This is a genomic window from Synechococcus sp. CS-1332 (assembly GCF_025127995.1).
Classification (GTDB): Bacteria; Cyanobacteriota; Cyanobacteriia; order PCC-6307; family Cyanobiaceae; genus Cyanobium.
In genome coordinates, this window is the sequence record NZ_JAHLYP010000050.1 from 57,672 (window position 1) to 113,011 (window position 55,340).

A 55,340-nucleotide genomic window follows, 5' to 3' on the forward strand; every position below is an offset into this window, starting at 1 on the left:
TACTGGCTTCTGTTCACCGGGGGCGCTATCGCCAGCCGCATCGTGCTGCGCGACGTTCTCGTCCATCACCTTGATCAGCGGGAGATCCACAACCCTGGCGACGCCAGGGGTGACGCCACGCTCATCTATGGGGCCGGGGCCTCCGGGATGGGTCTGCTGCTGGCCCTGCGCAACGACCCCCGCTTCCGCGTCGTCGGTTTCCTTGACGACGATGAGGGACTCCAGGGCCGCACGCTTCAGAACATGGCCATCCACACGCCCCTGCGGTTACCCCGATTGATCGAACGGCATGGCGTGAGCAAGGTTCTGCTCGCCATGCCGGCCATGTCCAGGCGACGCAAGCGGCTACTGGTCGACCAGCTCACTCACAGCGGGCTGGAAGTGCTCTCCATCCCCTCCCTGGCGCAGATGGCCAGTGGCCAGCGGATCGTTTCTGACCTGCAGGCGGTGGCGATTGAAGATCTCCTGGGTCGCGAGCCCTCCAACCCCGACCCGGTGCTGCTCAAGGCAGGCGTGGAGGGAAAGGTGGTGATGGTGACAGGCGCGGGTGGCTCGATTGGAAGCGAACTCTGCCGGCAGGTGGTGGCCCTCGGCGCCTCCAGGCTGCTGCTGCTGGAGCGCAATGAATACGCCCTCTACGCCATTGAGCGAGAGTTGAGCTCCTACCTCGGCGGCGTCGAACTGCAAGCCGTTCTCGGCGACTCCTGCAATACAGCCCGCCTCACGCTGCTCTGCCGGCAACACGGCGTGGAGACCATCTTCCATGCCGCCGCTTACAAGCATGTCCCGCTTGTTGAGGCCAACCTCTGCGCAGGCATCGCCAACAACATCGGCGCCACCGAGGCCGTGATCGCCGCCGCCCGCGCCTCGGGTGTCAGCCGACTCACCCTGATCTCCACTGACAAAGCAGTACGTCCCACCAATGTCATGGGGGCCAGCAAGCGCATCTGCGAGCTCCTGATCCAGGCCGCCGCCGCCGAGGTCCAATCGGGCGGTCCGATTCTGTCCATGGTCAGGTTCGGCAATGTGTTGGGCTCATCCGGCTCGGTGATCCCCTTGTTTCACCAGCAGATCGCAAGAGGAGGACCCGTCACCGTCACCCATCCGGCCATCACCCGTTACTTCATGACCATCCCAGAGGCTGTTCAGCTGGTGCTCCAAGCCACTGGTATGGCCATTGGCGGCGATCTCTTCCTTCTCGACATGGGGGAACCGGTCCGGATCGCTGACCTGGCGCGGCAGATGATCGAACTGTCGGGTCTGAGGGTGCGAGACGATCACAACGTTGACGGTGACATTGCCATCCAGTACACGGGCTTACGGCCTGGGGAAAAACTCTATGAAGAGTTGCTGATCAGTGCCGACGACCAGCCCACCCAGCACCCATTGATTCGCCGGGCCACCGAACCGCGTCGCGAAAGCGAACAGTTGATTCCCCTGATCCAGAAGCTGCACGAGGCTCTCGCCGAGTGGGACGAAGCGACGACCTGCCAGCTCCTACGCCAACTGGTGCCGGAATACGATCCAGAAGAAGGGCTTCCGGCCCTACCCCTGGTTGACGCGTTGGCCCGATGAGCAACATCGTCAAGCGCCTCTGGGACGCGCTCTATCTGAAGTTTCCCCCGTCCTGGCGGGCCGCCATACCGGCCGTTCCCCCTCCGACGCCCCGGAATCTCTGGCTGGCCCTTTGCGCAGCTGTGGCGATCCTGAACATCGCCGTCTTCCAGAGCAGCCAGAGCGAGCACATCACTGTTTTCGCCGTTCTGGTTTGGGGGGGAGCGGTGATCTGCATGGAGGATCAGTTCGAAGACCTCGAACCTCAGCCGGCCGCCTGGGGACTGATCATGGGCAGCCTGCTCCTGGTGTGGCTCCTGATTCGCTCGGCGGTGATCCTGCACTGGGACGGTCTGCTGTTCGCCCTCGCACCGATTGGCGGGCTCGCCCTTGGCCTGCTGGCCGAAAAGCCAGCCAAACTGGGCCGTTTCCGCGACCCCCTGCTCTGCCTGCTGCTGCTGCCTGGCTTCGCCCTGTTGATGCGAATCCTGCCGGAGGCGCCCATCAGTCTGCTCACCGCCCAGTTGTCCGGACTATGGCTGAGCATCCTCGGACTCGACGTGGTCGTGAATGCCCGCAGCGTGCTGCTTCCCGCTGGAGGGGTGAGGGTGCTCGGTCCCTGCAACGGCCTGGACATGATGGCCCAGGTCCTCTGCGTGGGGGTGATCTTTTTATTGGCCTTTCCGATCCGTTCCTGGACCAGCCGCATCCTGCTGCTCCTGGTCGCCCCGTTGATCGGACTCATCTCCAACACCCTTCGCATCGCCCTTCTGGCGATCTTCGCCGGCAATGGGAACTCCAAAGGGAGCTGGTGGTTCGATTTCTTTCACGAGAGCACCGGATCCCTGGTCTTTTCCGGTGTCGCCGTCCTGATCTTCGGCATGGTCTACATGCGGCTTCTGGAGAGGGAGCTGCCACCCCTGCCCAGTCAGCCCCCACAGGGGGAGGGATTGTGATCACCCCCCCCCTCTTGGTGCGGTGGTATGGCACGCTCGCCACCGTCGCTGCACTGTTGGCTACCCAGGCGATCGTTCTGCCACGCTGGCCGCAAGCCCCCCAGCCCATCCCAGGAGAGGAACTGGAGGCCGGGCTGCAAGGCGCCAAGCTTCTCTCAGTATCCGATCGCGACCTCCCCGGCACCCCATGGCCGGCAAAGCGGAGTTATGAACTCGCAACATCCGCTCCGGTTGTGTTCCCACTTCGGGGGGGGTTTGAGCTCACCCTGATGAACGGCTCAGTGCGTCAGCGGTTCAACTTTCAAGCCAGTTTCATCGGTCGAGATCAACCCAGCCTCAAACTCAAGAAGCGCCACTTGATCAATTCGCCGATTCCCACGGCAGCAGGCCTGGCTCAAAATCGCCACGTCCTCCAGACCTGTCTAATGGGACGCCCAGGCCTGGAGAACGCCTTTGGCGTGACGCGTGAACAACTCACCGCACTAGCCGACAGCCTTTCTATCGGCAAGCGCGCCGCGATTGAACGCGTGGTGGGACTCCAGCCCAACCGCACCTATGCCTGCACCCTGATCAGTCTTCGTGGACCCAAAGGGGAGCCCCCCTCCGAGCGCCTATGGCTGCAGGTGCTGGGCCTGGTGCAGCCGGTGCTGCGATCCCAGGGCTAAGCCAAGCAGAACAGTCCGCTTTCTCCCGTTTTCCATGTCCAAGCCCTCTTTCCCGCCATCGCCCTGACGCCCTCCATGCGCCTCTGTCCGGGGGCTGCCCAACTCATGCAGGGGCAGGGGAAGCTCACCCTGCGCGTGGCCGGGGTCAACACCCAGGTGATCCGCTAGTGATCGGAGCGCTGCGGAGGTTGTTGCTGAGCCTGGGGGAGGCGAAGAGGCCTGCCGAACTCTTTCTGGAGCGATCCCTTCCCTTCAGCTGGGTTCTCACCAATCGGCTAGCGGTCGGCCCAATGCCCCGCTGTGACAGGCATTGGCAGCAACTGGAGCAGGCCGGATTTCGCAGCCGCTTCAGCTGTTGCTACCCACAGGAGGAAACCGGTCTGATCCTGCCTCCTGGATGGTCGAGTGCCAGGGTCTCCCTGCCCGATCATCGGGAGCAGGAGCCGATGCAGGAACCCAGGCTGGCCCTTGCTTTGGCCAGGGCAGAGGCGCTGGTAATCGACGACTCACCGCTCTACCTGCATTGCATGGCGGGATATGAACGCTCCCCCCTGCTGGCCGTGGGACTCACGGCCCGACTGCGAGGCATCGACATGCTGGCGGCGCTGGCCTGGGTACGTCGTTGCCACCCGATGGCCATGCCGATTTACGGCCACCTGGTGATGCTGGAGAGCATCCTGTCCGCCGCGCCCACGTCAAAGCAAACGCTCGGAGACTGAGCGAATCGCTCAGTCTCTGTTGCCAAAACGCTTGCGCAGCCAGCTCATCGGCCCGCCACTGGGCTGGCTCGCCCCGCGATAACGGCGGGAAGGAGCCCTGTCGGCGGGGGGCAAGGAACTGCTGGCGGTGGTGCCCGGTGTGCTCCCTCCATTGGAATCGGTAGGTCCTAAAGGCTGGCCATCCTCATCGCGGAAGTAGGTCTTGACGTCGGACTCTCCTTCGTTGTAACGGGAGGTGACATAGGTGTTGGAGGCAGCACCCTTCATGTAGCTGTCGCGATAGCGCTGAACATAACTACCGAATCCACCCGAGGAAGGCTCCGTTGCACTCTTGGCATACCCGGAGGCCGACGCGTAGGCGTAGTGATAGTAGTAACCATATTCGTAGCCGTAGTCGTTGAGGCGGCTCGGGAAGTTGACCTGGTTGCAGATGATGCCCAGCACGTCGACTCCAGAGGCTTTGATCCGGCGACTGGCCTGGGGAGCGAGTTCACGACTCACTTTGCCCAGTCCCACAAGGAAGAGAATGCCATCCAGCTTCTCCCCGAGAAGAATCGGATCTGCCAGCATCAGGCAGGGAGGTGCATCAACAACAATGATGTCGTAGCCAGGGAGGGCACGAATCTCTTCCATGACATCTTTACAACGACTGGAATTCAGCAGTTTGGCCGGATCGGGTGGCTTCGGACCGGCCGGCAACACATCCATGTTTTCAGCAACGGAGTGAATGAATTCCGCTGGCTTTCGAGCCGATTCCGACAACAGGGTTGAAAGACCATCACCCTGTTCCACTCCCAGATATCTGGCCTGCATGGGCAGACGCATGTCGGAATCAACGACAAGCACCTTCAGGCCGAGATCAGCAAGCGTCCGGGCGAAGACAGCCACCGCAGTGGACTTTCCCTCCCCCTGGGTAGAGGACGTGATCCCCACCATGCGAATGCTGCTGTCGGCACGAAGCAGGCGGAAGGTGGTGAACAGGCTACGCAGGGACTCCTTGATGGCAAAGCGCTCGCTTGATGACATCTTTGAGATGCTGGTGGCGATGTCGACACCAGGCTCCAGAGGTAAATAGGGGATCAGACCCAGAACGGGAAGCTGGAGCTCCTTTTCCACCTCCATGGGAGTGTGGAAGACGTTGTCAGTTCGCTCTCTGAGAATGGCCGCACCAAGTCCCGCCAGGAGACCGATCATGATGGCCCTAAGCAGATTGCGCTGAATATTGGGCTCTACGGGACTGCTGCCGAAGTCAGGGGGACCAATCACTTCCCAGGGGGAGATCGATCGCGCCATTTCCAGGCGATACCGTTCCCTCGCCTGAATGTAAGAGGAGTATTGCTCTCTGGCGATAGAAAGACGCTGGTTTATATTTTCAAATTCCGACATCTTCTGCGGATTGTTCCTGAAGTTCTCGCTGAGAAGCAGGACCTGGCGGTTGATCTCGTCCTGCTGGGCCACGTTGGAGAGCAGCCGGGCCTTGACGGCATCCGCGGCCTGGCGCTGGACCACAGGCAACAGCTGGTTGCGCCTCGCAAGCAGAGACTGCACGATCGGAGAGTTCTCCTTGTAGGTACCTTTTGCGGTGGCCAGTTCCTGCTCAAACTGGTTCAGCAGATCGAGGGGAGTGGCGGTGCCCCGGGCAGCCTCCGCACCGGAGGAGGCCCGGCCCGGAACGAGAACGCTGTTACGACCAAGCTGCTCGAGGGCCGTGGGAGCGCCACTCGGCGTGAACTGAAGCTTTCCTGTCTGAATCGACTTCAGTTGGCTGTCCAGCTGCACCTGCTCGTTTTGGAGGGTGCGCAGCTGATTGACGAGACTTTCGCGAGCACCCAGAATCTGGCCTGCCGCAGCGGCAGGGTCGACGAAATTGTTCCTTTCGCGGAACTTGAGCATCTCTTGAGAGAGCCTCTGAACCCGGGCCTCGATCGCCGGGGCCTGTTCATCCAGGAACCGAACACCGGAATTCACAGCGGCTTGGCGCTGGGTGAGGGAGAAAGCGGTGTAATCCTTCGCAAGCTGGCGAAGAATCACCTTGCCTTTGGCGGGATCGGGCCAGCGCAGGGAAACATTCAGAACATTATCGACGCTTGCCGACTCCTGGCTGATGGACAGGTTGCTCTCAAGGGCTCGTAGCGGCACACCCTGGCGCTGGGCGACCGGCCCGAGCAGCAAGGGGCTGCGCATCAAGACGATCAGGCTGGGTACATCCGTCTTGATTTCGCTACGGGCAATTCTCTCCACCGATCCGCCGCCGCCACCACTGCCGGGATTGTCGAAGGGGTTGCTGATCTGCATCTGAAACCCCCCCTGATAAACGGGGGCAAAGATGCGTTGCCGCAGGGTGTTGATGGCCAGAACACCCGTCACAACAGCGAACGTGATCAGGAAGACGGACTGGCGACGCTTGACTGTCCGAACCAGGCCGCCAAGGCCCCCCGCACCTCCCTGACTTTCGCCCGTAGGGCTCAGAGGGCTCTGAAGCGACTGGTCGTAAGCGAAGTTCGGGCTTGCCCCCTGGCCAGTGGATGGGGGCAGAGACAGTGGGCGGGGCGTTCCACCCGGAAAGGTCTCAGGAGGAACACCCGTCGTTGTCACGTTATGAACTGCGGAGAAAGTTGACACGATGATAATGGCAACACGAGAAGAATGCCCTCTTGACTCAGGCGTCTATGGTGGTATTCCGATTAATGTCCGTCGGTGGCTTCTCCTTTAAGAACATTTGTACGCCAAGTGCCCCTCGCTGCCGTGAAGCCTGCCGCAGCTGTAAGGGCCGACGGCGCTCAGCGGCTCGGCCGCAGGAGCAACCATCGCAAGCTTTCCGCCCTGTGTCTTCTGGGTCTCACCGGCGTGATGGCCCTTCCGACAAGCCTCAGAGCTGCTGAGCCACAGGGGACCACCCCCCGGACGCCGTGGCAGGGATCTGGTCCAGTCAGTGCTGTCCCCTCCCCTGGCCCCTCCTCCTCAGCACCGCTTCCCCTGTCGGTGACTGAGGTCTACAACGATCTTTACGTCCTCGGCCCAGGAGACGGGCTCCAACTCATCTTCACCGACCCTTCCGCCGCCGCCATCGGTGGTCCGGTCGTGATCCTTCCCGATGGCACCTCCACCCTGTCACTGCTGGGATCGGTCCAGCTCACGGGCCTGACCATCGGTCAGGCCACCCGTTGGCTGACCTCACTCTATTCAAAACAGTTGGTGCGGCCTGAGCTCATTCTCAGCCTCACCTCTCCCAGGCCCGTCAAGGTCACCATCATCGGCGAGGTGGGCCGCCCGGGTCTGTATCCGCTGGCCTCCTTTTCCACCCCCGTCTCCGCCATCCAGACGGCCGGTGGAGTCACCCTCAATGCCGACATCCGCAAGGTGCTGCTGCGGCGGCTGGCTGGGCCCGACGGCAGCCAGAAACAGACTGTCCTGGATCTGGCCCAAGTGTTCCAAGTGGGCAACCAGCGCCAGAACCCGATCCTTTTCGACGGGGACACGATTGTTATCGCCCGTACCGAGGAGCTGATCCCCGAGGAAATTCTTCAGATCGGAGCCTCGAACCTGGCCCCAGCCACCATCACCGTTTCGGTGATCGGTGAAGTCAGGAGCCCAGGCACCATCAGCCTGCCCGCCAACACCCCCTTGGCCGAAGCCATTTTCAGGGCCGGGGGCACGGAGAACTGGCGGGCCAACAAGAACGACATCGAGCTTGTTCGCCTCAATCGCAACGGGACCACCACCCGAGAAGTGTTCAGCTACAGGGACGGGATCGGCGTCTCCAAGGGGCTGAATCCCCCCCTGCGGGACAGGGACACGATCATCGTGAACCGCACCTTCTACGCCGAGGCTCTCGACGTCATCAATCAGGTCATCGTCCCCCTCAGTCAGGCGGCAAGCTCCTATTATTTCTTCCGAGATACTTTCAACGGCAACCGAAACAACAACTTCCGCTGACATCCGCTTCATAGCCACCCGCCTCTACTGACAGCCGCTTCTTCCGACAGCCATGAACCGCGAACCCACCATCAGCCCCAAAGCCATCGCCTGGGCTCTGTTGAGCCAGTCCATCTGGCTGCCGTTGCTGGCCATCGATGCCCACGACCGCTGGCAGGCCAATGTCAAGGACATGGCCATCCCCCAGCCCGCCGATCCCAAGGGGTCAGATGAGGCGATCGCCTCCCTGCCTGAGCCTGCTGATAAAAGAACCGAGGCGAGCTCCCACGCTGACGCGAGCTCCCCTTCCCCACTCGACGATCTTGGTGTCACCACCGGCCATGTGCTCAGTTCGGCCTCCGAGAAGATCGGCTCACTCTTGGATGCACCACTCTCCCGCAGTCTCGACCTGAGCGGACCCTCCAACTCCTCCCGTGCCAGGCCCGATCCAGGCAGGCGCCCCGCCGTCGCACTCAAGACCGCAAGCCCAGTGACCACCGCCAAGGCTCGCCCCACCACGGCGTCCTTCCGCATGGAGGGTCCGTCCCTCGGCACCACAGGCTTGGGCAGTGCCAAAACCCTGCTGCAGCGGAATTTCTCCAACTCCGAACTACTCGGTGGTGTGCTCACGATCCAAGATCTTGGTGCACCCTCCATGCCTCCGGTGGCAAGGGCAGAGAGAGCCCGATGGGCCAGCAGCGGAGATCCGATGGCCCCCCTGCCCCAGAGCCTGCGGGAACCGATGCGCCAGGCCATCCGAACCCTCCCAGCCCCCACCCCTTCCAAGACGGCCAAACTCCAGCAGGGCCGTGTGATCTATGTGCCCTCCACCAGGGTCAGCAAACCCACCCAGGTGCCCCTCGCCGTACAAGCGGACGGCACAGTGGATGTCCTGAGCCAACCCGACGATCCTGCGGTGATTGAGGACATCAAGGAGTGGTCGAGCCGCCAACCGGCCCAGGCCCCCGGAACGGTCACACCGACCGTCGTGAACCTGCAGCCGATTCCTGCAGAGGTCAAGTCCGCCCCTGCTCCTGCAAAGGTCTCACCTGTAGCAAGTGCTCCCATCGCACCGCCGCCGGTTCCAGCGGCAGCCAGCGTGGTCCCAGCAGCGGAAGCACCATCGCCTTCCGGAGCCGGTAGTTCCATGGTGTCTCCCCAGTGAGGCGGCCAAGGCTCCACTGCCGCTGCCTTTCCCTGATCGGCCTGGCCTGTCTGACCCTGGGCGCTGACCCTGTCAGGGCCCAGGCGCTTCCGGCTGGCCCCGCCCCCTGGGTCCCCATTGCTCCAGAAGCCGCTGCCGCCGGTTGGGAACCCGTGAGCGACGCCGCCACTCTGCCGGCGGATTATTTGCCACCGCCCGCCAATCGCAACCCAACCGAACTGGCGATCGTGCCGCGCCAAGGCAAGCCCATCGAAAATGTGGGCATCTACGGCATTGGTGGAGGCGTCAACTTCGGCAATGATCTACCTAACAGCGGTGTGTTCACAGGCAGGGTGGGTTACAAATTGAACGAGACCCTCGCCGTCTCCCTGCGTCCCAGCTTGATCTTCGGCAACCGAGATCTCCTGGGCAGGTACAACGGCGAGACATCTTTCCAATTGCCTCTTACCCTCGACCTCTTCCGTCGCTCGGTGGTGTCCCCCTATCTTGGTGGTGGCATCGCCACCAACACGTATTCCACCGGTGAGACCAACGCCATGCTCACCGGGGGTGTCGATCTCAATATCACTGAGAATGTGACCCTGGGCTTCAACGTCAACTACATCTTTCTGCCCGATGGCGTTACCTTTGACGCCCTGCAGGCCATGACCCTGCTTTACGTAAAGTTCTGAGCCCAGGCCGGATTCAGCCTCAGTCAGCCACCGCATCAATCGCCATGGCGATGGTTTGGCGCTGTTCGGCGTCGTACCCCCAACGATCTAGGAAGGCCCTGTCCTCCACCAGCTCCTCCTGATCTCCCCCCTGCTCCTTTGCTGCCGCCAGCAGGGTTTCCAACCGTTGCTTCACGGCCATGGGCTCCAGGTGCCGCAGCAGTTCCGTGCTGCGGCGCTGCACCCGCTCCGAACCGGCCTGGTGCTCAAGGTCCCCGGCGCGCTGGTGGTGCAGGGTCATGGCTGTGCTCATGGCCAGATTGCGGGCGGTGAGATCCACCACTCCCTCCCCGGCCTGGCGCAGGGCGGCCACCAGGGCTTCAGGCAGGCGGTCGAGCAACGGAGCCTCGCCGGTGAGGCTCACCACGAAGAATCCGCGGGCGCCATCCCGGCTGGCCACCAGCTCTCCCACCCGATCAGCCAGCACCTCGTCGCTGAGTTCCCCGGCCTCCCAGAGGCCGATCCACTGGGCGGCGATGTCCATCGCCTGGGGAAAGCTTGGCGCCAGTGGGGTTTCGGTTCCCGCGGTCTCGTTCAGGGGAGCGGCATCGGTCATGGCAAAAGGCGGGCGGCGGAGCCCATGAACTGGCAGTGTTGAGGCTATGGACCCGAGCACCCCGACCGCCAGCCCCGGCGATGCCCAGCCCAACGACGACAGCAGCGAAGGGGCTCCCTTCCGCTCCGGCTTCGTGGCCCTGATCGGACGGCCCAATGTGGGCAAGTCCACCCTGCTCAATCAGCTGGTGGGCCAGAAGGTGGCGATCACCTCCCCCGTGGCCCAGACCACCCGCAATCGGCTGCGCGCCATCCTCACCACCCCGGCGGCCCAGCTGATCCTGCTGGACACCCCTGGCATCCACAAACCACATCACCTGCTGGGGGAGCGTCTGGTGCAGAGCGCCCGAGGAGCGATCGGCGAGGTGGATGTGGTGTTGCTGCTGGTGGATGCCAGCCAGCCCGCGGGGCGCGGCGACGGCTTCATCATCGACCTGCTGCGCCACTGCCGGGTTCCGGTGCACGTGGCCCTCAACAAGAGCGACCGGGTGGGGGCCGATGCGGAGGATCTGGCCGCCACCTATCGGGAGATGCTCGCCGCGGCAGACGATCGCCCCGTCGCCTGGCCCCTGCACCCCTGCAGCGCCCTCAACGGTGACGGCTGCCAGGCCCTGGTGCAGGCCCTGGCGGCCGACCTGCCGCCGGGACCGCTGCTCTACCCGGCCGACACGGTCAGTGACCAGCCGGAGCAGTTGCTGCTGGCGGAGCTGATTCGTGAACAGGTGCTGACCCTCACCCGGGAGGAGGTGCCCCACTCGGTAGCGGTGCGGATCGAGCGGATCGTGGAGGACGAGGGCAAGGTCAAAGGCAAGGAACGCACCGCCGTGCTCGCCACGGTGCTGGTGGAGCGCAGCAGCCAGAAGGGGATCCTGATCGGCAAGGGCGGTCAGATGCTCAAGGCCATCGGCCAGGGGGCCCGGCTGCAGATGCAGAAGGTCTTTGACGGCCCGGTGTACCTGGAACTGTTCGTCAAGGTGGTGCCGAACTGGCGCAGCCATCCGGGCCGGCTGGCGGAGCTGGGCTACCGGGGCGACTGAGCGCGCCGGCGAACCGCGCGCTCCAGCTGGGGGTTTGCGAAGATCCCAACCGGGTCCACCGGCCCCGATCTCCCGACGCCCCCGCCGTGACCAGCGCGACCGAGCCTCCCACCGCAGCGATGATCGCTCCTTTCCCCCCTGAGACGATTGCGGGCTTTCTGGCCTTCTGCGCCGGGGACTGGCTCTCCCTGCGCAGTCGCTTCAGCCTGGAGGAGGCCAGCGCCGAAGCCCGGCAGGCCGAGCAGGAGGAGGTCAGCTGGCACAGTTCCGAGCGCGGTGAACTGCAGGTGACCTACCTGGCGCCGGAAGGGGATGGCGAACCGGGGGGGCTGGAGATCACCCCGCCCAGCGGCGGCAGTCACCGGCTGCTGTTCCTCCCCGACGGAGGCTTCCAGGGCCATGCCCCTGATGGAGCCGTCAGCACGGGCCGCTGGCAGCTCTGGCCGGATGGCAGCCTGGAGCTGACCAGCGAGCGGGCCGGTACCTCAGTGCAGGAACGGATCTGGTTCACCAAGGCGAATCTGCGCCTGCGCAGCAGCGTGGAGCACCACCCCGACGGCCGCCCGGGCCGGGCCAGCTTCAGCTCCGAGATCCGGCGGGTCAGCCGACCCGCCAGCTGATCCCACCATGCGTTTCGATGTGGTCAGCCTGGTGCCAGACGCCTTCACACCCCTTCTGGGGCTGGGGGTGATCGGCCGGGCCTTCGCGGCCGGCATCGCCGAGGTCCACACCCACAACCCGCGCGACCACGCCACGGATCGCTATCGCAAAGTGGACGACGTGCCCTATGGCGGCGGGGCCGGCATGGTGCTGAAGCCCGAGCCTGTCTACGCCGCCTTCGAGGCGATTCCGGTGTTGCCGCGTCGCCGCGTGCTGCTGATGAGCCCCCAGGGCCAGCCGCTCCACCAGCGCGACCTGCGTCGCTGGGCCACCGCGTACGACCAGCTGGTGCTGCTCTGCGGCCACTACGAGGGCTTCGATGAACGCATTCGGCCCCTGGCGGACGAGGAGGTGTCCCTGGGTGACTTCGTGCTCACCGGTGGCGAACTGCCCGCCCTGGTGGTCATCAGCGGCGTGGTCCGGCTGTTGCCGGGCACCGTGGGATCGCCGGACTGCCTGGAAGCGGAAAGCCACAGCAGCCTGCTGCTCGAGCACCCGCACTACACCCGGCCGGCGGAGTTCCGCGGTATGGCAGTGCCGGAGGTGCTGCGCAGCGGCGACCATGGCGCCATCGCCCGCTGGCGCCAGGAGCAGCAGGTGGCCCGCACCCGCGAGCGGCGCGCCGACCTGCTGGCTCTTTGGCAGGCGGAGCAGAACCCCTGACGCCCGCTCTCACCCCCAGACCGGCCAAACTGAATCCGCCCCAACCGCCCCCCATGCAGCTGCGCATCGGCAACGGCTACGACATCCACCGGCTTGAGCCCGGTCGGCCCCTGATCCTGGGTGGCGTGCGTCTGGAGCACCCGGACGGCCTGGGGCTGGCGGGTCACAGTGACGCCGACGTGCTGGTCCACGCCCTGATGGATGCCCTGCTGGGGGCCCTCAGCCTGGGGGACATCGGCACCCACTTCCCACCGGAGGACGAGCGCTGGCGCGGGGCCGACAGCCTGGTGCTGCTTGAGAAGGTGATGGAGCTGGTGGCGGAACGGGGCTGGCAGGTGCTCAACGTCGACACGGTGGTGGTGGCGGAGCGCCCCCGCCTCAAACTCCACATCGCCGCCATGCGGCAGGCCATCGCCGAGCGCCTGGGCCTGGCTCCCGAGCAAGTGGGCGTCAAGGCGACCACCAATGAGGGGCTCGGGCCCACAGGCCGGGAGGAGGGCATCGCCTGCCATGCCGTGGCCTTGCTGCACCAGCCATGAACCGTGCCCCCCTCAGCCATCTGACTAGCTGTCTGGCCGGAATTTGCCTGGTGGTGCTCGTGCTGGCCGGCCTTCCTGGCGATGCCGACGCCCTCAGCCCGCCGTACGGCGGCCAGGATGGGAGCGAGGGCCCCGCAGCGGTGGTGGAGCTCCTCAGGGTGAAGGTGCCCGCCGGCGCCCGGGGGGCCTGGCTGCAGGCGGAGCAGGAGAGCTGGGGACCCTGGCTGCGGCGCCAGGACGGCTTCCTGGGCAGGGATCTGCTCTGGGACGCTGAACAGGAGGAGGGCCTGTTGCTGATCCGCTGGCGCAGCCGCCGCCAGTGGCTGGCCATTTCCAACGAGGAGATCGAAGCGGTACAGGTCCAGTTCGAGGCTGCCGCGCGCCGGGCCCTGGCCCTCGATAAGGTCCCCAACCCCTTTCCCCTCGTCGATGCCGGCGAGCTGGAGTGGGTGGGGCTGACCCCGGCCGCTGCCGCCAAGGAGCTGCGGTGAGCGAGGACATCCGGCTCGACCTGGGCCGCCGCCAACGGATTGGCATGGTGGAGGCGGTGTGGGGGGAGCACAAAAGTGCCGACCAGATCACCGCCGTGATGCTCGGTCTGCACCGGGCCGGGGAGCTGGCCCTGGTGACGCGTGTCACGGCTGAGAAGGCCGCGGAGGTGGAGCGGCAGCTCGCGGACCATATCGGCACCGATGGGGCTGTCCCACCGCCCGAGCACCATCCCCTGGCCCGTTGCCTCACCTGGCCCGGTCCGCCGCCAGCCGATCCGGCCTTCGGGCGGGTGGCGGTACTGAGCGGCGGCACCAGCGATCTGGCCGTGGCCTCGGAGGCCCGGCTGGCCCTCGCCTGCCATGGGGTGGCCAGCGACCTCGTGCTCGATGTGGGCGTGGCCGGGCTGCATCGGCTGCTGGGGGAGCTGGAGGGGCTGCGACGGGCCAAGGTGCTGATCGCCTGCGCCGGGATGGAGGGGGCCCTGCCCACCGTGCTGGCCGGGCTGCTGCCCCAACCGGTGATCGGGGTGCCGGTGGCCGTCGGCTACGGGGTGAGCGCCGGGGGACAGGCCGCCCTGATGGGCATGCTGGCCAGCTGCGCCCCTGGGCTCACCGTGGTGAACATCGACAACGGCTATGGCGCCGCCATGGCGGCCCTGCGGATCCTGCTGCTGGGCAGTGGGGAAACTTCAGCCACCAGGGAGCAGGGGCCCTGAGGGAGGTCCCTCAAGGTCGAGCACGGTCTGCAACCAGAGAGTGAGGGAGCGGGGCAGACGGCCCTGCTCGTAGCGCTCGATCGCCTCGATCAGGACCGGTGTATTGATCCAGCTGATCCGATGGGGAATCATCGGCGCCTGAGACTTCTGAAGGGCAGTGTGAGTGATCCGACCCGGCCTGGCAAGGCAGAAAACTCAGAGGTGCTGCAGGTCGGGGTAGGCGGTGATCACCTGTTCGGTGCTGAGCACCTCTCCAGCCCCTTCCGGCTGCCAGATCACCTCCAGGGCCAGCAGATCATCCGCACCGATCGCGCCGAGTTTCTGGAGCGAATCACGCAGGTCCTCGGCGGAGCGGGCCCCCTTGATCGCCAGACGCTGGCGAGTGGCCACCAGCAGGGTCACGACGATGAAGTCGCTGGCCGCATCGCTGGCCCCAGGAGCCACAGGCGCCGGCTCGCTGAAACGGCGACCCGCCACATTGGCGGTGAGTTCCCGCTCCAGCTTGCTGCGCTCCTGCATGGAGAGGCGGTTGAACGTGGACTCGGCACTGGCGAAGGGCACCTGGCCCACTTCGCCATTCGCGTACACCCAGAGATCGGGGTGGCGCAACAGGGAAAGACTTGTTTCCTGCAGAACCCGCTGAAGGCCGGAGCTGCTGGAGGTATCGGAGGAGCCGGCCAGACGGCGCAGGTCGTCCTGAAGGTCGCGGGCGGACGCCAGCAGACCGACCTGGATCTGGGCGACAGACACTGGACCGTCCGGGCGGGGGTTGTAGGCCAGATCAGATCCGGAGCCGGCTAAGGCCGGCCCCCCGCCGCCACCCCTCAGGGCGTTGACCACGACGCCCGCCACCGCCATCAGGATCAGAAAACCGAACAACCCGCCGCCGCCGAAGCCGAAGATCGGCACGATGAAGGGGAAACCCATGCCCCCACCCCGGTAGCCACCGCCGTACCCACCGCCGTAGCTGCCCCGATAGCCTCCGCCACCGCCGCCGTAGTTGCGGGGCATGGAAGGAGCCGAACGGAAGCTGCCGCCGCCGATGCGGCCGCCGCTGGCCGCCTGGGCCGGCGCCGGAGCTGCCATCACCAGACCCGCGACCAGGACAGGGACGACCATCAGACCGGCGAGGCGCCGGAACAAGCGGGAACCCATGTCGAAGGACGTTTAGTTGGCAGGAATCTAGGAACCCCCTCCCACGATGGTGACCACTTCCAGCACATCGGATTCCCCCACAGGCTGGGCGGGCCAGCGGTCCCTGGGCAGGATCTCGCCGTTGAACTCCACCACCACCAGGCGCGGCTGGTACCCGAGGGAGACCAGCACGGCATCGAGGCAGAGGCCCGCAGGGCAGGGGCGCGATTCTCCGTTGACCCGCAGCCGCAGGGCCTCCGGCTCATTCGCGGCTTGCGCTTCCATCACGCCACCGCCTCCAGCCCCGCCAGCAGGGCGGCAGCGACGGCCCCGGGATCCTTTGCCTGGGTGATGACCCGCACCACCGCCACCCGATCCGCTCCGGCCTCGCGCACGGCGGCCAGGTTGGTCAGATCGATGCCGCCGATGGCAAAGAAAGGCAAGGGACATGCCGCCGCCGCCTGGGCCACGTAGGCCAGCCCCACCGGTTCGCGGCCAGGCTTGGTGGGCGTGGCGTTGACAGGCCCCACCCCGATGTAGTCGCAGCCATCGGCGACCGCCTGGCGCAGGTCTGCAAGGCCGTGGGTGCTGCGGCCGATCAGCCGGTCCGGCCCCAGCAGGCGGCGGGCCACGGCCGGCGGCAGGTCGCCCTGGCCGAGGTGGACGCCATCGGCCCCCACCGCCAGGGCCAGATCGATGCGGTCGTTGACCAGAAACAGGGCCCCGTGGCGATGGCAGAGCTGGCGCAGGGCGCTCGCCTGCGCGAAGCGACCCCGATCATTCGGAGCGGCACCGGCTGAACCGAGGGCGTCATCGGGTTTGGCGCGGTACTGCACCAGGCGCACTCCCGCCGCCAGGGCGGCGGCCACCACGGCCTCCAGCCCGCTCACCGGACTGGTCACCAGATAGACATGGCAACGGCGCAGCAGGGCACGGCGTTCGTCGCCGCCACGGCCGGCCTGGAGCAGATCCACCTCCAGGTCGTAGAGGGCGTAGCGGATTGTCGCCGCCTCCGCCGCCAGCACGGGATCTTCGAGCCGACCGAACTCCTCCAGCACCCGCAGGGCCTCCTGCACCCGGCCCGCATTGGCGGCCAGCACACTGGCGCCGTCCTGCCGTTCAGCCTGGGCAGGATGGGACATGCCGGCGGCGGGATCGGTGGCGGTGTGCCGCGCCAGCTTGTAGCGCTCCTGGTGGAGGCGCCCCAGACGCTGGCGCAGGTCCTTGCTGCGGGCGACCAAGTCGGGGCGGTCCAGGGCGAAGCGGGCCCAGTCCTCCAGGACCCGCAGCCCCTCGCGGGCCCGATCGAGGTTGGCATCGAGGAGGCGCTCAATGGCGGCACGCTCGTTGCCGGTGGTCGACGGCGGAACTGGGGGCTGCGGCGTCACCGGACCGGCGCGGGTGAGGCCTCCAGGGTATGGGAGGGGTTTGTCAGGCGGGAGGGGTGGGCTGGGCGGCGGGGTCCGGTCCCAGGGCCAGCGCCAGGAGGGCGAGGAGCACCTCGTCAAGCAGATAAAGCACCCGATGCACGGCCACCACCACCAGGGAGGTGTCTGAGGCGACGAAGGGGTCGAGGGCTAGGGCCAGCACCACCTCCCTCACCCCCAGACCCGCCGGTGCGAAGGGCACCAGGTACCCCGCCACCCAGGCGAGGCAGTACACCCCGATCACCGCCGGCAAGGACGGTCCCCCGCCCAGGAACGGCCGCAGGCAGACCCAGAAGGAGGCCCCGAGGGCGAACCAGCCCAGCGACAGCGTCGCCCAGGCCCCCCATGGGGGGCGCAGCCGGAGCAGCCAGGGCCGCAGCCGGGACCCACGACGGCGCAGCCACAGCAAGGCCCCAACCAGACCCAGCAGTGCAGCCGCCGCGAGCAGCCCCTGCAGGGCGGCAGGGGCGCGCGCAGCGGCTCCCAGGAGCCGTTGGAAGAATCCCGGCTGGGCCAGCCCCAGCAGGGCGCCACCGATCAGCAACGCCGAACCGATCACCCAGCCGTTCTCGGCGAGCATCGAATCGCGGATGGCGCTGGCGGGGGCCTGCCGGGCCCGCAGCATGGCGATGCGACTGACGAACTGCCAGATCGATCCGGGCACGTACTTGGCCAGCTGGGCCAGGTTGTACATGTAAAAGCCATCCCGGACGCTCACCGTTATGGCGCAGTGGCGTGTTGCCAGCAGCATCGTGGCATTCATCCCCAGCTTTCCAACCAGGAGCAGGGCCGCCACGGCCACCAGTTCCTGGGGGGAGAAGCGAGCGAGGTCTTGAACGATCACCTGCCGGCGGCTGATGGCGAAACCAGCCACGGCGACCGCCACCAGGCCGAGCCAGGCCCACTTCGCCAGCAGGGCCACGGGACCGGCGGGCCGCTTCAAAGGGCGAGCAGGTCCTGCACCGCGTCGAACTGAAGCGAGGCGAGCGCCTTCACGTCCGGCAGGGCCGCCACGATGCGGACGCGTCGATCCGCCCGCTCCGTGAGCAGCTGCTGGATCAACGCCACGGTGCGGGGGCGGTCGAGATCGGCGCCATCGAACACCATGTCGGCCTGACCGAAGCGTTCCATCACCTCCAGGTATTTGTGGCTCCAGCCCATCACCAGCACCGGGACCCCCACCACCAGAGCCCCCACCATGGCGTGAAAGCGGGACACCGCATGGACGTCACAGGCTCCGAGGATGCGGTGGATCTGGCCGGCGTTCCAGCCCTCCTCGAAACCCACCACGGCCTCGGCCACGGCCGGCTCGAGGCGGGTCAGGATGCCCCGCAACAGGGGTAAGTCGTTGTTGTGGAGCCTGGTTTCGCCACGGCCGCGGGTGGCGTTGGGGAACAGGGCCACCCCGTGGCCCAGCCCCACCAGCTCATCGATCAGGCCCGCCATCCAGCCTGGATAGTCGTGGCCTCCTTCCGCCGCCCGACGGGCGATCACGGCGCTGGGGCAGAGGCCGATGATCGGGCGGCCCCGGTCACGTAGGACCTGCAAAGCCGCCAGGTGCCCATCGAGGCCTGGTGCTGGGGTGCTGAGGCAGAACCGAGCTTCGAAAAGAAAGGCCACGTCATCGCTGCGCCCATAGTTGCCCCTTGGGCCCAGCAGAGAGGCCACGTGGTCCTGGCTCACCGCGCCACGGGTATGGAGGCGATGGCAGCGGCCAAGGAATAAGTTGGCCAGGGGACGGTTGGGCCAGCTTCGGAACGGCCCCATCGCCTGGGACATCTTGACGACGGGCACCCTGAGGATCATCGCCGGCCAGATCGTGGCGATGTTGAAAGGCAGGAACTTGGCCCGGCCATCGATGAAGGAGACCCCCGCAAGGCAGAGCAGGGCCCGGGAGCGGGCCAGGGCCCGCACCGATGCCGGCAGCAGCCCCTGCAACCGGTGCAACCTCAGGCCGCCCAGCAAGCGATGCAGCAGGGCCCCCGGCACCAGCACCAGCACCAGGTAGGCAGGCGTGGAGGAGAAGATCCGCACCCGAGCGTCCGAGACCAGCTCGCGATCGGCCTCGGGGTAATAGCTGAACACCTCAAAGCGCATCTGAGGGCCGCAGCGATCGGCCAGCACCCCGATGGTGGTACTCAGCATCGCCTCAGCACCGCGGTTGCCGTGGAAGGTGGCCGCGATGATCGCCACGGAATTCATCGGGACCCCCGCTTCATTTGACCGACTCCAGACCCTTCTTGAGATACAGCAGGCCACGGATCACAGGGCGCGGCATCGCGAAGATCAGACGGCGCCCCCAGGGCGACTCACTCAGGCGCACGTTGGCCAGGGTCCAGAGGGCATTGAGCTGATCGTGCCAGGTGACCTCCGCCTGCACCCGATCGGGGATGCGCAGGCCCAGCCAGCGACCGGCTCGGGTCCGGGCGGTGACGTTGTAATGGGCCGGGCCGATGCGGGCCTGGCCGTCCATGATGTCGCGAATGTCGAGGCCACTGGCCGCCACGGCACCTGCCCCAGTGGCAGCATCAAACAGAGCCTGCCCCGCAGCGGTGCGGATGATCACGGCCGTGTGTTTGATCGGGTCATCCTTCAGACGGAACAGCCAGATGTCCCCCATGGTGAGATCGGCTGCATAGCCATAGTGGTCGTGGCAGGAAAGACATTTGCGCTCACAGAAGAAGAACATGTTCTGGTAATCGTTGAACATCTTCGTGGGCTTGCGCAGCAGGGAGCCATCGGCGAACTCCGCCTCCAGATGGCCGCGCCAATGGCCGATGCGGAAGCGGTAGGCACGCAACGGCTGGCCGGCCTGCTTCTCCAGCCTGGCCGTGACGGCATCGATGAGGGGGGTGCGGGAATTGTGGCCGCAGACCAGGGCGATGGTCACGGCCAGCTTGGCCGCGAGGACAGGATCAGACTGGGCGCGCTGGCGCAGGGCAGCAATGTCACAGGGCAGGCCCACCACCGCCACACGCCCCTGGAAGGCGCGCAGCAGGGGAAGAACCGACGGCAGAAAGCGCGATTCCACATACTTGCTGCCGCGGGCAGCCAGGATCTGGGCCGGCTCGGTGGCGATCTGGAAGCGGGGACGCACCTTGCCGTCCTCCACCACCGCCATGCAGACCACGGCACCTTCGAACAGCCCCTGGCGCAGACCTTCGATCAGCACGGCGCTGGTGGTTCCACCCGAAGCGGCCCGTTCGCGGATGGCGTCCTCAGAGGCATGGGTGAGCCACGCCTCCCGGTACGTACCCACATACCGATCGATGTCGGACGGGCTCCAGCGCTTCTTGAGGAAGCGATCCAGGACGGTGCCGAAGCTGCGAGGTTCCGCCATCGTCAGGAGCGGCTGCGGCGGAACTCGAAGCGCAGATCCTCGAGCAGTTTGCGATTGGCCGCGATCACATCGGTGACGAAGGCAACGAGGAAAGACTGGAAGCCGGCCACCAACAGCACGGAGGCCAGGATCAGTGACTGGATGTGGCCGCTGCCGCGGCCGATCGAGACCATGAAGAGATAACGGAGGCCGATCACGGCGCCAATGCCGAAGAGAAAGGTTCCCAGCAGCGAAAAGAAACGAAAAGGCCGGTAGATCACGAAGATCCGAATGATCGTGACGATGCTCCGTTGGATGTAGGAGGGGATGCTCTTGACCAGGCGGGAAGGCCGCTGATAGCCATTCACCCGCACCGGCACCGACATGATGCCGATGTTCTTCTGGCCCGCCTGGATGATCGTTTCCAGGGTGTAGGTGTAGTCGCTGAACACCATCAACTGCTGAGCCGCCCGCCGGCTCATAGCCCTGAATCCACTCGGCGCATCGACAATGTCCGCGCCGCTCAGGCTGCGAACAACGCCACTGCCGATTTTCTGGAGCAGCTTCTTGACTGGGGAGAAGTGCTGGATCTGGCCGATCGGACGTGACCCCACGACCATCTCAGCCTGCTGATCGAGAATTGGGGCCACCAGCAGGGGGATGTCACGGGCGTCATACTGGTTGTCGGCATCGGTGTTGACGATGACATCGGCGCCGCGGGCCAGGCAGGCATCAAGGCCCGTCATGAAGCCCCGCGCCAGTCCCTTGTTATGGAAGTGGCGCACCACATGATCCACGCCATGGGCGAGGGCAACCGAGGCGGTGTCGTCGTGGCTGCCATCGTCGATGACCAACCATTCCACCTGATCAAAGCCCTCGACATGCCGCGGTAGCGCCGCCAGCGCCACCGGCAGGCAGGCGGCCTCGTTGAAGCAGGGAATCTGAATGATGAGCTTCATGGCATGAACCATGGAATGGACGTCCTGCGTGGGGAGAGGCAAGCGACAACCAGCATCAGGACAGCCAAAACCAGCGGGTCGTCAATTCTGTCGGCGGTGGTGGACGGATGGCGACGCCAGACCATGACACTCCAGCACAGTGACGTCATGATCACATGTCAACCACGGAATTGCCTGCGGATGCGTCCAATGGCCGAGCAGGCATGGAAGAGCGGCCCACCAGAATCACAAGGGAAAGTATCGTCAGCGGAATCGCCGGAGCCGAGTAGCGAGGAATGTTGTGGGTGAGTAAGCCATAGGCGAGCAGCATGCCAATGGGCAAGATGGTGATGGCAAGAAAACTCGAGTTTCTACGAATCACACCCAGCAGAAAGAGCGCAAAGAGAGACATATAGGAAACAAGTGCCAGCAGATCCTTAGCCGCAACATAAACGGGATTGGCCTTGAAGGTCACTCCCACATTGGGCCAGGACCAGATACCCCGCCACAGAAACAGAGGCGTCATCAGCAGATGCCTCGCAGGCTGGGAGGCGATCATCACCCTGGCCCTTTTCCCAACGGCCTTCTCTGCCAGGAGATAGGAGTCGGGCGCACCCCGCTGGGACAAGGCAAAGGTCAACCGATTCACCTCGGCACCCACCTTGCGGTGGTAACTGATCACATCATCAGGCCGACCCGACAGCGCAGCCTTCAGATCAGCCGCCTGAAAATCCGACCCATAGCGGTTGATGCGCTGGTAGCGGCCTCCAGCCTGAAAATCGCGGAGCGTGGCCCCAAAGCCAAGCCGCGCGGAGGCGTGCTGGTAGATAGATGGCCCCCAGAAATACAGGGCTCCAGGGATTTCAGCAGCAGGCATCTGGTTTTTGATGGCCCGTGCATAAAGCACACGCCCGCCCCGCTGGGTGAGTTGGGCTGTTCCCAGCTGCAGCTTGTTGCGGACCATCCAGGGCATCACTGTCACGCTGAAACCCATCAGCAAGGCCACACAACCAGCCAGCGGAGGCCATGGACGTCGCCGGCGGGCCGCCCAGAGCGCCTGCAAAAACATGGTTGCGGTAATCAACAGGCAGATATAGAAGAAGATCGCCTTTGTCAGGCTCATCAGACCAAAGCAGACGCCAACAACAAGGAACCAACGGCGACGGCCTGTGCGGACGGCCAGCAACAGAAACAGACTCGACCACAGCAGCATCACACTGGCTTGGAGTTCCGTGTAGAGCGTGTCGACGAACATCGGCACGGCAAAGAAGAAGTACCCCACCATCACCGTGCTGATCAGCACCAGCAGCAGGCTTCCCGTCAGCGACTGAATCAGCAGCACCGTGGCCACTAGACCGAGCGTCACCCAGGCAAGATTGACAACCTTGACAGCGCGGGCGCCGGGCCCCTGGACCAGCTCCCCGTAGGACGGGGTGTGTCCACCGAGGGCCATCAGTTTCAGATGGCCGGCCGTGACGAGATTCGGGATCGGTTCGCGCGCATTGGAAGCTGAGAAGGGAGCACGATCGGCCGTGGAAAGAACGCCATGATGGGCAAGGTTATGGGCCATCCGCAGATTCACAAGGGCATCCTTCTGACTCTCGGAACCAGTGATCTGCGTAGCGCTTAGTGCCACCATCGCAACAATCAGCAGCCCCACAATCAGCAGCTTCAAGCGATCGATCCGAAGCCCAAGCCGACAGGAAAGCCTGTCCATCCAGACATCGAAACGAAGGGAACAGATTGTGTCGAAGCTGGCAAAGTTGCCGCCCATTTCCCTACGTCCGTTCCACCCAGACAGTATCAGCAAAGAACTTCAAACGCCACGATGGTCCATCAATCATCCAGTTGTCCGGATCGCTGGTCACAGGCGTTCCTCGCATCCTGCAGAGCCTGGCCGGCATCCAGGCGGATCTGCCGGCTGAGGTCATCAAGGCTCGCGAACGCCTGCTGCCGGCGCAACAACCTCAGGGGCTGCACGGTCAGTCGGACGCCCGCCAGCTCAAGGCTTCGCTCCAGCAGGTGCACCTCCACCGCCGAAGGAGCCAGGGGATCCACCGTGGGCTGGGGGCCGAGGTTCATCACAGCCGCCATCGCCCCGTCCTCGCCGTCCCGCCAGGCCAGGGCCGCATAGACCCCTTCCAGCGGCAGAAACTTGCGTCCATCCACCGCCAGATTGGCGGTGGGCCAGCCCAGCTGGCGGCCCAGGCCGCGGCCGCGCACCACATGGCCGCTGAAGCGGTAGGGACGCTCCAGCAGGCGAGCGGCCTCCTCGATGTCGCCGGCCGCCAGGGCGCGCCGGATGCGGCTGCTGCTCACCCGTTCGGACCCATCCCAGAGCATGGGCAGTACCCGCACGTCGATACCGAGGGCGGCGCCGATGCGGGCCAGATCATCAACATCTCCGCTGCGGTCGACCCCGAAGCGAAAGTTGGTCCCCACGGCAATTCGCCGGGCCTGGAGCCGATCGGCCAGAACCTCACGCACGAAAGGCTCCGGGCTCAGCGCCGCCAGCTCCCTGCTGAAGGGCACCAGCACCAGCTGCTCGATGCCGAGGGGTTCGAGCAGCTCCAGCTTCTCCTCGGGCAGATCCAGCCGCAGACGCGTCTCGCCATGCAGCACCTCCCGGGGGTGGGGCCAGAAACTGACCACCGTGGGGACCACCGGCTCCTGCTCCGCCGGCTGCGATTCGGTGATAACGCTGATCACCCGGCGGTGGCCCCGATGCAACCCATCGAAGCTGCCCAGGGCGATGGCGGTGGGACGCTCGGCGCTGATGGGGTCGTGAAGCGGAATCAACGGCGTGCGCCCTCGCCGCGAGGATCCTCCCATGCCAAGTTTGGAGCCTTCGATGCTTCCCCCATGGTCGACCCGCTGGATCTGCAGCGCATGGCCGATGCCCTCCGCCGCATGGGCTGGGTGCGCTTCTGGGTCCAACTGGCCCTCGGCGTGGTGGTGGTGGGGGTGCTGATCTTCAACAACATCGGCGGCCAGATGGCGGCCAATTCCTCCCGCGCCCTGGGGCTGGGCCCTGGCCTGTCCCTCACCACCCTGTCGTTCCTGCTGTTGCTCTGGAGTCTGTGGCAATCCTGGCTGGTGGTGCGCTGCGGCCGCGCCCTGGCCAGCCCGGCACGTCCCAGCAAGGGGGAAACCTCGCGATTGGTGAAGAGGGGGCTGCTGGCCGACCTGAGCGGGCTCACCCTGGCGGCGGTGGGCTATCAGGCCCTGGCCGGCAGCCTGTTCGTGCAGGCCTCTCAGCAGGTGCCGGGCTTCTTCGGGGCCCAGATGCAGGGGGGGCCAGGCAGCGGTGGCCGGGTGGTGGGGCTGCCGATCACCTCGATCGAGATGCTGTCGGTGCTCAGCAACACCCAGGTGCTGTTTGCCCACCTGATCGCACTGATCATCAGCCTGTGGCTGCTGCAGCGGATCTATCGCAAGAGCTGATCGGACAGGCCCAGGGCTTCCACGGCCGGCAGCGACGCGACGGAGCCCCGCCAGAAGAGTTCCGGCTGCAGGGGCGTCAGCGACGAGCCACCCTGCTGCACCCAGGCCACATCGGTGGGCCAGTCGGCCGGGCCTGCTCCGGTTCCGTCGAGATCGTCCACCACTTCGCCGGCCAGCCAGTAGTAGGTGCGGCCGCGGGGGTCGGTGCGCTTCTCGAACTGATCGATGTAGCGCCGCACCGCCGTGCGGCACCAGCGCAGGGGGGCGAGGGCTTCGGCGGGACGCGGGGGCACGTTGAGGTTCAGCAGCAGCCCCTCGGGCCAACCGCCGGCGTGCATCCGCTCGGCCACATCGACGGCCATGGCGGCCGCCGCCTCGAAGCGGCGCCAGTGGAAATCAGCACTGCTCACGGCCAGGGCCGGCAGTCCCTCGATCGTCCCCTCCATCGCCGCCGACACAGTGCCTGAATAGAGCACGTCAGTGCCGAGGTTGGGGCCGTGGTTGATGCCGGAGAGCACCAGGTCCGGCGCCTGCTCCAGCAGCCTGAACAGGGCCAGCTTGACGCAGTCGGAGGGGGTGCCGCTGCAGGCCCAGGCGGTGACACCCTCGGCGAAGAGTTCATCGGCCCGCTCCGCCCGCAAGGGGGTCTGCAGCGTGAGGCCATGGCCGGTGGCGGAGCGTTCCCGGTCAGGGCAGACCACGGTGACCGCATGGCCGCGGCCCACCGCCTCGGCGGCCAGGGCCTGGATGCCGTCAGCAAAGACTCCGTCATCGTTGCTGATCAGGATCCTGAGCGGTGCCATCGGCCTTGACCGCGGGGACTGGCGGCAAGCTAGACGCTGCTGCCTACAGTCGCTTCCTTCCCCGACCTGTCCCGTGAGCGCCACCGTCAGCCTGCAGCAGCTCACCGACCAGCTGGAGCACCTGGAGGCGGAGGCCGCCGCTGCCATCGCCAACGCCAGCGACGCCGCAGCACTCGAGGAGCTGCGGGTGGGGCTCCTGGGCAAGAAGGGACGTCTCTCGGGGGTGCTGGGGGCCATGGGCCGGCTTCCCGGTGAGGAGCGCCCCCTGGTGGGCCAGCGGGCCAACCTGCTCAAGGACCAGGTGCAGCAGCTGCTCGGCGCCAGGCTCGAGGACGTGCGCAACGCCGCCATGGTGGAGCGGCTGGAGCGGGAACGGATCGATGTGACGGCGGGCTGCAGCTACGTGCCCCCCGGCCACCGCCATCCCCTGCAGAGCACGATCGAAGAAATCGTCGACATTTTTGCCGGCCTCGGCTATCGGGTCTCGGAGGGGCCCGAAATCGAGACCGACCACTACAACTTCACCGCCCTCAACATCCCGGAGCACCACCCGGCGCGGGATATGCAGGACACCTTCTACCTGGGGGGAGACCGGCTGCTGCGCACCCACACCTCCCCCGTACAGATCCGCCACCTGGAGGCCAACCCCCCACCGGTGCGGGTCATCGCCCCCGGCAGGGTGTATCGCCGCGATGCGGTGGATGCCACCCACTCCCCTGTGTTCCACCAGGTGGAGGTGCTCGCCCTCGACGAGGGGCTGGATTTCAGCCACCTGCGCGGCACCGTCACCACCTTCCTGCAGCAGTTCTTCGGCGATCTGCCAGTGCGTTTCCGGGCCAGCTACTTCCCATTCACCGAGCCCTCCGCCGAGGTGGACGTGCAGTGGCGAGGCCGCTGGCTGGAGGTTATGGGCTGCGGCATGGTCGATCCGGCGGTGCTCGAGGGCCTGGGCCTCGACCCGGAGCGCTGGAGCGGCTTCGCCGCCGGCCTGGGGGTGGAACGCTTCTGCATGGTGCGCCACGGCATCGACGACATCCGCAGGCTGTTCAGCAGCGATCTGCGCTTCCTGGAGCAGTTCTGATCTCCCCCCATAAACTCGTTGGGCTCCCATGCCCGCGATCGGTGCCCCGGGTTGGACTGATCGTCAACGACGGCAAGGATCTGGCGATCAACACCGCCAACCTGATCGAGAGCCGGCTGAGAGCCGCGGGCCTGGAGGTGGCACGGGTCAGCAGCTCCGGTGGCGTGGTGGGTTTCGCCAATCCTGACCAGCACCTGCGCTCCAGGGGCTATGCCGCCTGCGTCCCCGCCAGCTTCGATGAAGAGATGGCCCTGGCGGTGGTGCTGGGGGGGGACGGCACGGTGCTCTCCGCGGCCCGCCAGACCGCCCCGATCGGCGTGCCGATCCTGACGATCAATACCGGCCATCTGGGCTTCCTGGCCGAGGCCTACCTGAAGGACCTCGACCAGGCCCTGGCCCAGGTGGTGGCAGGGGAGTGGACCGTCGAGGAGCGATCCATGCTCGTGGTCAGCGTGATGCGCGGCGAGCAGCGGCGCTGGGAGGTGCTCTGTCTCAACGAGATGGCCCTGCACCGGGAGCCCCTCACCAGCATGTGCCACTTCGAAGTCGCCATTGGCCGCCACGCCCCCGTCGACATCGCCGCTGACGGGGTGATCCTCTCCTCCCCCACCGGCTCCACGGCCTACGCCCTCAGCGCCGGCGGCCCGGTGATCACCCCCGACTGTCCGGTGCTGCAGCTCACACCGATCGCCGCCCACTCCCTTGCCTCCCGGGCCCTGGTGTTCAGCGACCAGGAGCCGGTGACGGTGTTCCCAGCCACCCCCGAGCGGTTGATGATGGTGGTGGACGGCAGCGCCGGTTGTTACGTCTGGCCCGAGGACCGGGTGCTGGTGCGGCGCAGCGAACATCCGGTGCGCTTCGTGCGGCTGGCCGATCACGAGTTCTTCCAGGTGCTGCGCAACAAGCTGGGCTGGGGCCTGCCGCACGTGGCCAAGCCCTCCAGCAACCACGCCGACGCGCCGCTGTGACGACAGCCCCCACGACCACTCCCGCACCGGTTGCGGTGCTGCTGGTGGGTCCGGAGGCCACCGGCCTCGGCCCCCGGCTCGAGCTCTCCGGCTACCGGCCCCTGGAGCAGGACTCCGGCGATGAACTCCCCGCAGCCATGATCCTTTCGCCCGGCAGCGAGGCGCGAATCCCTGAGCTGCGCCGCAGGCTTGGGGCCCGCCCCTTGCTGCTCGGCATCACCAACGACAGCGTCGAAAGCCGCAGCCACTGCCTGGAATGGGGCGCCGATGATTTCTGGCTGCCCAGCCTCGGCACCAGCGATTTGCTAACCCGCTTGCGGCTGCACCTGGCCCTGGCCCAGCGTCAGGCCCCCACACCGGTGTCCGCCCAGCTGAAGCTGGCGGATCTGCGGATCGACCCGGTGGCCTGCCAGGGATGGCGCGGGCAGCGCCAGCTCAGCCTGACGGCCCGGGAGTATCAGCTGCTCCTGCTGTTGCTGCGCCATCGGGGATCGGTGGTGAGCCGCGAGCGCATCCTTGAGGCGATCTGGGCCGACCAGGGCGGGGGCGCCAGCAACGTGATTGAGGTGTATGTGCGCTATCTGCGCCAGAAACTGGAACAGGACGGCGAATCCCGGCTGATCCACACCGTCAGGGGCCTCGGGTACTGCCTCAGCGACGGCCGCCCACCCATGGGGCCCAAGCCATGAAGACTTCTCTCCTGTGGCCCTGGCCCCTCGCAGGCACGCTCCTGCTGGTCGGCTGCACCCCGGGCCTGACCCAGAGCCCGCCCCAGTTCCTGCCGATCACCGCCCAGTGGTGCCTGGAAGGCCCACCGCCGCCGCGTTGCATCCAGCTCGAGGTGCCCCGGGGCGAGCGCCAGCAGGCCATGGGGTTGCAGCTGCGGCCGCCCCTGCCCCACCTGCGCGGCATGTGGTTTCCCTACGTCACGCCCGTGTTGGCCAGATTCTGGATGCACCGCACGCCGGAACCCCTCGACATGCTGTTCATCCACGACGGGCGCGTGATTGCCCTCGAGAGCGCCGTCCCCCCCTGCATGAACCTGCCCTGCCGCAGCTACGGCCCCGACACGCCGGTGGACGGGGTGCTGGAACTGGCGGCCGGCCAGGCCTCGGTGCTCGGCATCACCGTGGGCACCCCCGTGCGGATCACCCCGCTGCCGGGCACGTTCCCTTCAGCACCAGCACCGGATTGAGAGGGGCCAGGCGAGTACCGTCCGCCAGGGGAGCACCACGCCAGGCCTGGATCTGGGTGACCATCACGTCCAAGCCGGCCTGCTCCAGCTGGGGACGCAACAGGGCCAGACCTTCCACCGTGGCCAGGGGGATGACCACCACCCCACCGGGCCGCAAGCGGCCCAGCACCGCCTGCAACAGCGCGCTGCGGTCACCACCGCCACCTCCGATCAGCACCCGATCGGGGTTGGGTAGCCGCGCCAGTGCCGCCGGTGCCTCCCCTTCCAGCACCCCCACGGGCCGCACGCCCAGCCGGGACGCATTGGCGCCGATTAGGGCGGCGGCCCCAGCCCGGCGCTCCACGGCCCACAGGGCCAGCCCGGGGCGCAAGCGCAGCGCCTCCAGCCCCACCGATCCCACTCCGGCACCGATGTCCCACAGCACGCCCGTCTCGGGCAGATCCAGATCGGCCAGCAGCTGGATGCGCACCTCCCGTTTGGTCATCAGTCCTGGCTGGTCGGGGTGCTGCAGCCAGAGGCCATCGGCCAGACCGAACAGGGGCAGGGCCGCCGGCGCGGGCGCGGCAGGCTCGGTGGCGATCAGCAGCACCAGGTGCAGGGGATCGAGATCCGTCGGCAGGGGGTCGTCGGGCGCCAGTTGCTGCAGGCGCTCCGCGGGATGGCCGAGGCGCTCTCCCAGCCAGAATTGATAGGCGGCCTCCAGCCCCGAAGCCCGCAGGATCCCGCGCACCTCGGCAGCGCCCCCCCGAGCCGGATCGGTCAGCACCGCCAAGGCGGCGGGCCGCTGCTGCAGCCGCGCCGCCAGGGGCTCGGGATCACGGCCATGAAGGCTGATCCAGGAGGCGTCCTGCCAGGGGCGGCCCAGGCGGGCGAAGGCCAGCTGCAGGGAGGTGGGGGCAGGATGGAAACGGAGGCGCTCAGCGGGAAGGTGTTGCAGCAGCAGGCGGCCAACGCCGAACCAGAGGGGATCGCCGCTGGCGAGCAGCACCACCTTCTCGCCAGCGGCGAGAGCCAGCTGCAGCCGCGGCAGCAGCTCCCCAGGCCTGTCGCTGGCCAGCAGCTCCGGCGCTGGGGCGCCGCCGCGCCAGGCCTCGAGATCCGCCAACAGACGCCGGGGGGCCGCCACCAGATCGGCCCGCAGGATCTGCTCCTGCCAGTGGCGGGAAAGGCCCGCCATCCCGGCGGCATCGGTGCCCAGCACCTCCAGCAGCGAACCCTCCAGCCGTGCCCCTGCGCCACTGCTGGCCATGATGCTCCCCACCAGCGCCGGTCACACTCCCCTGCCCAATGAGCGATCGACGCCAGCGGATCCACGCCCTGGTGCTGGCCCTGCTGGCCCACCAGAACGATCTCGAACTGCTCGATGACGATCGGGCCGGCGCGGGCGGCAGCCCCCTTGGGGGCGGCGGTGACCCGGGCAGCTGGCTGGAGCGCAATCGACGCGTGGTGCAGCGCTACCAGTCCTTGGTGAGAAGCGCCGTCACCCTTGATGCCCTGATCGAGCAGGAGCTGGGCAGTGATCAGCTCGGGGGCGGCTCCACGTCCGTCTGATCGGCGAGGAAGGCCATCAAACGCGGATATAGCAGTAGGGCCCCTGCGTTGGTGAGGTGGGTCTCGTCGCTGTAGAGCAGCACGCCGGCGCGGACGCTGGAGCAGATCCGCTGCTCCGGTGGGCAGAGGCTGTCGAAGGGACTGAACAGACGCGTGCCGCTCAGGTCACCGCTAATGCGCTCCTGCAGGCGCTGCACCGGCGCGATCGCGGCCAACTCCTGCTGCCGTGGCCGCAGGACCGGCTGGCACTGGGGACCCAGGGACGAGGCGGGACGAAACCATTCCGCCTGGCAGAGGGTGAGCGGACCGCCGATCTTCTCCTGGGGGAAGGTGGGAAGGGAACCGAACAGCACCAGTTCCGCGCCGCGACGGCGCACCTGGCCGTCGAGCTGGCGGAGGGAGGTGGCATAGGAAGCCTCGACGCTCGGGCGTGCCTGGCCTTCGACACCGCCCAGGTAACCGGCAAGATTCGACACCAACACGACACGGTCGCCCGGGCGCAGACGGGCCAGCACCCGGCGCAACTCGTTGTCCGCGTACGGACGGCAGCGGCGGTAGCGGGGCGGCACCTGGGCGTCCTCCCCCCAGCGGGAGAAGAAGGGCACCGGGCAGCCGCCCCGGGCCATGAAGGCCACATTGAAGCGGCCACTGGCCAGTAGCTTCTCTCCCAGGGGAATCAGCACGTGGGTGTGGCTGTCCCCCAGGAAGAACAGGGTGGGCAGGCCCTTCCGCTTTGTGGCCGTGCAGGGATCGGGACCCTCCCACCTGGCGATCGGATCGGTCGGTTCCTGGAAACAGTGAACCGTGTCGACGGTCGTGCCGCCGATCCGCTTCATGTTGGCGGTGGTGCCGACGGCGTGGCTCCGCTTGCCGAGGAACAGGCTGCCCAGAAGGGGGCCTTGCAGGCCGGCGCTGAACACGGCGACCAGCACCGTCATCGCCGGGTAGGCCAGGCCTGGGCGTCCCAGGCCGGGGATGGCGGGGTGGCCGTAGCGGAACAGACACTCGAGCCGGTAGGACAGCGCCGTGCAGAGGGTGATCAGCACCAGGACCGGCAGCAGGGTCAGGGCGTTGAGGCCCACCGTCCAGCGAGCCAGGACGATCACCGGCCAGTGCCACAGATACAGCGAGTAGGACACCATGCCGATGGCCAGGCTGACGGGGTGGCACAGCCAGCGCCCGAGGCTCGTGGTGGGCCGCACCAGCAGCAGCAGGACCACCGTCAGCGCCGTGATCCCCAGGGTGGTGGCCACCCGCCAGGCCTCCGGCAGAACCAGCAGCACCAGCAACCCCAGGGCCGCCAGCAGGCTCAGGGGGTGCCGCCACCGGGGCAGCGCCAGCCTTTGGCCGAGATCGCGGGCACTGCCACTGCCCCGGTGCAACAGGTAGGCCCCGCATCCCGCCGTCAGTTCCCAGAACCGGCCGGTGGTAAGGAAAAAAGCCCGCTCGGAATTCCCCCGGAGGCTCAGTCCCAGGAACAGCACCAGGGACAGGGCCAGCAGCAACAGGCTGGCGATCTTGAGCCGCCGCAAGGAGCCGCTGCCGGCCCCGGCCACCCCCAGACCACAGAGCAGCAGCACCGCCGGCCAGACGAGATAGAACTGCTCCTCCACCCCCAGCGACCAGGTGTGCATGAAGGCGTTGAAGTGGTTGTCGGTGGCGAAGTAGTTCGAGCCCTGCCGCAGCAGGTAAAGATTGGACACCCCGAACAGGGCAGCGGTGCCGGTCCGCATCACCGGCGCGAAGAAATCATCGAGTGGCGAGACCAGCATCGAGAACAGGGCCGAGACGACGGCGATGTTCACCACCAGCGCCGGCATCAGGCGCCGGATGCGGCGTCCGTAGAAGCGGCGCAGGAACTGCCAGCGGCTGCCGTCCCGCCGCGCCAGCAGGGAGGACGTCACCACGTAGCCCGAGATGACGAAGAAGATGTCCACCCCGAGGAAGCCACCCGGCAGCCAGCGGGGATCGAGGTGGTTGATCAGCACCGCGATGACGGCCACGGCCCGCAGACCATCGATCTCGGGCCGGTAGACCCTCGAGCGCTGCGGCGGCAAGATGCCCGCGCCGAAAAGCCGCACCAGAGAATTCACGCCGCCCCGACGATTGCAGGCAGGGTAATGGCGGTCTGCCGGGGCCCTCGCTGAGAGGCCAGTTCTGACAAGCTGGGCCCACCTCGTCTGGCCCCATGGCGCCCTTCGGCCTCTCCGCTCTCCAGAACCTGCGGCGCGGCAGGACTCCCTGGCAACCTCCCGAGGCCAGCTGGTCGCGGCCCTTCGGCCAGGGCTGGAGCCAGCCCTACACGGTGCGCTACGCCAGCAACCTCGACGACGGCCCAAACCACGGCATGCCCCTGGGGGGCTTCGGCGCCGGCTGCCTGGGGCGGGGCCTCGACGGCGCCTTCAACCTCTGGCACCTCGACGGGGGTGAGCACTGGTTCGGCGTGCTGCCCGACTGCCAGTTCGCCCTCTTCGAGCAGGACGGCGACGGACGGCGGGCCCATGCCCTGGCCACAGCGCCCCAGGCCGACGATTCCCGTCCGGGGACTGGCGAGCCCCTCTCCGCCTGGAGCTGGTATCCCGCCGCCAGCACCGAGCAGCCGAGCGGCACCGTGGCGGTGCGCTATCCGGTCAGCTCCCACCACTACGCCTCGGTGTTCAGCGCCGAGGTGCGCTGCGAGGCCTTCAGCCCGATCCTGCCCGGCGATTACCGGCGCACCAGCTACCCGGTCGCCGTCTTCGCCTGGACCCTGAGCAACCCCACCAACCAGCCGCTGGAGCTGTCGTTGCTGCTGAGCTGGCGCAACACCGTGGGCTGGTTCACCAACACCGACCCATCGGCGGAGGTTCACTTCCGGGACGACGGCAGCCCGGAGCACAACTACGTGCCGGCGATCGGCCGGGGCCGGGGACAGCGCAACCGCTGGGTCGACGCGGACGGTCTGAAGGGCCTCCTGCTGGAGGGGGAACGCTCCCAGCCCCTGGCCGAAGGGGAAGGGCAGTGGTGTCTGGCGGTGCCCGACGAGGCGGCGCTGAACCACCCGGGGGTGGAGGTGTTCCGCTGCAGCCGCTGGGACCCCAGCGGCGATGGGGCAGAGATCTGGGAACCCTTCAGCCGCGACGGCTCCATCCCCGACAGTGACAACGACCGCCGCAACACCAGCGACGACCCGATCAGCGCCGCCTTGGCGGTTCGCTTCCGGCTGGAGCCCGGCGCCTCGCTCGAGATCCCGGTGGTGATCAGCTGGGATCTGCCCGTGACGGCCTTCGCCACCGGCACCCGGGCCCTGCGTCGCTACACCGACTTCTTCTCAGCCGACGGCGACAACGCCGCCGCCATCGCTGGTGAAGCCCTGGCCGAGTGGCGCGACTGGCAGGCTGCGATCGAAGCCTGGCAGGCACCGGTGGTGCAACGTCACGACCTGGCGGAGCCGTTGCGCATGGCCCTGCTCAACGAGCTCTACGACCTGGCCAGCGGCGGCAGCCTCTGGACCGCCGCCAGCGCGGAGGATCCGGTGGGACGCTTCGGGGTACTGGAGTGCCTCGACTACGCCTGGTACGAAAGCCTCGACGTGCGGCTGTACGGCTCCTTCGCCCTGCTGCAGCTCTGGCCCGAGCTCGACAAGGCCGTGTTGCGCAGCTTCGCCCGCGCCATCCCCGCCGCCGATCCGACGCCGCGGCCGATCGGCTGGTACTTCACCCAGGGGCGGGGCCGGGTGGAGGCGGCGCGCAAGGTGGCGGGGGCCACCCCCCACGACCTCGGGGCCCCCAACGAGCGCCCCTTCGACGCCACCAACTACACCGCCTACCAGGACTGCAACCTCTGGAAGGACCTCGCCAGCGATTTCGTTCTGCAGGTCTGGCGCACCTACAAGCTGGCCCCCGGTGGCCCGGACATCCGCTTCCTGGCGGACTGCTGGCCGGCGGCGGTGGTCGCCCTCGACTACCTCAAGCAGTTCGACGTGAACGACGACGGGCTGCCCGACAACGGCGGCGCCCCGGACCAGACCTTCGACGACTGGCCCCTGCAGGGGGTGAGCGCCTACTGCGGCGCCCTCTGGATCGCCGCCCTGGAGGCGGCCCTGGCCATCGGCCAGCAGCTGCAGCTGGAGCTGGGGCTGGACACCGCCGAGGAGCAACGGCGGTTCGGCGGCTGGCTGGAGCAGTCCCGCAGCCACTTCGATGCCCTGCTCTGGAACGGCGAGTACTACAAAATCGATGCCGGCAGCGGCACCCCGGTGGTGATGGCCGACCAGCTCTGCGGCGACTTCTACGCCCGCCTGCTGGGGCTGCCGCCGGTGGTGGCCGACGACCGCGCCCTCTCCTCCCTGAACGCCATCCGTCAGGCCTGCTTCGAGGCCTTCGAGGGCGGCCGCCTCGGGGTGGCCAATGGCCTGTGCCGCGATGGCACCCCCCTCGATCCCCAGGGCACCCATCCGCTGGAGGTCTGGACCGGCATCAACTTCGGCCTGGCTGCCTACTACCGGCTGATGGGGCAGAACGGCACCGCCTTCGCCATCACCGGCGCCGTCGTGCGTCAGGTGTATGAGGGGGGCCTGCAGTTCCGGACGCCGGAGGCGATCACCGCCGCCGGCACCTTCCGAGCCTGCCACTACCTGCGGGCCATGGCGATCTGGGCCCTGTGGGCCACCCACACCGGCTGGCAGCCGATCCCCGGGGCCGACCGCCAGCCATGAGCGCAGCCAGCCGGGTAAGGCGTCTGACGGGGGGGCTCGTGGGTCTGATCCTGGCCCCCCTCCTGGGCCTGTTGCTGGCCCTGGCCCCTGCGCCGGCCCTGGCCCAGGTGCACGCCCACCCGGATGCCGATGGCACCCCGGTGGTGCGCAGCCTGGAAAGCCTGCGCGACCTCGATGACCAGAGCTGGCAGGTGGTGGCCTACCGGGAGGGGCCACCCGGCGGCCCCCTGCGGCTGCGGATCGTCGGCTACCCCGGCAAGGTGCGCCTCGACCATCCCACCGCCCTGGAGGTGCGCAGCGGCCGTCAGGTCTGGGCGCTCGAGGATGTGACCCTCAACAGTGCAGTCCTCGCCGGCGACACCCGTTCCGCCGCAGCCGAGTTCGACCTGGCGCCGCTGCTGGGCGATCTGGAGCGGAACCGTCCCCTGCGCCTGCGGCTTCCGCGGGTCTTCAGCGAGCTAGCGGTGCCGCCCTACGTGGTGGCGGAGTGGCGCAGCCTCCCGGACGCCCCGGCCGCGTGAGCGTCGCCTCGCCCTGGCAACCGTGGATGGCCAGGGCCCTGCAGCTGGCCACCCTCGGTGAGGGCCGCACCAGCCCCAACCCCCTGGTGGGCGCCGTGATCCTCGACGTCGGCGGCCAGCTGGTGGGGGAAGGGTTCCATGCCCGCGCCGGTGCTCCCCATGCGGAGGTGGGCGCCCTGGCCCAGGCCGGCGAGAGGGCCCGGGGCGGCACCCTGATCGTCACCCTGGAACCCTGCTGCCACCATGGCCGCACCCCCCCCTGCAGCGAGGCAGTGCTCGCCGCCGGCATCGCCCGGGTGGTGCTGGCCATGGCCGACCCCAACCCGCTGGTGAGCGGCGGCGGCATCGCCCGGCTGCGGGCGGCGGGCCTGGAGGTGATCGAAGGGGTGATGGAAGCCGAAGCCCGCCGGCTCAACCACGCCTTCCTGCACCGGATCGCCACGGGCCGCCCCCTGGGGATCCTCAAGTGGGCGATGAGCCTGGATGGCCGCACGGCGTTGCCCAACGGCGTCAGCCAGTGGATCAGCGGGCCGCAGGCCCGGGGCTGGGTGCACCGCCTGCGCGCCCGTTGCGATGCGGTGATCGTGGGAGGCGGCACGGTGCGGGCCGACGACCCCCTGCTCACCAGCCGGGGGCAGCGCGATCCCGAACCACTGCGGGTGGTGCTGAGCCGGAGCCTTGATCTGCCGACGCAGACCCGCCTTTGGGACACGGCCGCCGCCGCGACCCTGCTGGTCCATGGCCCGGAGGCACCGGTGGAGCGCTGCGACCGTTTTGACGCACTGGGCGTGGAGCGCCTGGCCCTGGAGATCTGCGAGCCGGGGGCCCTGGCCCTCGCCCTGGCCCAGCGGGGCTGCAACCAGGTGCTTTGGGAATGCGGGCCGGTGCTGGCGGCGGCGGCCCTGCGCCAGGGTTGCGTGCAGCAACTGGCCGCAGTGATCGCCCCCAAACTGCTCGGCGGCCTTCCGGCCCGCACGGCCCTGGGGGATCTGGGCCTGGAACGCCTGGATGGGCCCTGGGCCCTGCAGGGGCTGGACATCCGCTGGCTGGGCCCGGACCTCCTCTGGCAGGGGCGCCTGGACGGGGCCGCGCTCAGCGCAGTTCCGGATGCAGGGGGTCCCCCTTGAAGGGCCCTTCGACGGCACTGGTGATCCAACCCCCGTAGAACCCACCGGGCTGGGGGATCACGCGTTCTCCATCCACCCAGCAGCCGTCCATCAGCGCCGGGTAACAGGCCAGCCAACCGGCCAGGGGCGCGAAGCTCGGCGTGGGCGATGGGTAGCACCAGAGGGCTCGACGAAGGCGTTGCTCCTGGCCCGCCCCGTTCGTGGCCACAAGATCGAAGTAACTGGCCAGACCCTTCCATTCGCAGAAGCTTGCGCCGGCAACGGGCTCCAGCAGGCTCAGGTCGACATCCTCCGGGCAGAGGTAGAAGACCGGGGGATGGAAGGTTTCGAGTACCCGCTGGCTGCGGTGGGTGTCACACAGCAGCCGACCCAGGGCCTCCACCCGCACGTGCTGGGTGCAGGGCAGCAGCGCCGGGGGGCGTGGATAGGCGGCAACGCGCTCAGCCATGGGATCAGCCGGGAATGAAGTGGCGCAGACGCCGTGCCTCGGCGCCGGCGCGGGCCTGGAGCTCCTCGTCGCTGAGGCTGGCTTCGGCCCGTTGCTGGGCGGCGATCACATCGGCCTCCTCGACGGCGAAACCGGCGGCGCGGGCCAGGGCCAGGAAGGCCGCCAGATCCGGGGGATCGGCGGGGTCGTGCAGGCGTTGATCAAGGGTGGCATCGGCCCGGGCGTGGGCCAGGAAGGCATCCAGCTGGTCGAGGCTCATGGGACCGGCGTCAGGGCCTGTCCTCTCTAGCCGCCGGCGGGGGCGTCCGGGGCCCGGTCCAGCAAATCCAGCTGAACACCCGCCGCCGGGCTCAGCTCCAGCTTCACCGCCTCCCACGCCGCCGGATCCCAGGGGGCCATCAGGGGCTCCAGGGCCCGCAGTTCCGGTCCGTCGACAGACGCCAGCCAGGCCTCCTCCAGACCGTCGGGAATGACCACCGGCATGCGGTCGTGCACCCTGGCCAGCAGATCGTTGGGGGCCGTGGTGAGGACCACGCAGGTCTCGAGTTCACCGCCATCGCCTCCCAGCCAGCGCTCCCAGAGCCCGCCGAGCCAGAAGGGGCGTTGATCGCGACGGCGGAACAGCCAGGGCTGCTTGAAGGGCCGGCCCTCCACCGTTTTGGTCTGCCATTCGTAGAAGCCATCGGCGGGGATCAGGGCCCGGCGGTGACGCCAGGCGCCGCGAAAGAAGGGTTTCTCCCCCACGGTTTCGCTGCGGGCGTTGATGGGCCGGCGGCGGGCCGTCGGGTCGGGACACCAGTCCGGCACCAGCCCCCACAGAGCCAGGGCCACCTCCAGGCGGCCGTGCTCCTGGCGCTGCAGCAGCACCGGCTCGCCTGGCCGCACCTGGGGCCGGGGGGCGTAATGGTCGACCAACCCCGGCGGCATCGGCCCCTTCAGCCGGGGCAGCAGTCGATCGAGGCGGGTGGCCAGGGAGTAGCGGCCGCACATGGATGGGGATGGAGCCGAAGGGGTGGGTCGTTCGGTTCTCCCGACCGGGGGGTGGAACGCCCGTTGACGACCAGACCTAGCTTGGGCCCATACGCCGTTTTGCGCAGCATGGCCATCCGTCAGGACGACAACCGCCCCAACCGGAGGTTCGGTCTCGTCAACCTGCTCCTGATCGGTTTCGGCGTGCTGCTCCTCTTCAGCAATTTCCTGCCCAATCCCGCCACCCAGGTGCCGCGGGTGCCCTATTCCCTGTTCATCGACCAGGTGAACGGCGACAACGTCAAGCGGGCCTACATCACCCAGGATCAGATTCGCTACGAGCTCACCAAGGCTCCTGAGGAGGGGGCCCCCACGGTGCTCTCCACCACACCGATCTTCGACATGGAGCTGCCCCAGCGCCTGGAGCAGCACGGGGTCGAGTTCGCGGCCGCGCCGCCGAAGCGGCCCAGCTTCCTCACCACGGCCCTGAGCTGGGTGGTGCCGCCGTTGATCTTCATCCTGGTGCTGCAGTTCTTCGCCCGCCGCAGCGGCATGGGTGGCGGAGGCGCCCAGGGGGCCCTGAGCTTCACCAAATCGAAGGCCAAGGTCTACGTGCCCGATGAGGAATCCAGGGTCACCTTCGCCGACGTGGCCGGTGTGGACGAAGCCAAGACCGAGCTCACCGAGATCGTCGACTTCCTCAAGACTCCCCAGCGCTACATGGACATCGGCGCCCGTATCCCCAAGGGCGTGCTGCTGGTGGGCCCTCCGGGCACCGGCAAGACCCTGCTCTCCAAGGCCGTGGCCGGTGAAGCCAGCGTGCCCTTCTTCATCATCTCCGGCTCCGAATTCGTGGAGCTGTTCGTGGGCGCCGGCGCCGCCCGGGTTCGCGATCTGTTCGAGGAGGCCAAGAAGAAGGCGCCCTGCATCATTTTCATCGACGAGCTTGACGCCATCGGCAAGAGCCGCTCGGGCTCCATGGGCGTGGTGGGCGGCAACGACGAACGCGAGCAGACCCTCAACCAGCTGCTCACCGAGATGGACGGCTTCACCGCCCAGGACAAGCCTGTGATCGTGCTGGCGGCCACCAACCAGCCGGAAACCCTCGATGCCGCCCTGCTGCGTCCGGGCCGTTTCGACCGCCAGGTGCTGGTGGATCGCCCCGACCTCTCCGGCCGCAAGATGATCCTCGACATCTATGGCAAGAAGGTGAAGCTGGCCGATGGGGTGGATCTCGACAAGATCGCCCAGGCCACCAGCGGCTTCGCCGGCGCCGACCTGGCCAATCTGGTCAACGAAGCGGCCCTGCTGGCGGCCCGGGTGTATCGCACCGAGGTGGAGCAGGCCGACCTCAACGAAGCCATCGAACGGGTGGTGGCGGGTCTGGAGAAGAAGAGCCGGGTGCTGCAGCCCGACGAAAAGAAGGTGGTGGCTTATCACGAAGTGGGCCACGCGATCGTGGGGCACCTGATGCCCGGCGGCAGCAAGGTGGCCAAGATCTCGATCGTGCCCCGCGGCATGGCGGCCCTGGGCTACACCCTGCAGCTGCCCACCGAGGAACGCTTCCTCAATTCCAAGGAGGATCTCGAAGGCCAGATCGCCACCCTGCTGGGAGGCCGTTCCGCCGAGGAAGTGGTCTTCGGTGAGGTGACCACTGGCGCCGCCAACGACCTGCAACGGGCCACCGACATCGCCGAGCAGATGATCGGCACCTACGGCATGAGTGAGACCCTCGGCCCCCTGGCCTACGACAAGCAGGGCGGCAGCCGCTTCCTGGGGGGTAACTCCAACCCCCGCCGGGCCGTGAGCGATGCCACCGCCCTGGAGATCGACAAGGAAGTGCGTGGGCTGGTGGACCGGGCCCACGACCGGGCCCTGGCGATCCTGCACCACAACAGAGAGCTGCTGGAGGCCATTTCCCACAAGATCCTCGAGAAGGAAGTGATCGAGGGCGACGAGCTCAAGCATCTGCTGGCCTCCAGCCGCCTGCCCGAGACGCCGGTGCTGGAGGGTGCTGCCGCCTGAGCCCCGATCCGTCCCAACGACTGCACTCCCTCAGAAGTTGGTCAACGCTCAGCCACCAGAGGGTTCAGCTCGTCATCAGTGGCGGGCTGATCCTTTTTTTCCTATGGGCCGCCAGTCGCGGCCTGGGTGAGAACTATTCCTACTGGGCTGATGAGCTCTGGTCGGTGTCCGCCAGCCGGGCCGACTGGGGCGTGATGCTGCGGGACTGGCTGATTCCCGACACCCATCCCCCCCTCTACCAGACCCTGCTCAAGCTCTGGATCGGCTTCACCGGCAGCGGCGAAATGGCCACCCGGAGCCTGAGTCTGCTGATGGCCGGCACCGGCCTGGTGGCCACGGCGCTGTTTGCCTCAGGCCGGGGGCCAGGCCGCCGCCTGGTGAGCGTGGCCTTCCTGGGCACCAGTCCGGCCTTTCTGTTCTACGCGCAGGAATCCCGCAGCTATGCCACATCCCTGGCCCTGTCGGCCGTGATGCTGGGATCGGCCCTGGAACTGAGGCAACGGCGTCTGGGTGGCTCCAGCAACAGCCTTTTGGTCGGCTGGAGCGAGCGGGCCCTGCGGCGTCTGTTCAGCCTTGCCTGCCTGCTGCTATCCCTCAGCCACTACTTCTCGCTGCTGTTCGTCCTGGTGGTGCTGGCGGTGGTCTGCGCTGAAGGCCTGGTATGGCGTCGACGCCAGCAGGTGCTGCCCCTGCTCCTGGGCGTGTTGGCCTGGCCCATGGCCCATCTGCTGTCGAGTTCGCTCTCGAACAAGTTGGAGCGTCTCGACTGGATCCAGGTGACGCCGATCAGCGGCACCTTCAGCGAGTTCCTGGGCGGCACCCTGCCGCTGCTGGTTCCGGGCCGCGCGGGACCGGAAGGGCTGCTGATCGCGTTGGGGGTGTCCATGGCCCTGATGGTCGCGCTCACGGCCGCCCGGCGACATCCGGAGTCCGCAGCGGCAGCCCCGTCGGGCCTGGCGGTTGGCGAAGCCCGGTTCCTGCTGCTGGCGATCGGTGGCTTCGTCGCGCTGATGCTGCCGATCGACCTGGTCAAACCCCTGTCCCAGGCCAGGTATTACATCGTCGTGCTGCCCGCCCTGGCCTACCTCTGCGGCGATGGCTGGGAGCTGGGCCAGCGGTTCTCCCATGGCCGGCGGCTCGCCCTTACCGCACTGCTGGTGGTCTGGTTGCTTCTGCAATGGCAGATGGGCCAGCGGGAGCTGGACGAGAAAAGGGCGCCCCTGCAAAACGTCAAGCTGATGGGCAGATTCGTCGAGCGCAGCGGCGTCTGCGACAGGGGCTGCTGGAGCAACGGCTGGCTCTTGGAGGCCCTCAGCCCCCTTTACTTCCAGCCCGGCCAGCTGCAGCCATTCCCTGGCGATTCGCTGGCCCCCGACCAGCCCCTGCAGCAGCCGTTCCTCGGTTTTCACGGGGCCTCCAAGGACCGACCAGCCCTTCGCGCCGCCAACCCCTCCATGACCTGTTGGGAGGCACCCGGGGCCTGGCCCAGCACGCCCTTCATCCTGCTCCCCGGCACCAGCGCCGTGCAGCCCGCGCAGCATGGCCTGCGTCCCTGCTCTTGACGTGGGGGGGGTCGATCTCGCATAAGGGTTCTTTGGGACGTGGGCCATGGTGTCCCCCTCAGCCCCACTCGCCGCCCTCAAGGGCCGCGACCTGCTTTCCTCCGCCGACCTTGACGGTCTCCAGACTCTCGCCCTGCTGGAACTGGCCCGCCAGCTGAAGAGCGGTGAACGACGCATCGACCTGGCCGGCCGGGTGCTGGGACTGATCTTCTCCAAGGCCTCCACCCGCACCCGGGTCAGCTTCATCGTCGCCATGGCCAGGCTCGGCGGTCAGACGATCGACCTCAATCCGGCCGTCACCCAGGTGGGCAGGGGCGAACCGATCGCCGACACGGCCCGGGTCCTGAGCCGCTACTGCGATGCCCTGGCGATCCGTACCTTCGCCCAGGAGGACCTGGTCGACTACGCCCACTGGGCCTCGATCCCGGTGATCAATGCCCTCACCGACCTGGAGCACCCCTGCCAGGCCCTGGCCGACGCCCTGACGATCCAGGAAAGCTTCGGCCATGGACCCACCGACCTGCAGGGCCTGACCCTGGCCTACGTGGGCGACGGCAACAACATGGCCCACTCGCTGATGCTCGTCGGGGCCCTGCTGGGGATGGACGTGCGCATCGGCTGCCCCGACGGTTTCTCCCCCAGTCCAGCCGTGGTGGCCCAGGCCCGGGCCCTCGCCGGTGAGCGCGCCGCCATCACCGTGCTGCAGGAGCCCCTGGCCACGGTCCGCGGCGCCCATGTCCTCTACACCGACGTCTGGGCCTCGATGGGCCAGGAGCAGGAGCAGGCCCAGCGGGAGCAGGCCTTCAGCGGCTGGTGCCTCGACGAGGACCTGCTGGCCGAAGCCGATCCACGGGCGATCGTGCTGCACTGCCTGCCCGCCCACCGGGGCGAGGAGATCAGCGCCGGTGTGATCGAAGGGGCCGCCAGCCGGGTGTTCGACCAGGCGGAGAACCGCCTGCACGTGCAGCAGGCCCTGCTGGCCACCCTGCTGGGGGGCGTCAGCGACTGAGGGGAGGGGCCGGCGGCCCGGGGGAGTGGACAAACCGGCCACGGGATGGCAGAAAGGGACTGGTTCATTCGTACTGCCCGTGTTCGCCACCCTCCAGGAGCTCACCGAGGCCCAGCGGGAGCTCTACGACTGGCTTGCCGACTACATCGGCAGTCACCGCCACAGCCCGTCGATCCGCCAGATGATGGAGGCCATGGGCTTGCGCTCGCCGGCGCCGATCCAGAGCCGCCTGCGCCACCTGCAGCAGAAGGGCTGGATCACCTGGCAGGAGGGGCAGGCCCGCACCCTGCAGCTGCTCGGTAACGCCCCCACAGGCATTCCGGTGCTCGGGGCCGTCGCCGCCGGCGGACTGGTGGAAACCTTCGATGACGTGCAGGAGCACCTCGACCTGGCCCCAGTGCTCGACACCCGCGGCCTGTTCGCCCTCACCGTCAACGGCGACTCGATGGTGGACGCCCACATCGCCGATGGCGACGTGGTGCTGATGGAGCCCGTTCCCGACCCTTCAAGGCTGCGGGAAGGCACGATCGTGAGCGCCCTGGTGCCGGGCAGCGGCACCACCCTCAAGCATTTCCACCGCCAGGGCAGCCAGGTGCGCCTGGAGGCCGCCAACCCGGCCTACGCACCAATCCTCCTGCCCGCCGACCAGGTGAGCGTGCAGGGTCGCCTGGTGGCCGTCTGGCGCCAGGTCTGAGGGGTGCCTGGGGGGCGATCGGCCACGTTGTAAGCTCCACAAGCACCGGTTCGCCGGCGCATCAATGGGGCCATAGCTCAGCTGGTAGAGCACCTGCATGGCATGCAGGGGGTCAGCGGTTCGAATCCGCTTGGCTCCATCCCCTGAAAACCCCGGCTTTGCTGGGGTCTTCTTGTTTCTGGGATGCCGCACCCATTGCGAGATTCGCTGTGCGGTCGTAAAAGCGGTCGTCATACAGCGGGTGCTCCTCTCTCAGAGCTTCGGGGCCGTCGAGCCGCCCCCGATCACCAGCCCACGCCCATTCGCGGCCATCGGGGCCCTCGACCGGTGGGCCTTTTCCATGGGAATTCTCAGCGTTGCTGATCACTTCCGACACGAGGAAGCCCGGCGACTAGGGCCACCGGGCTTGGATCGTGTGGTTGTGGGGTCGGAGCCGCTGGCGCTGGCACCTGGGGCCAGGTGTCTAGTGGGACGTTCCGTTGGGTCCGGGGCACCTGAGTCGGTGCAGTGGACGGCGACAGCGTGACACGCCTGGAACGTCAGAGATCCGTTGAGAGTGTTGGAGCAGGGGCCGGATCGTCAGCGCGCTCCTGACGCCTGCTCCGGGGGGGTGTCTTCCATCAATGAAGCCTCCGAATCCCGATGCCATCACCATCGTTCAGCCGACCGACGCGGGCAAGAGCATCTGGTTGATCGACACCTGTCTTCATTGGCGGCAACGGGTCTTCATGAAACGAGCTGCGGCAACACCGGCCATGGCGATGGGTAGGGCCAATGACATTCTGCCAGGGAGGGAAGAAGTTGGGCTTGTGCATACCCCATCCTCTCGTCCGGATCCATTGCAGTCACAAGGATCTGGACAGATTTGTCAGCGACTGAGGCGAGGCTGGGCGCGATCTATGTGCAACAGGCTCCTATTTAAAACGTAGGTAGGAACCGGTGGTGATGTGACGAGCAAGCTGAAAATGCTGGGCCTTAGTGGTGCCGTGGATATGAGGCACATCTACAGCAGTTAAACACCTCTTTCAGGCCCATAGTGAAGGGAGAGGAGCAAAGGCGTGACAAGCGAAAGGATGTGCTCTGGCAGCGATCCGGTCGCTCCATCTGCTCTGGCATTGATCCCAGATCCTTGCGGACTTGATCATGAACAAACTCCAGTTCAAAGGTGAATGGCATGAGTTGAAAGGAAAGCTCAGGCAGAAGTTTGCCGATCTCACCGATGACGATGTGGCCTACACCGAGGGCCAAGAAGAGGAATTACTTGGCCATCTGCAGAAGAAGCTCGGCAAGAGTCAACAAGAGATTACCCAGCTCATAAACACCCCTTAGGAGACCCGTCATGCTGAACTACTCGATAAGCTTTTTTGTCATTGCGATCGTCGCTGCCGTCTTGGGCTTCAGTGGTATCGCCGGCTCAGCTGCGAGCATCGCCCAGGTTCTGTTTCTTGTGTTTCTCGTGCTGGCCGTGGTCTCTTTCCTCACCGGCCGGCGTAGCGTGACATGAATAGCTGTCTGAATCACGATGTTCCTATCTGATCATTGTGATGAGAGCTTCATCATCAGTCTTTACTGATGATAAAGCTCTCCTGGACAGGCAGCGTTGGTTGCCACAGTTTTTTATCTCTACAACTCCTTTCCCCCTCGCCATCGTCACCATGAAGCACCAACTACGTTTTCTGCGCGAGCTGGCCGCCACTTGCCTTGGCCTGGCCTTCAGCCTGCTGGTGTTGATCGGCACGCCGGCCTTAAGCGCACCCGCCCAGGCCTCAGGATCCTTCACCCTCAGCGCCTTCCCCGTGCCCCTGGCCGCCACCGCCGGCCGCGTCAAGGCTGGCGCCAAGGACTTCGAGGGCAAGACTCAGGAATCGATTGGCAACGTCACGGGCAACCAGGGAGATCGCCTCGCCGGCAAGGCCAAGCAGGCCGAGGCCAAAGTCCGTAATGCTGTCGAAGATGTCAAGGACAAGGCCGGAATGGGCTGAGCCCAGATCCGCAACGCGGCCTGCAACGGGTCCTCCAAACTGTCAAATCCTGCCGAGAAAGGAGACAAGGGCCTCGGCAGGGAAACCCACTCGGTCCCAATTCCATTACTACTGAAGGTAGAGGCCAAGCAGGTAGACGCCCCAGGAATGAAAGCCTAGGTCACCCTTGAAAAAGGAGCCCAGACCATCCCCCACAAGGCCCATGGGGCGACCGATTAGATGTTTGATCACTTCGACTGCGCGACCAATAGCCACCGATTCTTTGGTTGGCCAACTCCCATCCACTATCACCTGCAATGAGGTAGGCCATGATTTACACGATTATCGTTGTGCTCGCCGCTCTCTGGCTGCTGGGAGTGGTTAGTTCCTTTACAGCAGGCGGACTAGTTCATCTGCTGCTGGTCATTGCTTTGGTCCTGCTGGTAGTGAATCTGCTGCAGGGACGAACGGTCTAAGTTCGAAACGATTGGATGCGCAGAGCTAACGAACGGCCCCAAGACGAGATTCGAAGGCATGACGGCTAGGTGCCTTCGTGCCTTTGGCCTGAACTGTGCCATTGGTTGACGGACTAGCGATGACGAGGCAGAAGATTAACGTAAAATCTTAAAGGCCAAACGTATTTCTCGACGAGATCATACAAATAAGACGCCTGAAGTACCTTGTATGCACGAGAATCAGCGGATCAGAATCCCCACATCGAAGGTCAAGAATTAGACCACTGATGTTTGCCCGATCGCGGGTTGGTCACCGATGCACTGTCTGGTGGTCATGGCGTGACCCATACCGGCCTGTCCACAGAACCGGGGGAACCTCACACACGTCAGCGACGCTCATGCCCTTGTTGAACACCTGCTCCGCGATGCGCAGCTTGCGGATGATCTGCTCGGGATCGTGGGGCTTTCGTTTCATAGGGCTTCCCCTGGCCAAGTCTGGCCAGGTGGGAGGCTCCCATCAGGGTCGAATCAGGTTTTCGGGGTCCACGTCAGCTCTGTTGCTGCGCGGTGGGGCCACTCCCCCATCCCCGCCGGTAGCCCTGCTCCGGCTCCGTCATGGTGCTGTGACCAAGCTGGCTCAGCGGGAAACCCCTGCCATTGGCTCAGAAGACAGGATGGCCGGATCCCCTGCCCCCTGCCCTTTGTCTGCCCGTCTCCCCTGCCCCCAGTGGTGGCAACGCTGTGCCAGCGGCCTCGCCTTGAGCCTGGCGCTGCTTGTTCCGGCCATTGGCCGGGCGGAAGGGATCGTGGAACCCGGCAACGGCTCCCTGGCGCCGATCGACCGGGAAGCCTTCCGGCAGCAGTACGGCCAGGAAGGCCTGTTCCGGCTGCGGCTGGGGCTGGAGGCGGCCGAACGCACCAGCGCCGCTGGAGCCGCTCCCCAGCCCTGCCCCGCCGCCGCCTGGGCGGGCTCGCTGCAGAAGCAGCACTACGACGCGGCGATGAGCCTGCGGAAGTACTACGCCGCTGGAGAGGCCCTGGGGGAATGGAGGCGGCTGTGTCCTGCCAGGCTCTGAGCCGCGTCGGGGCCGTGGGCCCCCTGCTCACTCACTGACGGCCTTGGTGCGCAGTGCCGCCTCCAGGCTCTTGATGTCCTCAGGGGACAACTGGGGGCGATTGAGCTTGAGGGTGAGCTTGTTGAGCTTGCCGGTGAAGCGGAACGGTGGCTGGTAGTCGGCGTCGTTGACGCCGGTGAGGGTGTCGGAGCCGATATCAAAACTCTCGTCCCACTGCAGGATCATCGGCAGGGTTTTGGCCATGGTCTTGGTGGCCACCGCCTTGCCGTCGACTTTGAGGGTGCCGGTGCCGGGGCGGCCGACACCGCTGAAGTTGTTGAAGGCCAGGGTGCCGGCCCCCTTGCCGTCGTAGACGAAATCGAACTCCACCTTGTGCTTGCCAGGGGAGAGGGGATCGGTGCCCTCCCACTTGAGTCGCTCCAGATCGACCATGTTCCACACCCACACGGGCTTGCTGTTCTTCAGGTAGAAGCCGTAGCCGCCGAAGCGGCCGCCCGAGGTGAGCAGCATGCCCTCGGCGCCGACGGCCGGCACCTCGATGTCGGCGGTGACGGTGTAGGAGGTGTTGAGCAGCATGGGCGAAGCGCCCTGGGGCAGCCCCACCATCGGATGGGTGTAGACGAACTCGGAACGGCCGGCGGTGATGTTGGGCCGGGGCGCCACGATCCTCGCCGCCACCGAAGCATCGAGAGGGAACACCTGATACTTCTTGGCCTCGGCGATGAACGCCGCCTTCATCTCCTTCACCTTCTGCGGATTCTGGGTCGCCAGGTCGGTGGTCTGGCTGAAATCCGTGTTGAGGTTGTACAGCTCCAGGGTCTGGTTGTTGAGCGGATCCGGGTTGGCCGGGCCGAAGGCGTCCCAGGGGGCCCGGTTCACCTTGGTGCTCAGCAACCAACCTTCGTCGTAGAGCGCCCACTGGCCCATCATCTCGAAATACTGGGTCTTGTGGCGCGAGGGCAATTTGGCATTCTTGCCATCGAAGGTGTAGAGGAAACTGGTGCCTTCTATCGGCTTCTGCGGGAAGCCGTCCACCACCTCCGGCGCCCGCAGACCGGCGGCCTCGAGGATCGTCGGCACCACATCGATCACGTGCACGAACTGCTCGCGCAGGCCTCCTTTGTCCTTGATGCGCGCCGGCCACGACACCACCATGTTCTGGTTGACACCACCAAGCCTGGAGGCGTTCTGCTTGAACCAGCTGAACGGGGTATCGAAGGCCCACGACCAGCCCGCCGACATGTGGTTGTAGGTGAACTCGGTGCCCCAGACGTCGTAGAACTTCATCTGCACCTCAACCGGCAGTTTGTTGAGGCCGTTGAACCAGGCCACCTCATTGGGGGTGCCCAACGGCCCGCCTTCGGCGCTGGTGCCGTTGTCGCCGTTGATATAGACGATCAGCGTGTTGTCGAGCTTGCCGAGATCGTCGAACTGCTGGATCACCCGGCCGATTTCGTAGTCGCTGTAAGCGGCAAAGGCGGCGAACACCTCCACCTGGCGAATGAACAGTTTCTGGGCTTCCGGGCTCAGCTTGTCCCAGGGGGTGATCACATCGGCGGGCCAGGGATCGAGTTTGGCGTCTTTGGGAATCACGCCGAGTTTCTTCTGGTTTGCGAAAATACGCTCCCTCAGTTTCTCGTAGCCATCATCAAACAGATGCATGGCATGAATTTTTTCGACCCACTCCTTGGTGGGGTGGTGGGGCGCGTGGGTGGCCCCGGGGGCGTACTTGATGAACAGCGGCTTGCTGGGATTGGTCTGGTGCATCCGGCTCATGTAGTCGATGGCGTCATCGGCCATCGCCGTCACCAAATTCCAGCTGCCGGCAGCCTTGCCCTCAAACGGATAGATCTGGGTGGTGTTGCGGAACAGGTTGGGCTGCCACTGGTTGGCGTCACCGCCCACGAAGCCGTAGAAGTATTCGAACCCCATGCCAGTGGGCCACTGATCAAACGGCCCGCTCTGGCTGGCTTGGAAGGCGGGGGTGTTGTGGTCCTTGCCGAACCAGGCCGTGGAATAGCCGTTGTCCTTGAGCAGCCGGCCGATCGTGGCCTTGTCGCGCTCGATGATGCTGTTGTAGCCGGGGAAGCCGGTGGACTGCTCCGAGACCACCCCGAAACCGGCGGAGTGGTGGTTGCGGCCGGTGATCAGGGCGGCGCGGGTGGGGGAGCACAACGCTGTTGAAAACATGCGGTTGTAACGCAGTCCCGCCTTGGCAACGCGGTCCATCGCCGGCGTGGGGATCACGCCGCCGAAGGTGCTGGGCACCCCGAAACCGGCGTCATCGGTGATGATCAGCAGCACGTTGGGCGCGCTCTGCGGCGGCACGATCCGCGGCGCCCACCAGGGCTTCGACTGCAGGGCGCCGTCCTGGATCACCCCGCCGAAGGGTGGCGCCGGGGCCGGCAGCTGGTTGCCGGCGAGCGTGGTGGTGGCGTTGGGGGCTCCCGGCGTGCCGGTGATCTTCTGGGCCAGGGCCGGCAGGCCACCCATGGGCCAGGCCACCAGCAGCGCCACCAGGGCCAGCACGGCCAGGCGAACGTTCAGGGAGCCGAAGGGACGCTTAGCCATGGGTGGAGAGGAGCGGGGAAGCGAGACGGAAACCGATGTGGGAGGTGCCGGTGTCGGGGCTTTCGGCCTCCCGGGCGGCGGGCCGGTAACGGCTGCAGAAGTTGGGGGCGCACAGGAAGGACCCCCCCTTGATGACGTGCTTGGCCACCCCGGGCTCCCGCGGATCGCTGCTGGCGGCGCGCTCGGCCAGCAGGGGATCGTCCTTGCCGGCGAGGCGATCGTGGCCAGGCCGGTACCAGTCCGCCGTCCACTCCCAGACGTTGCCGGTCATGTCGCGCAGGCCGTAGCCATTGGGGGGGAAGCGTCCCACCGGAGCCGTGCCGAGGTAGCCATCCTCGCCGGTGTTGCTGACGGGGAATTCCCCCTGCCAGGTGTTGGCCAGGCCCGCTCGCCAGCGGTCGCCCCAGCTGAAGGCCCGATCCCTCAGTCCGCCCCGGGCGGCGAACTCCCACTGGACTTCGCTGGGCAGGGCAGCGCCGGCCCAGGCCGCATAGGCCTCGGCATCCGCCAGCGACACCTGCACCACCGGATGGTCGAGCCGGTCGTCAATCGAACTGCCGGGCCCCTCGGGGTGGCGCCAGTCGGCACCTGGCACCCATTGCCACCAGCTGAGTTCCTGCAAGGGTTCCCCTGGGGTGGGGGGCCGGAACGCCACCGAGCCCGGGCGGCGCTCGGCGGCGGAGAGCTCCGGGAACTGCTCCTGGGGCAGGGGCCTTTCCGCCTGGGTGCGGTAGCCGGTGGCGGCCACGAAGGCGGCGAACTCGCGGTTGGTCACCTCGGTGCGGGCGATGCAGAAGGGCCGCAGCCGCACCGGCGCCTCCGCCTCCTCCGGCAGGAGGCCCGCCGCACCGATGCGGTAGCGGCCGCCAGGGATCGGCGCCATCGACGGCGGGCAGCTGTCCGCCGCCCGGGCAGGGGCTGGCCCGAGGACCAGAAGGCCGATCCCCACAGCCAGGGTCAGCAGAACCAGGAGGATCGCCCACGGCAGGGCATCGGGACGGGGGAGGGGCACCGGATCGATGGGCTGGCTGAAGAACGGGGCCGCAGGACATTGAAGCGAGCGCGCCGCTGGCTCCAAGTGCAGCTCGGCACATTCTTCACAGCGAACCCCGAGCCGGGATGGGCGTTCACCGCTCGGGGCCAGCACCGACCAGGGCGGCTGCAGCAACGATGCCACCCATGCGAGGAGCCGATCGCTACCGACAAGCCCCCCCTCGCAGACTTAGAGCGTTGCCATCGTCCTTCCCCCTGCGCACGCCGATGTCCACCTCCTTCTCCCAGGCGGTCGAGGCCCTCGCGGCCCAGGCCCAGAAGCTGATCGCCGCCACCACCGGCGAAGTCGACGCCCTGCGCGAGGAACTGGAGCAGGAGCGGCGCTTCCGGCGCCACGTGGAGGCCAACGCCGCCGCCAGGGCCCATGAGTTGGCCGCCCAGCAGGACGAGGCCCGTCGGGTGCGGGAACGGCTCGAGGCCGAACTGGCCGAGGCCCGGGAGGGCCAGCGCCAGGCCGAAGCGGAGGTGGAGCGCTTCCACGAGGCCGTCCGCCAGCAACTCGCCATCGCCGAACAGGAGCAGGCGGACCTGGAGGAGGCCGAGCGGGAACGGGATCGCCTGCGCCAGGAGGCCGCCGAACGGCAGTGCCAGGTGCTGGTGCAGGAGCTGGAGCAGGAACAACAGGCACGCCTGAGGCTGGAGCGACGCCTCTCGGGGGTGCGCCAGGCCGTGCTCGATCTGCTCGAACCCCAGGACGACGAGGGAGAGGCAGCGGCCACCGCCATCGCTGCGGACTTGGAGCACGCCGACGCGGCCGCACGCCTCTCCCTGCGCAAGATCCTGGTAGCGCGGCCAGCCAGCCAGGGCTCCCAGCCTGTCCTTACCTGAGCCCTGCCCTGCCGTGGCGCCCCTGGGCCGGTCGCCGCCGAAGCCGTCTGGTGATCCTGGCCAGCCTGATGGCCCTGGCCGTCCTGCTGGTGGTGGCCCCCTTCGCTGGGGCCAGTGCCCAGGAGCGGCCGGAAGCCCCGGCCTTCCTGGAGCTGGACGGCAACCGTCTGTTCCCGGTCGCCACCTCAAAGGACTACACGGCCGAGCAACGGGTGGAGCGGGCCAATCGGCTGATCCAGGACGCGGTGGCGACCCTCAGCCCGGCCACGATCGGCGTGGAGGAGCTCCACAACCTGCCGGTGATCACCCTCGATGACGAGGTGATCCTCACGGTGACCCGCCGCGACGCGCCGGAGAGCCTGGCGGTGGAAAGGCAGGCCGAACTCTGGCGCCAAAGCCTCACGGCGGCCATCCACCGGGGGCGCTTCGAACGTCAGCCCGCCTACGTGGCCCGCATGATCCCCATCTCCCTGGGCATCCTGGCGGCCACGTTCCTGCTGCAACGGCTCCTGTGGCTGATGTGGCAGCGCTATCTGCCTTCGGCCCTCACCCAGCCGATGCTGAGCGAACCCGGCAGCAGCCGACCGCTGCGGCCCAAAGACTGGCTGTTCCACGGCGTGCTGGTGCTCCTGCGGCTGGGCCTCTGGGTGGCGGCGATTCTGGTGATCACGGGTTTTTTCCCGCTCACGCGGCTGCTGATCAGCCGCCTGCTGGAGGCCCTCACCGAAAGCCTGGGCTCCCCCTTCCTGCCCCTGGGGGGACGCCGCTACTCCGTGCTCGACGCCGTCGTCCTGGTGGCGCTGTTCCTGGTGCTGGTGCGCGGGGTGGCGTTCCTCAAGGGCCTGCTCCGCATCCGCGTCCTGCAGCGCACAGGGATCGAGCCGGGCTCCCAGGAGGCGATCGCCTTCATCCTTCAGTACGGCCTGCTGTTCCTCGGGACGCTTGTACTGCTGCAGCTCTGGGGCCTCGATCTCACCTCCCTTGCCCTGTTCGCCAGCGTCCTGGGGGTGGGGGTGGGCCTGGGCCTGCAGGGCATCGCCAAGAACCTGATCAGTGGCCTGATCATCATGTTCGAGCGGCCCATCAAGGTGAATGACTTCGTCGAAGTGGGCGACCTGCAGGGCACCGTGACCCGCGTCAATCTGCGCAGCACCGAGGTGGTGACCCTCGACCGCATCTCGATCATCGTTCCCAATGTGGAGTTTCTCGAGTCCCGCGTCGTCAACTGGAGCCATGGCAGCTCGGTGGCCCGCCTGCGGATACCGGTGGGTCTGGCCTTCGGCTCCGATTCCCAGGTGGTGCGCAACGCCCTGCTGGAGGCCTGCCAGGACCTGCCCGATATCCTGGAGACCCCACCACCGCAGGTGTTCTTCAAGGGCTTTGGGGAGAGCTCCCTGGAGTTTCTGCTGCTGGTCTGGATCAACCAGCCCCGCCGCCAGTACGAGATCCGCAGCGAGCTGAATTTCCGCATCGAAGCCATCCTGCGCCAGCACGACCTGACGATGCCCTTCCCCCAGCGGGATCTGCATCTGCGCAACGAACGCCTCGAGGTGGCCTTCCCCGCCGAGATCACCGACGCCCTGTTGAACCGGCTGACGCCATCGCCGCCGGACGGAGAGGACTGAGGCTTGGCGGAGGCCACCGCAGCTGGGGGATGGCCATCAGCCGATCACAATGAATGGCTTTGAAGCGATGGGCCCGATCCTGAACCCATCGCTGCAGGCTGCGGGATTCGCCCTCCTCATGGCCCTGGCCAGGGTGTTGCTGGGCTCGGCGGCCGTCTGGCTGCTGGTGCGGGCACTGCGCCGCTGGCTCCGGCGCGCCGCGCCTCGCCCCGACACCCTGCCCGACGGCCTGATCGCGCCCCTGCTGCTGAACAGCCTGGCGTCGCTCGGCTATCTGGCCATGGTGGTCTGGGGCTGGCGGTCGCTGGTGCGCGGCTGGGACGTGCTGCGCTTCGATCCCGGGCCCGATCGGCTGGTGGAAGGCGCCGCCCTGCTGGTGGCCGTCGTCGTGGTGGTGCGGCTGATCAACCGAAGCCTGCTTCTGCTGCTGGAACGCTCCCTGCAGCGCCTGGGGCGGGAGGAGCAGACCAGCACCCTGCGGGCGCTGGCTCCCATGATCCGCGCCCTCTTCTGGGGGCTCGGCAGCCTGGTGTTCCTGCAGAAGCAGGGGGTGCCCCTCGGTGCCATCTACGCCTCCCTGGCCGGGGCGGGCATCGGCCTCGGGCTGGCCCTGCGGGGGCCGTTGAGCCACTTCCTCAGCTACCTCACCATCGTCATCGACAAACCGTTCCAGATCGGCGATCTGATCGGTTTTGCCGATGTCCTCGGGCCGGTGGAGCGGGTGGGGATCCGCTCCTCCTCCATCCGCAGCCTGGGTGGCGAGCGGATCGTGATCGGCAACGAGGAACTCCTGCAGAAGACGATCCGCAACTTCGGGGATCTGCCCCGTCGCAGGGTCGCCCACTCCCTGCGCCTGTCCGATCAGCTGCCGGCGGAGCAAGCCGCCGCCATTCCTGGGCTCGTGGAGGGGGTGGTCAGGGCCCATCCGCCGGCCACGTTCGACCGTTGCCACTTCACCCGCTTCGCCGACGGCGCCCTCGAATTCCAGTTCGTGTTCTTTGTTCCCGACAGCAGCGTCGTGGTGTATCTCGATCTGCAGCAAGCCATCAATCTGGGCATCCTGCAGGCTTTCCAGGTGGAGGGGATCGCGTTCGCCGCGCCTCCCAAGGACCCCCCTGCGCCAGCGCTCAGCGGCTCTCCCGGCTGAAAGTCCCCGCCCCATCGGGGGCCACCGGAGTGCCACCGCCGGCAGCGGCGATCCAGCGCCAGGCGGCCGCCAGCAGGGCGATGCCGATCAAGGGCCCCTCGCCCCAGCGGTCGTAGGGGGTGAGCTGGGCGCGCTGCTGCACGGTGAGCAGGCCGGTGGCGGGACGGCCGGCAGGCAGTTGCTCCAGCACCCGACCCCCCGCGTCCACCAGCAGGCTCGGCCCGGTGTTGGCGGAACTGACCAGCCAGCGGCCGGTCTCGATCGCGCGCAGCTGGGCCAGGGCGGCGAACTGGCCCTGCAACTGCTCGGGGTAGGGGTCCAGGTTGGCACTGGCCAGCAGCCAGCGGGCCCCCTCGCGGGTGGCGGCGGCCAGGGCCGCCCCATCGGAGAGCTCGTAGCAGATGGCCACCCCCACATCCCCTCCGGGCCGCGCCAGCAGGCGGGAGGCCGTTCCGGGCTCCACGCCCCCCACCGCCGAGAGGCCGCTCCATCGCCACAGGTGTGCCAGGGGCACCCATTCACCGAGGGGCACCACCCGATGCTTGTCGATCCAGCGGCCTGGCTCGCGCTGGCCGGGTTCAAAGCGCAGCAGGCTGCTGCGCAGCTCCACGCCCTCGCGGCGGAAGCCACCGCTGAGCACCTCCACCGGCGCCGCCTCCGGCAGGGGCTGGCCAAGGGCCAGGGAGCCCTCGGGGAGCAGCACCCCCTGCACCGGCGGTTCGGCCGTGGCGGCACGCCGCTGGGCCAGGGCCAGCCGCTGCAGCAGACGCCGCTGCTGATCGGCCTCGAACTTCTGGCGGGTGGGAATGGCGGGCTGCAGCACCAACCAGCGCTCGGCCCTGCCGCCAGGGGCTGCGGCCTGGTCCAGCAGGGCCAGCCCGGCCAGATGGCAGGAGGCCACCAGCACCAGGCTGCTCAGCAGCCAGCGGTTCCGGCGGGCGGGCAGGGCCAGCAGGGCCCGCCAGAGGCCCCAGCCGATGAGCAACTGAATCGCCGCCAGAAAACCTGCTCCCCCCAGGGCCGCCAGGCCCGCCAGGGCCCGATCCCCCGGCAGCGCCGCCGAGCCCAGCCCCAGCCAGAACAGGGGACCGCGGGCCAGCAGCACCTCCGCCAACCCCCACAGGGCCGCCGCCAGCAGCGCCGTGCTGGGCCGTCCGGGATCGAGCCGGCCCACCAGCGCCGTCCAGGCCCCCACCAGCAGAGCGGCGGCCAGACCGATGGCCAGCCACAGGGCCAGACAGATCGGCAGGCTCAGGGGGCCGGGAACACCGATCCAGTCGAGGGGATGCAGCCACAGCAGCCAGCGGTGGCTCACCAGCACCGCTGCCAGCCCCCACAGCCCGCCGCGCCAGAACCTTGCCGGTGCGA

Annotated in this window: 56 protein-coding genes and 1 tRNA gene (2 of these 57 cut by a window edge); 35 read left to right on the plus strand and 22 right to left on the minus strand. The window is 67.2% G+C overall.

What is annotated here, in order from left to right:
* The 4 genes from KQ305_RS12640 to KQ305_RS12655 form a co-directional block, all read left to right on the plus strand.
* A protein-coding gene (locus KQ305_RS12640; protein WP_259725756.1) for a nucleoside-diphosphate sugar epimerase/dehydratase crosses the window boundary here: on the plus strand, positions 1–1,575 show its 3' portion. 363 nt of this gene lie to the left of the window's left edge; the window shows 1,575 of its 1,938 coding nt (coding positions 364–1,938); its start codon lies beyond the left edge, outside the window; it ends in the stop codon at positions 1,573–1,575.
* Positions 1,572–2,510 carry an exosortase/archaeosortase family protein gene (locus KQ305_RS12645; protein ID WP_259725757.1) on the plus strand — a complete coding sequence of 313 codons (939 nt, stop codon included), beginning with the start codon at positions 1,572–1,574 and terminating at the stop codon, positions 2,508–2,510. Before KQ305_RS12640 ends, KQ305_RS12645 begins: the two co-directional genes overlap by 4 nt.
* Entirely contained in the window at positions 2,507–3,175 is a 669-nt protein-coding gene (locus KQ305_RS12650; protein WP_259725758.1) for a hypothetical protein, read from the plus strand. Before KQ305_RS12645 ends, KQ305_RS12650 begins: the two co-directional genes overlap by 4 nt.
* A 446-nt stretch (positions 3,176–3,621) precedes the next feature.
* Entirely contained in the window at positions 3,622–3,894 is a 273-nt protein-coding gene (locus tag KQ305_RS12655) for a hypothetical protein (RefSeq protein ID WP_259725759.1), read from the plus strand.
* A 9-nt stretch (positions 3,895–3,903) separates the two neighbouring features.
* Here the strand turns inward: KQ305_RS12655 and KQ305_RS12660 are convergent, their stop codons facing one another.
* Complete coding sequence (locus tag KQ305_RS12660) at positions 3,904–6,261, minus strand: polysaccharide biosynthesis tyrosine autokinase (protein ID WP_259725760.1); 2,358 nt, start codon at positions 6,259–6,261, stop codon at positions 3,904–3,906.
* A 615-nt stretch (positions 6,262–6,876) separates the two neighbouring features.
* On the opposite strand from KQ305_RS12660, the gene KQ305_RS12665 reads away from it, so the two are divergent.
* The 3 genes from KQ305_RS12665 (at position 6,877) to KQ305_RS12675 (ending at position 9,645) form a co-directional block, all read left to right on the plus strand.
* On the plus strand, positions 6,877–7,830 hold the full coding sequence (locus tag KQ305_RS12665; protein WP_259725761.1) for a polysaccharide biosynthesis/export family protein: 954 nt from the start codon (positions 6,877–6,879) through the stop codon (positions 7,828–7,830).
* Between the two features lie 52 nt (positions 7,831–7,882).
* On the plus strand, positions 7,883–8,974 hold the full coding sequence (locus tag KQ305_RS12670; RefSeq protein WP_259725762.1) for a hypothetical protein: 1,092 nt from the start codon (positions 7,883–7,885) through the stop codon (positions 8,972–8,974).
* A gap of 152 nt (positions 8,975–9,126) precedes the next feature.
* On the plus strand, positions 9,127–9,645 hold the full coding sequence (locus KQ305_RS12675) for an outer membrane beta-barrel protein (protein WP_259725763.1): 519 nt from the start codon (positions 9,127–9,129) through the stop codon (positions 9,643–9,645).
* 19 nt (positions 9,646–9,664) lie between these two features.
* On the opposite strand, the gene KQ305_RS12680 is transcribed toward KQ305_RS12675, so the two are convergent.
* Complete coding sequence (locus tag KQ305_RS12680; RefSeq protein WP_259725764.1) at positions 9,665–10,240, minus strand: hypothetical protein; 576 nt, start codon at positions 10,238–10,240, stop codon at positions 9,665–9,667.
* A gap of 46 nt (positions 10,241–10,286) precedes the next feature.
* On the opposite strand from KQ305_RS12680, the gene era reads away from it, so the two are divergent.
* The 6 genes from era to larB all read left to right on the plus strand — a co-directional run bounded on the left by era (position 10,287) and on the right by larB (position 14,345).
* Complete coding sequence (gene era, locus KQ305_RS12685) at positions 10,287–11,276, plus strand: GTPase Era (RefSeq protein ID WP_259725765.1); 990 nt, start codon at positions 10,287–10,289, stop codon at positions 11,274–11,276.
* A gap of 86 nt (positions 11,277–11,362) precedes the next feature.
* Positions 11,363–11,896, plus strand: a complete 534-nt coding sequence (locus KQ305_RS12690; protein ID WP_259725766.1) for a phycobiliprotein lyase — start codon at positions 11,363–11,365, stop codon at positions 11,894–11,896.
* 7 nt (positions 11,897–11,903) lie between these two features.
* A complete protein-coding gene (gene trmD, locus KQ305_RS12695) occupies positions 11,904–12,599 on the plus strand; it encodes a tRNA (guanosine(37)-N1)-methyltransferase TrmD (protein ID WP_259725767.1) in 696 nt (231 codons plus the stop codon).
* 53 nt (positions 12,600–12,652) lie between these two features.
* A complete protein-coding gene (ispF, locus tag KQ305_RS12700) occupies positions 12,653–13,138 on the plus strand; it encodes a 2-C-methyl-D-erythritol 2,4-cyclodiphosphate synthase (RefSeq protein WP_259725768.1) in 486 nt (161 codons plus the stop codon).
* Positions 13,135–13,629, plus strand: a complete 495-nt coding sequence (locus tag KQ305_RS12705) for a TIGR03792 family protein (protein WP_259725769.1) — start codon at positions 13,135–13,137, stop codon at positions 13,627–13,629. Before ispF ends, KQ305_RS12705 begins: the two co-directional genes overlap by 4 nt.
* Positions 13,626–14,345 (plus strand): nickel pincer cofactor biosynthesis protein LarB, encoded by a 720-nt coding sequence (gene larB / locus KQ305_RS12710; RefSeq protein WP_259725770.1) that lies wholly within the window; start codon positions 13,626–13,628, stop codon positions 14,343–14,345. The genes KQ305_RS12705 and larB overlap by 4 nt, the downstream gene beginning before the upstream one ends.
* Here the strand turns inward: larB and KQ305_RS12715 are convergent.
* The 10 genes from KQ305_RS12715 to KQ305_RS12760 form a co-directional block, all read right to left on the minus strand.
* A complete protein-coding gene (locus KQ305_RS12715) occupies positions 14,319–14,477 on the minus strand; it encodes a hypothetical protein (protein ID WP_259725771.1) in 159 nt (52 codons plus the stop codon). The two genes, larB and KQ305_RS12715, sit on opposite strands and share 27 nt — an antisense overlap.
* A gap of 63 nt (positions 14,478–14,540) precedes the next feature.
* A complete protein-coding gene (locus KQ305_RS12720; protein ID WP_259725772.1) occupies positions 14,541–15,500 on the minus strand; it encodes a DUF1517 domain-containing protein in 960 nt (319 codons plus the stop codon).
* Between the two features lie 27 nt (positions 15,501–15,527).
* Positions 15,528–15,764 (minus strand): sulfur carrier protein ThiS, encoded by a 237-nt coding sequence (gene thiS, locus KQ305_RS12725; protein ID WP_259725773.1) that lies wholly within the window; start codon positions 15,762–15,764, stop codon positions 15,528–15,530.
* Positions 15,764–16,867 (minus strand): thiamine phosphate synthase, encoded by a 1,104-nt coding sequence (locus KQ305_RS12730; protein WP_259725774.1) that lies wholly within the window; start codon positions 16,865–16,867, stop codon positions 15,764–15,766. Before KQ305_RS12730 ends, thiS begins: the two co-directional genes overlap by 1 nt.
* A gap of 43 nt (positions 16,868–16,910) precedes the next feature.
* A complete protein-coding gene (locus KQ305_RS12735; RefSeq protein ID WP_259725775.1) occupies positions 16,911–17,849 on the minus strand; it encodes a lysylphosphatidylglycerol synthase domain-containing protein in 939 nt (312 codons plus the stop codon).
* Entirely contained in the window at positions 17,846–19,099 is a 1,254-nt protein-coding gene (locus KQ305_RS12740; RefSeq protein ID WP_259725776.1) for a polysaccharide pyruvyl transferase family protein, read from the minus strand. The genes KQ305_RS12735 and KQ305_RS12740 overlap by 4 nt, the downstream gene beginning before the upstream one ends.
* 22 nt (positions 19,100–19,121) lie before the next feature.
* A complete protein-coding gene (locus KQ305_RS12745; protein WP_259725777.1) occupies positions 19,122–20,246 on the minus strand; it encodes a Coenzyme F420 hydrogenase/dehydrogenase, beta subunit C-terminal domain in 1,125 nt (374 codons plus the stop codon).
* A 2-nt stretch (positions 20,247–20,248) separates the two neighbouring features.
* Positions 20,249–21,184, minus strand: a complete 936-nt coding sequence (locus KQ305_RS12750) for a glycosyltransferase family 2 protein (RefSeq protein ID WP_259725778.1) — start codon at positions 21,182–21,184, stop codon at positions 20,249–20,251.
* 151 nt (positions 21,185–21,335) lie between these two features.
* Positions 21,336–22,838 carry a hypothetical protein gene (locus KQ305_RS12755; protein WP_259725779.1) on the minus strand — a complete coding sequence of 501 codons (1,503 nt, stop codon included), beginning with the start codon at positions 22,836–22,838 and terminating at the stop codon, positions 21,336–21,338.
* 161 nt (positions 22,839–22,999) lie between these two features.
* Entirely contained in the window at positions 23,000–23,962 is a 963-nt protein-coding gene (locus tag KQ305_RS12760; protein ID WP_259725780.1) for a bifunctional riboflavin kinase/FAD synthetase, read from the minus strand.
* Between the two features lie 63 nt (positions 23,963–24,025).
* On the opposite strand from KQ305_RS12760, the gene KQ305_RS12765 reads away from it, so the two are divergent.
* A complete protein-coding gene (locus KQ305_RS12765; RefSeq protein WP_259725781.1) occupies positions 24,026–24,607 on the plus strand; it encodes a DUF3611 family protein in 582 nt (193 codons plus the stop codon).
* Here KQ305_RS12765 and surE read toward each other — a convergent pair.
* Positions 24,592–25,410, minus strand: coding sequence for a 5'/3'-nucleotidase SurE (gene surE / locus KQ305_RS12770; protein ID WP_259725782.1), 819 nt, complete (start codon positions 25,408–25,410; stop codon positions 24,592–24,594). The two genes, KQ305_RS12765 and surE, sit on opposite strands and share 16 nt — an antisense overlap.
* 73 nt (positions 25,411–25,483) lie before the next feature.
* On the opposite strand from surE, the gene pheS reads away from it, so the two are divergent.
* From pheS to KQ305_RS12790, 4 genes are read left to right on the plus strand one after another with little or no spacing between them, the layout of a single operon-like run.
* Positions 25,484–26,491 (plus strand): phenylalanine--tRNA ligase subunit alpha, encoded by a 1,008-nt coding sequence (gene pheS, locus KQ305_RS12775; RefSeq protein WP_259725783.1) that lies wholly within the window; start codon positions 25,484–25,486, stop codon positions 26,489–26,491.
* 41 nt (positions 26,492–26,532) lie between these two features.
* The gene (locus tag KQ305_RS12780; protein ID WP_259725784.1) at positions 26,533–27,459 is read left to right on the plus strand and encodes an NAD(+) kinase; all 927 of its coding nucleotides are present in this window, start codon (positions 26,533–26,535) and stop codon (positions 27,457–27,459) included.
* Positions 27,456–28,148, plus strand: a complete 693-nt coding sequence (locus KQ305_RS12785) for a response regulator transcription factor (protein ID WP_259725785.1) — start codon at positions 27,456–27,458, stop codon at positions 28,146–28,148. The genes KQ305_RS12780 and KQ305_RS12785 overlap by 4 nt, the downstream gene beginning before the upstream one ends.
* Positions 28,145–28,654 carry a DUF192 domain-containing protein gene (locus KQ305_RS12790; protein ID WP_259725786.1) on the plus strand — a complete coding sequence of 170 codons (510 nt, stop codon included), beginning with the start codon at positions 28,145–28,147 and terminating at the stop codon, positions 28,652–28,654. Before KQ305_RS12785 ends, KQ305_RS12790 begins: the two co-directional genes overlap by 4 nt.
* On the opposite strand, the gene cbiE is transcribed toward KQ305_RS12790, so the two are convergent.
* Positions 28,608–29,903, minus strand: a complete 1,296-nt coding sequence (cbiE, locus tag KQ305_RS12795) for a precorrin-6y C5,15-methyltransferase (decarboxylating) subunit CbiE (protein ID WP_259725787.1) — start codon at positions 29,901–29,903, stop codon at positions 28,608–28,610. The genes KQ305_RS12790 and cbiE overlap by 47 nt on opposite strands.
* 38 nt (positions 29,904–29,941) lie before the next feature.
* On the opposite strand from cbiE, the gene KQ305_RS12800 reads away from it, so the two are divergent.
* Positions 29,942–30,205, plus strand: a complete 264-nt coding sequence (locus tag KQ305_RS12800; protein WP_259725788.1) for a hypothetical protein — start codon at positions 29,942–29,944, stop codon at positions 30,203–30,205.
* Here the strand turns inward: KQ305_RS12800 and KQ305_RS12805 are convergent.
* A complete protein-coding gene (locus KQ305_RS12805) occupies positions 30,175–32,286 on the minus strand; it encodes an acyltransferase family protein (RefSeq protein ID WP_259725789.1) in 2,112 nt (703 codons plus the stop codon). The two genes, KQ305_RS12800 and KQ305_RS12805, sit on opposite strands and share 31 nt — an antisense overlap.
* 107 nt (positions 32,287–32,393) lie before the next feature.
* Here KQ305_RS12805 and KQ305_RS12810 point away from each other — a divergent pair, with 107 nt between their 5' ends.
* The 3 genes from KQ305_RS12810 to ribD are packed head-to-tail and all read left to right on the plus strand — an operon-like array spanning position 32,394 to position 36,549.
* Positions 32,394–34,901 (plus strand): GH116 family glycosyl hydrolase, encoded by a 2,508-nt coding sequence (locus tag KQ305_RS12810; RefSeq protein ID WP_259725790.1) that lies wholly within the window; start codon positions 32,394–32,396, stop codon positions 34,899–34,901.
* Positions 34,898–35,422 carry a DUF3122 domain-containing protein gene (locus tag KQ305_RS12815; protein ID WP_259725791.1) on the plus strand — a complete coding sequence of 175 codons (525 nt, stop codon included), beginning with the start codon at positions 34,898–34,900 and terminating at the stop codon, positions 35,420–35,422. Before KQ305_RS12810 ends, KQ305_RS12815 begins: the two co-directional genes overlap by 4 nt.
* A gap of 26 nt (positions 35,423–35,448) precedes the next feature.
* The gene (ribD, locus tag KQ305_RS12820) at positions 35,449–36,549 is read left to right on the plus strand and encodes a bifunctional diaminohydroxyphosphoribosylaminopyrimidine deaminase/5-amino-6-(5-phosphoribosylamino)uracil reductase RibD (protein ID WP_259725841.1); all 1,101 of its coding nucleotides are present in this window, start codon (positions 35,449–35,451) and stop codon (positions 36,547–36,549) included.
* Here the strand turns inward: ribD and KQ305_RS12825 are convergent.
* The 3 genes from KQ305_RS12825 to KQ305_RS12835 are packed head-to-tail and all read right to left on the minus strand — an operon-like array spanning position 36,515 to position 37,987.
* A complete protein-coding gene (locus KQ305_RS12825) occupies positions 36,515–36,997 on the minus strand; it encodes a DUF427 domain-containing protein (protein ID WP_259725792.1) in 483 nt (160 codons plus the stop codon). The two genes, ribD and KQ305_RS12825, sit on opposite strands and share 35 nt — an antisense overlap.
* A 4-nt stretch (positions 36,998–37,001) precedes the next feature.
* A complete protein-coding gene (locus KQ305_RS12830) occupies positions 37,002–37,256 on the minus strand; it encodes a Nif11-like leader peptide family RiPP precursor (RefSeq protein ID WP_259725793.1) in 255 nt (84 codons plus the stop codon).
* 26 nt (positions 37,257–37,282) lie between these two features.
* Complete coding sequence (locus KQ305_RS12835; RefSeq protein WP_259725794.1) at positions 37,283–37,987, minus strand: SOS response-associated peptidase; 705 nt, start codon at positions 37,985–37,987, stop codon at positions 37,283–37,285.
* A 108-nt stretch (positions 37,988–38,095) separates the two neighbouring features.
* Here KQ305_RS12835 and ftsH point away from each other — a divergent pair, with 108 nt between their 5' ends.
* The 9 genes from ftsH to KQ305_RS12880 all read left to right on the plus strand — a co-directional run bounded on the left by ftsH (position 38,096) and on the right by KQ305_RS12880 (position 45,693).
* Positions 38,096–39,991, plus strand: a complete 1,896-nt coding sequence (gene ftsH / locus KQ305_RS12840; RefSeq protein ID WP_259725795.1) for an ATP-dependent zinc metalloprotease FtsH — start codon at positions 38,096–38,098, stop codon at positions 39,989–39,991.
* 164 nt (positions 39,992–40,155) lie between these two features.
* Positions 40,156–41,553: a hypothetical protein gene (locus tag KQ305_RS12845; RefSeq protein WP_259725796.1), complete on the plus strand. Its 1,398-nt coding sequence runs from the start codon at positions 40,156–40,158 to the stop codon at positions 41,551–41,553.
* Between the two features lie 46 nt (positions 41,554–41,599).
* On the plus strand, positions 41,600–42,562 hold the full coding sequence (gene argF, locus KQ305_RS12850; RefSeq protein WP_259725797.1) for an ornithine carbamoyltransferase: 963 nt from the start codon (positions 41,600–41,602) through the stop codon (positions 42,560–42,562).
* 79 nt (positions 42,563–42,641) lie between these two features.
* Positions 42,642–43,256, plus strand: a complete 615-nt coding sequence (lexA, locus tag KQ305_RS12855; RefSeq protein ID WP_399231587.1) for a transcriptional repressor LexA — start codon at positions 42,642–42,644, stop codon at positions 43,254–43,256.
* Between the two features lie 66 nt (positions 43,257–43,322).
* Positions 43,323–43,395: transfer RNA gene (locus KQ305_RS12860), tRNA-Ala, on the plus strand.
* A gap of 1,004 nt (positions 43,396–44,399) precedes the next feature.
* Complete coding sequence (locus tag KQ305_RS12865; RefSeq protein WP_259725798.1) at positions 44,400–44,585, plus strand: CsbD family protein; 186 nt, start codon at positions 44,400–44,402, stop codon at positions 44,583–44,585.
* Between the two features lie 10 nt (positions 44,586–44,595).
* The gene (locus KQ305_RS12870) at positions 44,596–44,760 is read left to right on the plus strand and encodes a DUF1328 domain-containing protein (RefSeq protein ID WP_259725799.1); all 165 of its coding nucleotides are present in this window, start codon (positions 44,596–44,598) and stop codon (positions 44,758–44,760) included.
* Positions 44,761–44,800: 40 nt separating this feature from the next.
* On the plus strand, positions 44,801–45,238 hold the full coding sequence (locus KQ305_RS15375) for a CsbD family protein (RefSeq protein ID WP_311134354.1): 438 nt from the start codon (positions 44,801–44,803) through the stop codon (positions 45,236–45,238).
* A 308-nt stretch (positions 45,239–45,546) separates the two neighbouring features.
* Positions 45,547–45,693: a lmo0937 family membrane protein gene (locus KQ305_RS12880; protein ID WP_259725800.1), complete on the plus strand. Its 147-nt coding sequence runs from the start codon at positions 45,547–45,549 to the stop codon at positions 45,691–45,693.
* Between the two features lie 289 nt (positions 45,694–45,982).
* On the opposite strand, the gene KQ305_RS12885 is transcribed toward KQ305_RS12880, so the two are convergent.
* On the minus strand, positions 45,983–46,147 hold the full coding sequence (locus KQ305_RS12885) for a hypothetical protein (RefSeq protein WP_259725801.1): 165 nt from the start codon (positions 46,145–46,147) through the stop codon (positions 45,983–45,985).
* Between the two features lie 226 nt (positions 46,148–46,373).
* On the opposite strand from KQ305_RS12885, the gene KQ305_RS12890 reads away from it, so the two are divergent.
* Positions 46,374–46,748 carry a hypothetical protein gene (locus tag KQ305_RS12890; protein ID WP_259725802.1) on the plus strand — a complete coding sequence of 125 codons (375 nt, stop codon included), beginning with the start codon at positions 46,374–46,376 and terminating at the stop codon, positions 46,746–46,748.
* A gap of 27 nt (positions 46,749–46,775) precedes the next feature.
* Here KQ305_RS12890 and KQ305_RS12895 read toward each other — a convergent pair whose 3' ends face one another.
* Positions 46,776–49,319 carry an arylsulfatase gene (locus KQ305_RS12895; protein ID WP_259725803.1) on the minus strand — a complete coding sequence of 848 codons (2,544 nt, stop codon included), beginning with the start codon at positions 49,317–49,319 and terminating at the stop codon, positions 46,776–46,778.
* Positions 49,312–50,295, minus strand: a complete 984-nt coding sequence (locus KQ305_RS12900; protein ID WP_259725843.1) for a formylglycine-generating enzyme family protein — start codon at positions 50,293–50,295, stop codon at positions 49,312–49,314. The genes KQ305_RS12895 and KQ305_RS12900 overlap by 8 nt, the downstream gene beginning before the upstream one ends.
* 284 nt (positions 50,296–50,579) lie before the next feature.
* Between KQ305_RS12900 and KQ305_RS12905 the strand changes: the two genes are divergently transcribed.
* From KQ305_RS12905 to KQ305_RS12915, 3 genes are all read left to right on the plus strand, one after another.
* Complete coding sequence (locus KQ305_RS12905; protein WP_259725804.1) at positions 50,580–51,200, plus strand: hypothetical protein; 621 nt, start codon at positions 50,580–50,582, stop codon at positions 51,198–51,200.
* Positions 51,201–51,250: 50 nt separating this feature from the next.
* Complete coding sequence (locus KQ305_RS12910) at positions 51,251–52,825, plus strand: mechanosensitive ion channel family protein (RefSeq protein ID WP_259725805.1); 1,575 nt, start codon at positions 51,251–51,253, stop codon at positions 52,823–52,825.
* Between the two features lie 67 nt (positions 52,826–52,892).
* Positions 52,893–53,972, plus strand: coding sequence for a mechanosensitive ion channel family protein (locus tag KQ305_RS12915; protein WP_259725806.1), 1,080 nt, complete (start codon positions 52,893–52,895; stop codon positions 53,970–53,972).
* Here KQ305_RS12915 and KQ305_RS12920 read toward each other — a convergent pair.
* A protein-coding gene (locus KQ305_RS12920) for an apolipoprotein N-acyltransferase (protein ID WP_259725807.1) crosses the window boundary here: on the minus strand, positions 53,953–55,340 show its 3' portion. It continues 145 nt past the right edge of the window; the window shows 1,388 of its 1,533 coding nt (coding positions 146–1,533); the start codon falls outside the window, past its right edge; its stop codon occupies positions 53,953–53,955. The two genes, KQ305_RS12915 and KQ305_RS12920, sit on opposite strands and share 20 nt — an antisense overlap.

Coding starts and splice junctions, on each gene's coding strand:
- KQ305_RS12645 (WP_259725757.1), top strand. CDS start 1,572: ATGAGCAACATCGTCAAGCGCCTCTGGGACGCGCTCTATCTGAAGTTT.
- KQ305_RS12655 (WP_259725759.1), top strand. CDS start 3,622: ATGCAGGAACCCAGGCTGGCCCTTGCTTTGGCCAGGGCAGAGGCGCTG.
- KQ305_RS12670 (WP_259725762.1), top strand. CDS start 7,883: ATGAACCGCGAACCCACCATCAGCCCCAAAGCCATCGCCTGGGCTCTG.
- KQ305_RS12680 (WP_259725764.1), bottom strand. CDS start 10,240: ATGACCGATGCCGCTCCCCTGAACGAGACCGCGGGAACCGAAACCCCA.
- era (WP_259725765.1), top strand. CDS start 10,287: ATGGACCCGAGCACCCCGACCGCCAGCCCCGGCGATGCCCAGCCCAAC.
- trmD (WP_259725767.1), top strand. CDS start 11,904: ATGCGTTTCGATGTGGTCAGCCTGGTGCCAGACGCCTTCACACCCCTT.
- ispF (WP_259725768.1), top strand. CDS start 12,653: ATGCAGCTGCGCATCGGCAACGGCTACGACATCCACCGGCTTGAGCCC.
- KQ305_RS12705 (WP_259725769.1), top strand. CDS start 13,135: ATGAACCGTGCCCCCCTCAGCCATCTGACTAGCTGTCTGGCCGGAATT.
- KQ305_RS12715 (WP_259725771.1), bottom strand. CDS start 14,477: ATGATTCCCCATCGGATCAGCTGGATCAATACACCGGTCCTGATCGAG.
- KQ305_RS12720 (WP_259725772.1), bottom strand. CDS start 15,500: ATGGGTTCCCGCTTGTTCCGGCGCCTCGCCGGTCTGATGGTCGTCCCT.
- thiS (WP_259725773.1), bottom strand. CDS start 15,764: ATGGAAGCGCAAGCCGCGAATGAGCCGGAGGCCCTGCGGCTGCGGGTC.
- KQ305_RS12745 (WP_259725777.1), bottom strand. CDS start 20,246: ATGGCGGAACCTCGCAGCTTCGGCACCGTCCTGGATCGCTTCCTCAAG.
- KQ305_RS12750 (WP_259725778.1), bottom strand. CDS start 21,184: ATGAAGCTCATCATTCAGATTCCCTGCTTCAACGAGGCCGCCTGCCTG.
- KQ305_RS12765 (WP_259725781.1), top strand. CDS start 24,026: ATGGTCGACCCGCTGGATCTGCAGCGCATGGCCGATGCCCTCCGCCGC.
- surE (WP_259725782.1), bottom strand. CDS start 25,410: ATGGCACCGCTCAGGATCCTGATCAGCAACGATGACGGAGTCTTTGCT.
- KQ305_RS12790 (WP_259725786.1), top strand. CDS start 28,145: ATGAAGACTTCTCTCCTGTGGCCCTGGCCCCTCGCAGGCACGCTCCTG.
- cbiE (WP_259725787.1), bottom strand. CDS start 29,903: ATGGCCAGCAGTGGCGCAGGGGCACGGCTGGAGGGTTCGCTGCTGGAG.
- KQ305_RS12800 (WP_259725788.1), top strand. CDS start 29,942: ATGAGCGATCGACGCCAGCGGATCCACGCCCTGGTGCTGGCCCTGCTG.
- KQ305_RS12810 (WP_259725790.1), top strand. CDS start 32,394: ATGGCGCCCTTCGGCCTCTCCGCTCTCCAGAACCTGCGGCGCGGCAGG.
- KQ305_RS12815 (WP_259725791.1), top strand. CDS start 34,898: ATGAGCGCAGCCAGCCGGGTAAGGCGTCTGACGGGGGGGCTCGTGGGT.
- ribD (WP_259725841.1), top strand. CDS start 35,449: ATGGCCAGGGCCCTGCAGCTGGCCACCCTCGGTGAGGGCCGCACCAGC.
- KQ305_RS12825 (WP_259725792.1), bottom strand. CDS start 36,997: ATGGCTGAGCGCGTTGCCGCCTATCCACGCCCCCCGGCGCTGCTGCCC.
- KQ305_RS12830 (WP_259725793.1), bottom strand. CDS start 37,256: ATGAGCCTCGACCAGCTGGATGCCTTCCTGGCCCACGCCCGGGCCGAT.
- KQ305_RS12835 (WP_259725794.1), bottom strand. CDS start 37,987: ATGTGCGGCCGCTACTCCCTGGCCACCCGCCTCGATCGACTGCTGCCC.
- ftsH (WP_259725795.1), top strand. CDS start 38,096: ATGGCCATCCGTCAGGACGACAACCGCCCCAACCGGAGGTTCGGTCTC.
- argF (WP_259725797.1), top strand. CDS start 41,600: ATGGTGTCCCCCTCAGCCCCACTCGCCGCCCTCAAGGGCCGCGACCTG.
- KQ305_RS12865 (WP_259725798.1), top strand. CDS start 44,400: ATGAACAAACTCCAGTTCAAAGGTGAATGGCATGAGTTGAAAGGAAAG.
- KQ305_RS12870 (WP_259725799.1), top strand. CDS start 44,596: ATGCTGAACTACTCGATAAGCTTTTTTGTCATTGCGATCGTCGCTGCC.
- KQ305_RS15375 (WP_311134354.1), top strand. CDS start 44,801: ATGAGAGCTTCATCATCAGTCTTTACTGATGATAAAGCTCTCCTGGAC.
- KQ305_RS12880 (WP_259725800.1), top strand. CDS start 45,547: ATGATTTACACGATTATCGTTGTGCTCGCCGCTCTCTGGCTGCTGGGA.
- KQ305_RS12885 (WP_259725801.1), bottom strand. CDS start 46,147: ATGAAACGAAAGCCCCACGATCCCGAGCAGATCATCCGCAAGCTGCGC.
- KQ305_RS12895 (WP_259725803.1), bottom strand. CDS start 49,319: ATGGCTAAGCGTCCCTTCGGCTCCCTGAACGTTCGCCTGGCCGTGCTG.
- KQ305_RS12905 (WP_259725804.1), top strand. CDS start 50,580: ATGTCCACCTCCTTCTCCCAGGCGGTCGAGGCCCTCGCGGCCCAGGCC.
- KQ305_RS12915 (WP_259725806.1), top strand. CDS start 52,893: ATGGGCCCGATCCTGAACCCATCGCTGCAGGCTGCGGGATTCGCCCTC.